At 69.5% G+C, this 56,409-nt stretch carries 57 protein-coding genes; 39 read left to right on the forward strand and 18 right to left on the reverse strand.

The window, feature by feature from the left end; genetic code table 11:
- From ABIC28_RS21895 to glgX, 5 genes are all read right to left on the reverse strand, one after another.
- On the reverse strand, positions 1–1,067 hold a 1,067-nt coding region (locus ABIC28_RS21895; RefSeq protein ID WP_354580856.1), incomplete at its 3' end, for a DUF222 domain-containing protein.
- A gap of 46 nt (positions 1,068–1,113) precedes the next feature.
- Positions 1,114–1,698, reverse strand: coding sequence for a DinB family protein (locus ABIC28_RS21900; RefSeq protein WP_209926619.1), 585 nt, complete (start codon positions 1,696–1,698; stop codon positions 1,114–1,116).
- An 85-nt stretch (positions 1,699–1,783) separates the two neighbouring features.
- A complete protein-coding gene (locus ABIC28_RS21905; RefSeq protein WP_097214346.1) occupies positions 1,784–2,593 on the reverse strand; it encodes a mycofactocin-coupled SDR family oxidoreductase in 810 nt (269 codons plus the stop codon).
- Positions 2,594–2,696: 103 nt separating this feature from the next.
- A complete protein-coding gene (treY, locus tag ABIC28_RS21910; protein WP_097214359.1) occupies positions 2,697–5,006 on the reverse strand; it encodes a malto-oligosyltrehalose synthase in 2,310 nt (769 codons plus the stop codon).
- Between the two features lie 2 nt (positions 5,007–5,008).
- Positions 5,009–7,144, reverse strand: a complete 2,136-nt coding sequence (gene glgX / locus ABIC28_RS21915; RefSeq protein WP_097214345.1) for a glycogen debranching protein GlgX — start codon at positions 7,142–7,144, stop codon at positions 5,009–5,011.
- A 167-nt stretch (positions 7,145–7,311) separates the two neighbouring features.
- On the opposite strand from glgX, the gene ABIC28_RS21920 reads away from it, so the two are divergent.
- The 5 genes from ABIC28_RS21920 (at position 7,312) to bioD (ending at position 13,134) form a co-directional block, all read left to right on the forward strand.
- Complete coding sequence (locus ABIC28_RS21920; RefSeq protein ID WP_245220956.1) at positions 7,312–8,550, forward strand: PucR family transcriptional regulator; 1,239 nt, start codon at positions 7,312–7,314, stop codon at positions 8,548–8,550.
- A 123-nt stretch (positions 8,551–8,673) separates the two neighbouring features.
- Positions 8,674–9,924 (forward strand): cytochrome P450, encoded by a 1,251-nt coding sequence (locus ABIC28_RS21925; protein WP_354580860.1) that lies wholly within the window; start codon positions 8,674–8,676, stop codon positions 9,922–9,924.
- 27 nt (positions 9,925–9,951) lie between these two features.
- Positions 9,952–11,247, forward strand: coding sequence for an adenosylmethionine--8-amino-7-oxononanoate transaminase (locus ABIC28_RS21930; RefSeq protein WP_354580862.1), 1,296 nt, complete (start codon positions 9,952–9,954; stop codon positions 11,245–11,247).
- A gap of 49 nt (positions 11,248–11,296) precedes the next feature.
- Positions 11,297–12,436: an 8-amino-7-oxononanoate synthase gene (locus ABIC28_RS21935; RefSeq protein WP_502945063.1), complete on the forward strand. Its 1,140-nt coding sequence runs from the start codon at positions 11,297–11,299 to the stop codon at positions 12,434–12,436.
- Positions 12,433–13,134: a dethiobiotin synthase gene (gene bioD, locus ABIC28_RS21940; protein WP_354580864.1), complete on the forward strand. Its 702-nt coding sequence runs from the start codon at positions 12,433–12,435 to the stop codon at positions 13,132–13,134. The genes ABIC28_RS21935 and bioD overlap by 4 nt, the downstream gene beginning before the upstream one ends.
- Here the strand turns inward: bioD and ABIC28_RS21945 are convergent.
- A complete protein-coding gene (locus tag ABIC28_RS21945) occupies positions 13,104–14,393 on the reverse strand; it encodes a cytochrome P450 (protein ID WP_354580866.1) in 1,290 nt (429 codons plus the stop codon). The genes bioD and ABIC28_RS21945 overlap by 31 nt on opposite strands.
- Positions 14,394–14,531: 138 nt before the next feature.
- Here ABIC28_RS21945 and ABIC28_RS21950 point away from each other — a divergent pair, with 138 nt between their 5' ends.
- The 5 genes from ABIC28_RS21950 (at position 14,532) to ABIC28_RS21970 (ending at position 19,405) form a co-directional block, all read left to right on the forward strand.
- Positions 14,532–14,816: an Rv0250c family protein gene (locus tag ABIC28_RS21950; RefSeq protein ID WP_097214340.1), complete on the forward strand. Its 285-nt coding sequence runs from the start codon at positions 14,532–14,534 to the stop codon at positions 14,814–14,816.
- Positions 14,813–15,631: a succinate dehydrogenase subunit SdhC gene (gene sdhC, locus ABIC28_RS21955; protein ID WP_097214339.1), complete on the forward strand. Its 819-nt coding sequence runs from the start codon at positions 14,813–14,815 to the stop codon at positions 15,629–15,631. The genes ABIC28_RS21950 and sdhC overlap by 4 nt, the downstream gene beginning before the upstream one ends.
- Positions 15,632–15,699: 68 nt before the next feature.
- On the forward strand, positions 15,700–17,652 hold the full coding sequence (locus ABIC28_RS21960; RefSeq protein ID WP_354580869.1) for a fumarate reductase/succinate dehydrogenase flavoprotein subunit: 1,953 nt from the start codon (positions 15,700–15,702) through the stop codon (positions 17,650–17,652).
- A complete protein-coding gene (locus ABIC28_RS21965) occupies positions 17,649–18,404 on the forward strand; it encodes a succinate dehydrogenase/fumarate reductase iron-sulfur subunit (protein WP_097214337.1) in 756 nt (251 codons plus the stop codon). Before ABIC28_RS21960 ends, ABIC28_RS21965 begins: the two co-directional genes overlap by 4 nt.
- Before the next feature lie 44 nt (positions 18,405–18,448).
- Positions 18,449–19,405, forward strand: coding sequence for an alpha/beta hydrolase (locus tag ABIC28_RS21970; RefSeq protein ID WP_354580871.1), 957 nt, complete (start codon positions 18,449–18,451; stop codon positions 19,403–19,405).
- Between the two features lie 20 nt (positions 19,406–19,425).
- Here ABIC28_RS21970 and ABIC28_RS21975 read toward each other — a convergent pair whose 3' ends face one another.
- On the reverse strand, positions 19,426–20,589 hold the full coding sequence (locus tag ABIC28_RS21975) for a lipase family protein (protein WP_374102883.1): 1,164 nt from the start codon (positions 20,587–20,589) through the stop codon (positions 19,426–19,428).
- A 192-nt stretch (positions 20,590–20,781) separates the two neighbouring features.
- On the opposite strand from ABIC28_RS21975, the gene ABIC28_RS21980 reads away from it, so the two are divergent.
- Positions 20,782–22,353 (forward strand): class I adenylate-forming enzyme family protein, encoded by a 1,572-nt coding sequence (locus tag ABIC28_RS21980; protein WP_354580873.1) that lies wholly within the window; start codon positions 20,782–20,784, stop codon positions 22,351–22,353.
- Between the two features lie 77 nt (positions 22,354–22,430).
- On the opposite strand, the gene ABIC28_RS21985 is transcribed toward ABIC28_RS21980, so the two are convergent.
- Together ABIC28_RS21985 and ABIC28_RS21990 are read right to left on the reverse strand one after the other, a co-directional pair.
- Complete coding sequence (locus ABIC28_RS21985) at positions 22,431–22,967, reverse strand: hypothetical protein (protein ID WP_097214334.1); 537 nt, start codon at positions 22,965–22,967, stop codon at positions 22,431–22,433.
- A 117-nt stretch (positions 22,968–23,084) separates the two neighbouring features.
- Complete coding sequence (locus ABIC28_RS21990; protein WP_097214333.1) at positions 23,085–23,672, reverse strand: TetR/AcrR family transcriptional regulator C-terminal domain-containing protein; 588 nt, start codon at positions 23,670–23,672, stop codon at positions 23,085–23,087.
- Positions 23,673–23,869: 197 nt separating this feature from the next.
- On the opposite strand from ABIC28_RS21990, the gene bioB reads away from it, so the two are divergent.
- Genes bioB through ABIC28_RS22005 form a run of 3 tightly spaced genes read left to right on the forward strand, consistent with a single transcriptional unit; the run spans position 23,870 to position 25,729 of the window.
- Positions 23,870–24,883 carry a biotin synthase BioB gene (gene bioB / locus ABIC28_RS21995; RefSeq protein WP_097214332.1) on the forward strand — a complete coding sequence of 338 codons (1,014 nt, stop codon included), beginning with the start codon at positions 23,870–23,872 and terminating at the stop codon, positions 24,881–24,883.
- A gap of 10 nt (positions 24,884–24,893) precedes the next feature.
- On the forward strand, positions 24,894–25,148 hold the full coding sequence (gene bsaP / locus ABIC28_RS22000; RefSeq protein WP_077041885.1) for a biotin synthase auxiliary protein BsaP: 255 nt from the start codon (positions 24,894–24,896) through the stop codon (positions 25,146–25,148).
- 2 nt (positions 25,149–25,150) lie between these two features.
- The gene (locus ABIC28_RS22005; RefSeq protein WP_269590176.1) at positions 25,151–25,729 is read left to right on the forward strand and encodes a DUF2567 domain-containing protein; all 579 of its coding nucleotides are present in this window, start codon (positions 25,151–25,153) and stop codon (positions 25,727–25,729) included.
- On the opposite strand, the gene ABIC28_RS22010 is transcribed toward ABIC28_RS22005, so the two are convergent.
- Positions 25,726–26,415 (reverse strand): NUDIX hydrolase, encoded by a 690-nt coding sequence (locus ABIC28_RS22010; protein WP_097214331.1) that lies wholly within the window; start codon positions 26,413–26,415, stop codon positions 25,726–25,728. The two genes, ABIC28_RS22005 and ABIC28_RS22010, sit on opposite strands and share 4 nt — an antisense overlap.
- Positions 26,416–26,523: 108 nt before the next feature.
- On the opposite strand from ABIC28_RS22010, the gene nadA reads away from it, so the two are divergent.
- The 4 genes from nadA (at position 26,524) to ABIC28_RS22030 (ending at position 30,505) form a co-directional block, all read left to right on the forward strand.
- Positions 26,524–27,555, forward strand: a complete 1,032-nt coding sequence (gene nadA / locus ABIC28_RS22015; RefSeq protein WP_077041882.1) for a quinolinate synthase NadA — start codon at positions 26,524–26,526, stop codon at positions 27,553–27,555.
- Positions 27,555–29,120 (forward strand): L-aspartate oxidase, encoded by a 1,566-nt coding sequence (locus ABIC28_RS22020; protein ID WP_354580878.1) that lies wholly within the window; start codon positions 27,555–27,557, stop codon positions 29,118–29,120. Before nadA ends, ABIC28_RS22020 begins: the two co-directional genes overlap by 1 nt.
- Positions 29,121–29,159: 39 nt before the next feature.
- Positions 29,160–30,023 (forward strand): carboxylating nicotinate-nucleotide diphosphorylase, encoded by an 864-nt coding sequence (gene nadC / locus ABIC28_RS22025; protein ID WP_097214329.1) that lies wholly within the window; start codon positions 29,160–29,162, stop codon positions 30,021–30,023.
- A 68-nt stretch (positions 30,024–30,091) separates the two neighbouring features.
- A complete protein-coding gene (locus ABIC28_RS22030; RefSeq protein WP_097214353.1) occupies positions 30,092–30,505 on the forward strand; it encodes a VOC family protein in 414 nt (137 codons plus the stop codon).
- A 22-nt stretch (positions 30,506–30,527) separates the two neighbouring features.
- Here ABIC28_RS22030 and rhtB read toward each other — a convergent pair whose 3' ends face one another.
- Positions 30,528–31,160 carry a homoserine/homoserine lactone efflux protein gene (rhtB, locus tag ABIC28_RS22035; RefSeq protein ID WP_209926608.1) on the reverse strand — a complete coding sequence of 211 codons (633 nt, stop codon included), beginning with the start codon at positions 31,158–31,160 and terminating at the stop codon, positions 30,528–30,530.
- Between the two features lie 105 nt (positions 31,161–31,265).
- On the opposite strand from rhtB, the gene ABIC28_RS22040 reads away from it, so the two are divergent.
- Entirely contained in the window at positions 31,266–31,736 is a 471-nt protein-coding gene (locus ABIC28_RS22040; RefSeq protein ID WP_097214352.1) for an SRPBCC family protein, read from the forward strand.
- Positions 31,737–31,745: 9 nt separating this feature from the next.
- On the opposite strand, the gene ABIC28_RS22045 is transcribed toward ABIC28_RS22040, so the two are convergent.
- Entirely contained in the window at positions 31,746–32,987 is a 1,242-nt protein-coding gene (locus tag ABIC28_RS22045) for a glycoside hydrolase family 1 protein (protein WP_502945064.1), read from the reverse strand.
- 198 nt (positions 32,988–33,185) lie between these two features.
- On the opposite strand from ABIC28_RS22045, the gene ABIC28_RS22050 reads away from it, so the two are divergent.
- Positions 33,186–34,022: a thioesterase family protein gene (locus ABIC28_RS22050; RefSeq protein WP_354580881.1), complete on the forward strand. Its 837-nt coding sequence runs from the start codon at positions 33,186–33,188 to the stop codon at positions 34,020–34,022.
- Here the strand turns inward: ABIC28_RS22050 and ABIC28_RS22055 are convergent.
- On the reverse strand, positions 34,019–34,780 hold the full coding sequence (locus ABIC28_RS22055; protein WP_269590172.1) for a slipin family protein: 762 nt from the start codon (positions 34,778–34,780) through the stop codon (positions 34,019–34,021). The two genes, ABIC28_RS22050 and ABIC28_RS22055, sit on opposite strands and share 4 nt — an antisense overlap.
- Positions 34,777–35,250, reverse strand: coding sequence for an NfeD family protein (locus tag ABIC28_RS22060; protein WP_097214327.1), 474 nt, complete (start codon positions 35,248–35,250; stop codon positions 34,777–34,779). Before ABIC28_RS22060 ends, ABIC28_RS22055 begins: the two co-directional genes overlap by 4 nt.
- Before the next feature lie 259 nt (positions 35,251–35,509).
- Here ABIC28_RS22060 and ABIC28_RS22065 point away from each other — a divergent pair, with 259 nt between their 5' ends.
- On the forward strand, positions 35,510–36,544 hold the full coding sequence (locus ABIC28_RS22065) for an alpha/beta hydrolase (RefSeq protein ID WP_097214326.1): 1,035 nt from the start codon (positions 35,510–35,512) through the stop codon (positions 36,542–36,544).
- Between the two features lie 3 nt (positions 36,545–36,547).
- Positions 36,548–38,020 (forward strand): apolipoprotein N-acyltransferase, encoded by a 1,473-nt coding sequence (gene lnt, locus ABIC28_RS22070; protein WP_097214325.1) that lies wholly within the window; start codon positions 36,548–36,550, stop codon positions 38,018–38,020.
- Here the strand turns inward: lnt and ABIC28_RS22075 are convergent.
- The gene (locus ABIC28_RS22075) at positions 38,005–38,688 is read right to left on the reverse strand and encodes a hypothetical protein (protein WP_097214324.1); all 684 of its coding nucleotides are present in this window, start codon (positions 38,686–38,688) and stop codon (positions 38,005–38,007) included. The two genes, lnt and ABIC28_RS22075, sit on opposite strands and share 16 nt — an antisense overlap.
- 157 nt (positions 38,689–38,845) lie before the next feature.
- On the opposite strand from ABIC28_RS22075, the gene hisD reads away from it, so the two are divergent.
- The 16 genes from hisD (at position 38,846) to ABIC28_RS22155 (ending at position 52,853) form a co-directional block, all read left to right on the forward strand.
- Complete coding sequence (gene hisD, locus ABIC28_RS22080) at positions 38,846–40,234, forward strand: histidinol dehydrogenase (RefSeq protein ID WP_097214323.1); 1,389 nt, start codon at positions 38,846–38,848, stop codon at positions 40,232–40,234.
- Positions 40,231–41,382, forward strand: a complete 1,152-nt coding sequence (locus ABIC28_RS22085; RefSeq protein WP_097214322.1) for a histidinol-phosphate transaminase — start codon at positions 40,231–40,233, stop codon at positions 41,380–41,382. The genes hisD and ABIC28_RS22085 overlap by 4 nt, the downstream gene beginning before the upstream one ends.
- Positions 41,379–41,993, forward strand: coding sequence for an imidazoleglycerol-phosphate dehydratase HisB (gene hisB / locus ABIC28_RS22090; protein ID WP_072751568.1), 615 nt, complete (start codon positions 41,379–41,381; stop codon positions 41,991–41,993). Before ABIC28_RS22085 ends, hisB begins: the two co-directional genes overlap by 4 nt.
- Positions 41,994–42,146 (forward strand): CG2302 family histidine operon protein, encoded by a 153-nt coding sequence (locus tag ABIC28_RS22095; RefSeq protein ID WP_179800722.1) that lies wholly within the window; start codon positions 41,994–41,996, stop codon positions 42,144–42,146.
- A complete protein-coding gene (locus tag ABIC28_RS22100) occupies positions 42,146–43,318 on the forward strand; it encodes an MFS transporter (RefSeq protein WP_097214321.1) in 1,173 nt (390 codons plus the stop codon). The genes ABIC28_RS22095 and ABIC28_RS22100 overlap by 1 nt, the downstream gene beginning before the upstream one ends.
- The gene (hisH, locus tag ABIC28_RS22105; RefSeq protein ID WP_097214320.1) at positions 43,315–43,944 is read left to right on the forward strand and encodes an imidazole glycerol phosphate synthase subunit HisH; all 630 of its coding nucleotides are present in this window, start codon (positions 43,315–43,317) and stop codon (positions 43,942–43,944) included. Before ABIC28_RS22100 ends, hisH begins: the two co-directional genes overlap by 4 nt.
- Positions 43,945–43,967: 23 nt before the next feature.
- Complete coding sequence (locus tag ABIC28_RS22110; RefSeq protein ID WP_097214348.1) at positions 43,968–44,219, forward strand: hypothetical protein; 252 nt, start codon at positions 43,968–43,970, stop codon at positions 44,217–44,219.
- A gap of 19 nt (positions 44,220–44,238) precedes the next feature.
- Complete coding sequence (gene priA, locus ABIC28_RS22115; RefSeq protein WP_097214319.1) at positions 44,239–44,973, forward strand: bifunctional 1-(5-phosphoribosyl)-5-((5-phosphoribosylamino)methylideneamino)imidazole-4-carboxamide isomerase/phosphoribosylanthranilate isomerase PriA; 735 nt, start codon at positions 44,239–44,241, stop codon at positions 44,971–44,973.
- An 8-nt stretch (positions 44,974–44,981) separates the two neighbouring features.
- Positions 44,982–45,836 carry an inositol monophosphatase family protein gene (locus ABIC28_RS22120; RefSeq protein WP_209926603.1) on the forward strand — a complete coding sequence of 285 codons (855 nt, stop codon included), beginning with the start codon at positions 44,982–44,984 and terminating at the stop codon, positions 45,834–45,836.
- Positions 45,833–46,606 carry an imidazole glycerol phosphate synthase subunit HisF gene (gene hisF, locus ABIC28_RS22125; protein WP_077041870.1) on the forward strand — a complete coding sequence of 258 codons (774 nt, stop codon included), beginning with the start codon at positions 45,833–45,835 and terminating at the stop codon, positions 46,604–46,606. Before ABIC28_RS22120 ends, hisF begins: the two co-directional genes overlap by 4 nt.
- Positions 46,603–46,947, forward strand: a complete 345-nt coding sequence (gene hisI, locus ABIC28_RS22130; protein WP_209926601.1) for a phosphoribosyl-AMP cyclohydrolase — start codon at positions 46,603–46,605, stop codon at positions 46,945–46,947. Before hisF ends, hisI begins: the two co-directional genes overlap by 4 nt.
- Before the next feature lie 195 nt (positions 46,948–47,142).
- Positions 47,143–50,049, forward strand: a complete 2,907-nt coding sequence (locus ABIC28_RS22135; RefSeq protein WP_354580890.1) for a UPF0182 family protein — start codon at positions 47,143–47,145, stop codon at positions 50,047–50,049.
- 64 nt (positions 50,050–50,113) lie between these two features.
- Positions 50,114–50,641 carry a hypothetical protein gene (locus ABIC28_RS22140; protein WP_306455757.1) on the forward strand — a complete coding sequence of 176 codons (528 nt, stop codon included), beginning with the start codon at positions 50,114–50,116 and terminating at the stop codon, positions 50,639–50,641.
- 262 nt (positions 50,642–50,903) lie between these two features.
- Positions 50,904–51,548 carry an MspA family porin gene (locus ABIC28_RS22145; RefSeq protein ID WP_354580892.1) on the forward strand — a complete coding sequence of 215 codons (645 nt, stop codon included), beginning with the start codon at positions 50,904–50,906 and terminating at the stop codon, positions 51,546–51,548.
- 47 nt (positions 51,549–51,595) lie between these two features.
- Positions 51,596–52,273, forward strand: coding sequence for an MspA family porin (locus tag ABIC28_RS22150; protein ID WP_097214314.1), 678 nt, complete (start codon positions 51,596–51,598; stop codon positions 52,271–52,273).
- A 70-nt stretch (positions 52,274–52,343) separates the two neighbouring features.
- On the forward strand, positions 52,344–52,853 hold the full coding sequence (locus ABIC28_RS22155) for an Rv2732c family membrane protein (RefSeq protein ID WP_097214313.1): 510 nt from the start codon (positions 52,344–52,346) through the stop codon (positions 52,851–52,853).
- Positions 52,854–53,130: 277 nt separating this feature from the next.
- Here the strand turns inward: ABIC28_RS22155 and ABIC28_RS22160 are convergent, their stop codons facing one another.
- Positions 53,131–53,787 carry a TetR/AcrR family transcriptional regulator gene (locus ABIC28_RS22160; protein WP_269590160.1) on the reverse strand — a complete coding sequence of 219 codons (657 nt, stop codon included), beginning with the start codon at positions 53,785–53,787 and terminating at the stop codon, positions 53,131–53,133.
- A 290-nt stretch (positions 53,788–54,077) separates the two neighbouring features.
- On the reverse strand, positions 54,078–55,097 hold the full coding sequence (locus ABIC28_RS22165) for an alcohol dehydrogenase catalytic domain-containing protein (protein ID WP_354580896.1): 1,020 nt from the start codon (positions 55,095–55,097) through the stop codon (positions 54,078–54,080).
- Positions 55,098–55,494: 397 nt separating this feature from the next.
- Between ABIC28_RS22165 and ABIC28_RS22170 the strand changes: the two genes are divergently transcribed.
- Positions 55,495–56,112, forward strand: a complete 618-nt coding sequence (locus ABIC28_RS22170) for a VOC family protein (protein WP_097213165.1) — start codon at positions 55,495–55,497, stop codon at positions 56,110–56,112.
- A gap of 15 nt (positions 56,113–56,127) precedes the next feature.
- On the opposite strand, the gene ABIC28_RS22175 is transcribed toward ABIC28_RS22170, so the two are convergent.
- Entirely contained in the window at positions 56,128–56,376 is a 249-nt protein-coding gene (locus ABIC28_RS22175; protein ID WP_179800645.1) for a three-helix bundle dimerization domain-containing protein, read from the reverse strand.
- Positions 56,377–56,409 lie beyond the last annotated feature (33 nt).

The following is a 56,409-nucleotide window of genomic DNA, read 5'->3' on the forward strand; positions in this document are numbered from 1 at the left end:
GTCGGTCGGTCGTCGGAGTCGTGGGCCCCGTCGCAGTCGGCGGCGCCGTGGTTGCCGTTGTCGGTCCCGTCGTCCTCCCGATGGGTGACCAGCCCCAGCTCTTCCGCCAGGTTCAATGCCTCGATGAGCAGTGCCTGCCACGTCCCGTCCGCCGCCAGCCTGCGGGCCAGCTCCGGGTCGATCAGCCCATGCCCGTGCAGATACGCCGGTTCGGACAACAGCCCCACCAACGTCGCGACGTCCATGGTGACCTGCGTCAGCGGCGCCCGCCGCCCCGGCAACGCGGCCCGGCCCGCCTGCGCGCAGTCAGTGCGGTCGCAGCTGCACCGCAGATACGGCTCGCCATGCATCATCGCCAACACCGCATCCACCAACCGGCACCGCTTGCCGCGCTTGTCATGCGGACAGACCGTGGCCGCGAACTCGGCGACCAATTGCATCACCTGCTCGGCCTCCTCCGGCGACACATTCACCTCGATGGTGGACATGGTGCCGCGGGAACGCTTGACGATGCGGCGCCCCAACTCCTGTGCGGTTTCCCGCTGCGCGGCCGCCTCCTCCGCCGAGAACTCCGAGACGAGCCGGCCGATCTCCCCGGCGAGTGGGCCCGGCGTCAGCTGCCGCGCCGCCGCCACGATCCCCGGCTCCAACGCGGCCACCGTCTCCGGCTTCAGCCCCGTCGTCTCGCGACTGATCGCCCGCACCCGAGGCAGATCCAACTCACCGGATTCGAATGCGGCACGCGCCAGGGGCAGCCGCAACCGCAGGTCCATCCCCAGTGAGGCGTGAGACTCCGCGACCGTCTTCGAGCAGCCCATCCGCACCGCCAACTCGGCGACCGCACCGTTGCCACAGTCCACGATGTCACCCGACCCCAACCGGACATCGCGCTCGATCCACGACTCCCAGAACCGACCCGCCGCCAACACCTTCCGCGCCGCGAACCGATTCTCCGCCCGACACGACCTAACGACCTCGTCGAGGGCGGCGACATCGGCCAGCAACGAGGCGGCCTCCGCCTCCACACCGGACCTCACCTCACCGACCCCGCCACCGTTCTCGAACATACATTCGATTCTACGCCGGGGGGTCCGACAAGAAACCGACTTCAGTTCAGAGGAACGTCTCGGCGGCGGCCTGGACTCGCTCGAAGTGGGCGCGACGGAGTTCGGCGGTAGCGTGGGGCAAGTTGTCGTTGTCCTCGGTCATGCCCGCGGTGCCGTCGATCATCTCGCGGACGATGTCGGCATGCCCGGCGTGCCGGGCCGTTTCGATGTTCATGTGCACCAGGATCTGGTGCAGGGTGACGCGCGGTTCGGGCCATCCGGGCACGGAGCCCGGCGCGTCCAGGTCGAGCGCGTGGAAGGTCTGCCCGGCGTGATCCCAGGAGCGTCGGTAGAGGCCGTCCACGATGAAGTCCGTCGATTCATCGGGCGTGGCCCACAGGTCGGCATTCTCTTGGGCGCCGGGTACGTCCCATGGCAGCTCGATCGGGGCCGGGCGGCCGAAAACGTAACCGAAATAGCCGAATTCGCAGGCTGCCAGGTGCTTGACGAGCCCGAGGAGATTCGTGCCGGTCGGTGTCAGGGGGCGTCGTAGGTCGTACTCGGTGAGGCCGTCCAGCTTCCACAGCACCGTTTCGCGCAGCACCTGAAGCCGATCGATCAGGTCGGACTTGTATGCCTCTTGCGGGGTCACGACGGCAGCCTATCGCCGGATTCCCGTTGCAAAGACGAACCGCCGGCCGGGATCACCCGGTCGGCGGTTCGTTGGAGTGGTCGGGTCAGCGCGCGGCGTTGCCCAGGTCGATCGGCATGTTGATGCCGGTGATGTGGTGCGCCTCGTCGGAGCAGAGGAAGGCGACGACGTTCGCCACGTCCTCGGGCTGGCTGAATCCGTCGGGCAGCGACGGGATGAATGCGGGGGCGAGCGTCTCGGCGAAGCGCTCCATGAGCGGGAGCACGTCGGACATGACCATGCCGGTGGCGACGCCGTAGGGGTGCACGCTGTTGACGCGGATCCTGTGCATGCCCAGCTCGTTGGCCATGGTCCGGGTCAGTCCGGCGATGCCGGCCTTGCTGGCGACGTAGTGTCCGAAGAACGGTGCGCCCTTGAGGCTGGAGACCGAGCTCGTGACGACGATGGAGCCGCCCTCGCCCTGCTCGATCAGCTTCGGGATGGCGGCCTTGCAGGTGAAGAAGACGCCGGTCAGGTTGACGTCGATGGTCTCCTGCCACTGTTCCGGGGTGATCTCCCAGGACAGTGCGGCCGAGCAGATGCCGGCATTGGCGACCACGTAGTCCAGGCGGCCGAAGGCCTCGACGCCGGCGTCGAGCGCGGCTGTGACGGCGGCGAAGTCGCGGACGTCGGCCTTGGTGGCGACGATCTTGCGGCCCTGCTCCTCGACCAGGCGGACGGTCTCGGCGAGGTCCTCCTCGGTGGCGCCCGCGTAGGGCGTCGAGTCGAAGTCGATGCACGCATCGAGCGCGATGATGTCGGCGCCGCCCTGCGCGAACTTGACCGCCTCCGCCCGGCCCTGACCGCGCGCTGCGCCGGTGATGAATGCGACCTTGCCCTCGAACCGATTCGCCATTGCTGTGAGCCTCCCGCGTGCGGTGTGAACGTGTTACAGATCACGTTAGGCGAAATTCTGTCATCGTGTGCCGAATCGTCCCGGTCAGTGGACGGAGCGCTGGTCAGCCGCGGGCGAGCAGTGCGACCGGCAGTTGGCTGAGCAACTCCTCGGCTGGAACCGTGCCGGTGAACACGTGCCCGTTCAGTCGGTCGGTCCAGGTGCCGGGCGGCAGCGCAACCGAGGTTCCGCGCCACCCCCGCTGGGACAGCGCGAGGCTGTGCCGGGTGGCCACCGCGATCACGTCCTCGCCGCGAAGGAACCCGACCAGATGGGCGGACGCCGCACCGTCGGCGGTCACCGGTGCGTAGGCGCCACCGACGAAGCTCGACGGGCGTTCGCGCCGCAGGCGCAGCGCCGCCCGGGTCACCGTCAGTTTCGCGACCGCATCGACAGCCGACACCGGACGCAGGTCGGCCGCCAGCAGCCGCCGCACGCCGAAGTCCACCGGCCGCCTGTTGTCCGGGTCGACCAGCGAGTCCTCCCACAATTCGGTGCCCTGGTACACGTCCGGGATGCCCGGCCCGGCCAACTGCAGCAGCTTCTGCCCGAGGGAGTCGACCCGGCCGTGCGGCGCGAGGGTTCGGACCAGATCCGACATCGATGCCGCAACCGGACCGTCGATCGCGTCGTCGATCCACGCGTGCATCCGCGACTCGAAGGTCGCGTCGACGCGCTCCCAGGACGTCCGGACGCCGGATTCCCGCACGGACTTCGTCGCGTACGCGTGCAGCCGCTCGCGCACCGTGGCGTCCGGGTTCCCGACGACCGGCCATACCCCGAACATCGACTGCCACAGGAAAAGTCCGGTGGCGGGGTCCGGGCTCGGGGTGAGCTCCTCCCAGGCGCGCACCGAGCGGGACCACAGCCCCGACGCCTGCGACAGCACGCCGATCCGGGCCCTCACATCCTCGCCCCGCTTGGTGTCGTGGGTGGAGAGGGTGGTCATCGCGGCAGGCCAGTCCCGAGCCCGCCGGGCCTGCGCGAGGTGGAACTGCGCGACCGACACACCGAACTTGCCCGGGTCGCCGCCCACCTCCTGCGCGGAGATCAACCGTGCGGTCCGGTAGAACAGGCGGTCCTCGACGGCCTTGGCCATCGCGGCGCCGCACACCTGCTGCAGCCGCGCCGCCGCGTCGCCCTCCGCGCGATCCGCCGCGGACAGCGCCGACAACGCCCCGGCGAGCTCCGGATGCTCCGCGGCCACCACGCCGATCGCCTCGCCGAGCGCACCCGACGTCGGGCCGTAGTCGGTGCGGTAGTAGGGGACCCGCGCGACGGTCTCCACCACGGCCGATGTCAGTGCCTCGGATTCGACGTCGGTGGGGGAGTCGCGCCGGATCGCGCCGACCACGCGGCGGACCTCCGGGGCCAGCGCGCCGCGCAGCACCTCGCGCTTGAGTTCGCGCTCGGACCGCCGCAGCGATTCGGCGTCGCCGCGGTCGCCCGTGCGTTGCAGGTGCAGGTCCGTCAGCTCCCGTTCGCCCGACTGGTCGAGGAACACCCCGGTCAGCTCGCCGAGCGCGTCGTAGCCGGTGGTGCCGTCCACCGGGAGCGCGGGGTCGAGGGGTTCGCCGGGGGCCAGGATCTTCTCGATCACCAGCCACCGGTCCGCTCCGAGCAGCTCCCGCAGGCGGCGCAGGTAGCCGGCCGGGTCCGTGAGCCCGTCGGGGTGATCGATCCGCACCCCGTCGACGAGGCCGTCCGACACCCAGGTCCGGAGCTCGCGGTGGCTCGCCTCGAACACCTCCTGGTTCTCCTGGCGCAACGCGGCCAGCTCGTTGACGGTGAAGAACCGCCGGTAGCCGACACGGCCGCTGCGCCAGTCGACCAGCTCGTAGGCCTGCCGCGAGTGCACTGCCGTCGCGTCGGCGCCATCGGTTCCCGGCGCGATCGGGAAGCGGTGGTCGTAGTAGGCGAGCATGGGCTCCGGGCCGGTGCGGTCGACCGTGAGTGGTTCGTCGTCGCCGAGCACCGGCACCGCGAATCGTCCCTGGGCCCAGTCGATGTCGAAGAACGACGCGTAATCGGACCCGGCGCCGTGCTTCAGTACGTCCCACCACCAGCGGTTCTGCCTCGGGTCGGCCACTCCGACGTGGTTGGGCACCAGGTCCACGATCAGCCCCATGCCCCGGCCGCGCAGCTCGGACGCCAACGCCACAAGGGATTCCCGGCCCCCGAGCGCGGGTGACACCGAAGCCGGGTCGGTCACGTCGTAGCCGTGGGTCGACCCCGCGGCCGCGGTCAGGACGGGGGACAGGTACAGGTGGGAGACGCCGAGATCGTCGAGGTAGTCCGCCAACCGCCTGGCGTCGTCGAGGGTGAACGCGTCCCCGCGCAGCTGCAGCCGGTACGTCCCGGTGATCGCCGGCACGGTCACGGAACCGAGCGCAGCACGACCACCGACCGCGGCGCCACCTTCATCGTCCCGCCGCCGCCGACGACCGCGTCCACGAGTCCGGTGCCGGTGGCGGTGTCGAGCGCGACCGCCCAGTGCGCGCCGTCGCCGTCGTCGGGGATGGTGAACTCGAGCGCCTCGTCATGGGCGTTGAAACACAACAGGAACGAGTCGTCGACCACGCGCCTGCCGCGCTGATCGGGCTCCTGGATGCCCTCGCCGTCGAGGTACACCGCGAGCGAGCGGCCGAAGCTGCTACCCCAATCCTCCGTGGTCATCTCCTCGCCCGCCGGTGTCAGCCAGGCGATGTCGCGGATCTGCTCGCCGGACCGGATCGGGCCGCCCTCGAGGAACCGCCTGCGGCGGAACACCGGATGTGCGGCGCGCAGGGCGATCACGTTGCGGGTGAACTCGACAAGGTCCGCGTTCGTCTCGGCCAGTGACCAGTCCATCCAGGCGAGCGGTGAATCCTGGCAGTACACATTGTTGTTGCCGTGCTGGGTCCGGCCCATCTCGTCGCCGTGCGCGAGCATCGGGGTGCCCTGGCTGAGCATCAGGGTGGCCAGCAGGTTGCGCTGCTGGCGGGCCCGCAGCGAGAGGATCTCGGGGTCGTCCGTCGGACCCTCCACCCCGCAGTTCCAGGATCGGTTGTGGCTCTCGCCGTCGTTGTTGTCCTCGCCGTTCGCCTGGTTGTGCTTCTCGTTGTAGGACACCAGGTCCGCGAGGGTGAAGCCGTCGTGCGCGGTGACGAAATTGATGCTGGCACTCGGCCTGCGGCCGGTGGCCTCGTACAGGTCCGACGAGCCGGTCAGGCGGGAGGCGAACTCGCCGAGGGTCGACGGTTCGCCTCGCCAGTAATCGCGGACGGTGTCGCGGTACTTGCCGTTCCATTCGGTCCACAGTCCCGGGAAGTTGCCCACCTGGTAGCCACCCTCGCCGACGTCCCACGGCTCGGCGATCAACTTGACCTGGCTGACGATGGGGTCCTGTTGCACCAGGTCGAAGAACGCGGACAGCCGGTCCACGTCGTGCAGTTCGCGGGCGAGGGTGGACGCCAGGTCGAAGCGGAACCCGTCCACGTGCATCTCGGTCACCCAGTACCGCAACGAATCCATGATCAGCTGCAGGGTGTGCGGGTGCCGGGCATTGAGGCTGTTGCCGGTGCCCGTGTAGTCCATGTAGTGCGCGAGGTCGCCCTCGACGAGGCGGTAGTACGCGGCGTTGTCGATGCCGCGGAAGTTGATCGTCGGGCCCAGGTGGTTGCCCTCGGCGGTGTGGTTGTAGACCACGTCCAGGATCACCTCGATGCCCGCCTCGTGATACGCCCGCACCATCGCCTTGAACTCGGTGACCGCGCCGCCCGCCTTGGTGGATGCGGCGTAGTCGGCGTGCGGGGCCAGGAATCCGAAGGTGTTGTAGCCCCAGTAGTTACGCAGTCCGAGATCGATCAGGGTCTGGTCGTGCATGAACTGGTGCACGGGCATCAACTCGATCGCGGTGACCCCGAGGCCGCGCAGGTGGTCGATGATCGCGGGATGCGCGAGACCGGCGTAGGTGCCCCGAAGCTCCTCCGGCACAGCGGGATGGGTGGCCGTCATCCCCTTGACGTGCGCCTCGTAGATCAGCGTGTCGTGGTACGGCCGACGGGGCGCACGATCGGACGCCCAGTCGAAGAACGGGTTGATCACCACGGTGGTCATGGTGTGTCCCAGCGAGTCCGAGCCGAACGTGTACAGAGCTGGATCGCTGGGGGCACCCCCTGCACGAAGTGCTTGGGGGACGAACGCGCCGTCGAACGCCTTGCCATATGGGTCCAGCAGCAACTTGCCCGGGTCGCAGCGCTGACCGGCGTCGGGGTCGTGCGGGCCGTGTACGCGAAAGCCGTAGCGCTGTCCGGGTGCGATCGCGGGCAGATAGGCGTGCCAGACGAAGCCGTCGACCTCCTCGAGCGGTACCCGGGTCTCGGTGCCGTCCTTGGCGATCAGGCAGAGCTCGACCGCGTTGGCCACCTCGGAGAACAGCGAGAAGTTGGTCCCCGCGCCGTCGTAGGTCGCGCCGAGCGGATAGGCGCTGCCCGGCCACACCGCGATGGCCGGGCTCTCCGTGTGTGCCATGACTCGACCCTAGCCCGCGCCGAGCGAGCCCTCCTGTCGACGTCGCGGTCCCGCGGCACAGGGGCACCCTCACTGGATATGTGCGATTCGCACAATTCATCCGTGTCTGTTTGAACATTCATGCCATACGACGTCGAAGGATTGTGCGATCTGCACACAATGTCCGCATGGGGTCGATCGACAGTCCGGGGTCCGCAGCTCGGTGGATGCGCGAGTACGTGAGCTCGACGTTCAGTCGCGCCGATTTCGAGGGGTTCATCGACCGGCTCGACTCGTCGATCTGCGCGGACGTCCCCGAGCTGGCGGCGGACGCGGAGCTGCAGCGCGACCTCAAGGTCGCGATCCGGAGCCAGTTCCGGGTGTTCCTCGGCACGGAGATCCCGGTCGACGGTGCCCGCGCGACGCCGACCGTCTCGGGTGAGTGCCACGCGCTCGCCCGGACCATCGCCCGCCGCGGCCTCGAACTCCGGGTGCTGTCCCAGTTCGACCACGCCTGCCATCGCGCCGTGCTCGGGTTCGCCACCGACTTCGTCGCCCAGCAGGATCTGCCGAGCGACTTCGCGGTGGCGCTGATGACGATGATGTGGGAGCAGACCAGCGAGTTGATGAACACGATGCTCGAGGAGCTCAACACGACGTATACCCGCGAGCGGGAGAGCCTGCTTCGAGGTGCGTTCTCGCAGCGCATCGGCACGGTCCGGGAGATCCTGGACGGCACCACCGTCGACGTCGCTCACGCATCCGCTCGGATGGCGTACCCGCTACACCGGTCGCACACCGCCCTCATCGTGTGGGCGGAGGACGCGGCGCCGGGATTCGACCCCGTCGCCGACCTCGAGCCGATCGTTCTCCGGCTGGCCAGGGCGGTATCCGCCACCGACCTGCTCTGCGTACCGTCCGGCGCCAGGGGACTGTGGGCCTGGATGGTCGACGGGGATCGTCTCGGTACCGATCCACAGCACGCCGCGCTGGTCCCGGCAGGAGTCCGGATCGCGGTCGGTGGCGAGGGCGCCGGGGTCGACGGATTCCGGAGCAGTCATCGCGAGGCGCGGGCCGCCCGGTCGATCGCAGAGAACGGCAGGCAACGCCGCACGCTCACCCGATACCGCGACGTGGAGGTCGTGTCCCTGGTATCGCAGGATCCCGCTGCTCGGTCCGCGCTCGTCGAACGTGAGCTGCGGGGCATGCTTGGGGACGACGCCGCGTCCGAGCGCCTGCGCGACACCGTCCGCGCGGTCCTGTCCTGCTGGGGAAACCACGAGGCCGCGGCGCGACGGCTCGGCGTGCACAAGAACACCGTTCGCTACCGGATCCAGCGGGTCGAGGAGGTCCTCGGCCGGGACCTGGCGTCGAACCGCCTGCCGCTGGAGCTGGCGTTGGAGTGCTTCGACACCTTCGGCCGGTGATCGGGATCCCGGTGTGCGGGTCACACAAATCACGGTGATGACCTTGGCGAAATCTGCCAAGCACTAGCCCTTTTCGCCGTGTGACGCTCGTCATGACACTCACCCGAGGACGAGGAGATTGCAGTGCGCACACCGAACATCCCGGACGGTTTCGACCTCACCGATCCCGCCGTGTACGCAGACCGGCTGCCGGCCGAGGAGTTCGCGGACCTCCGCAGGACCGCGCCGGTCTGGTGGAGCCCTCAGTCGCCGGACAAGGGCGGCTTCGGTGACGGTGGGTACTGGGCCGTCACCAAGCACGCCGACGTCAAGGAGGTGTCGCGCAATGGCGCCGTCTACTCCACCTGGCAGAACTCGGCGATCCCCAGGTTCGCCGATGGCACCCCGCGCGAGACGATCGAGATGCTGCGGAACCTCTTGCTCAACAAGGATGCGCCCGAGCACACCAAGCTCAGGAAGCTGATCTCCCGGGCCTTCACCCCGCGCTCGATCGCGGACCTGCGCCCGGCGTTGCAGGCGCGCGCGGAATCGATCGTGAAGCAGGCCGCGGCAGGCGGCACGGGCGATTTCGTGACGCAGGTGGCCTCCGAACTCCCACTGCAGGCGATCGCCGAGCTGATCGGTGTCCCGCAGGATGATCGCGGCAGGATCTTCGACTGGTCGAATCAGATGATGGGATACGACGATCCGGAGTTCGCGTCGGCGTCGGTCACCGCCACGACGGAGCTGTTGGGGTACTCGTACCTGATGGCCGAGCAGCGCAAGCAGTGTCCGGCAGGCGATCTGCTGACGACCCTCGTCGAGGCGGATGTGGACGGTGAGGCGCTCACCTCCGAGGAGTTCGGCTTCTTCGTGCTGATCCTCGCCGTCGCGGGCAACGAGACGACGCGCAACGCGATCACGCACGGGATCATGGCGTTCCTCGACCACCCGGACCAGTGGGAGTTGTACAAGCGGGAGCGGCCGGCGACCGCCGTCGACGAGATCATCCGCTGGGCGACACCGGTGACTGCCTTCCAGCGGACCGCCCTCGGTGACACCGTGCTCGGTGGCCAGGCGATCGCGGCGGGCGACCGGGTGGTGATGTTCTACGCGTCGGCGAACTTCGACGAGGACGTCTTCGAGAACCCGATGGACTTCGACATCACCAGGGCCGACAATCCGCACCTGAGCTTCGGTGGCACCGGCGCCCACTACTGCGTCGGCGCGAATCTCGCCCGCATGGAGGTGGGGATCATGTTCGACGCGATCGCGGACCACATGTCGGACCTGAGCAGGATCGGCGATCCGCGCCGGCTGAGGTCCGGGTGGATCAACGGGATCAAGGAGCTTCAGGTGGACTATCAGGGCGGCTGCCCGGTCCGGCACGGGTAGCGCGAGGCGGCTCGCTAGGGTCCTGGTGTGTCCCGAGCCCCGCTGTCCGCAGATCAGATCTCCCACATCGACGCCGAGCACCTCTGGCATCCGTACGGCGCGTTTCCGGCGTCCACCAGCGCGTTGGTGGTCGACAGTGCGAGCGGGGTCCGGTTGACGCTGGCCGACGGCACGGAGCTGATCGACGGGATGAGCTCGTGGTGGGCGGCCGTGCACGGGTATCGCAACCCGGTGCTCGACGCCGCCGCGACCGCCCAGCTCGGACGGATGAGCCACGTCATGTTCGGCGGCCTCACCCACGAGCCGGCCGCCCGGCTTGCGGAGCTGCTCGTCGAGATCACCCCGGCGGGGCTGGACAAGGTGTTCCTCGCCGACTCGGGGTCTGTGTCCGTCGAGGTCGCCGTGAAGATGTGCCTGCAGCATCAGCGGGCGCTCGGCCGGCCCGCGAAGAATCGGCTGCTGACCTGGCGCGGCGGCTACCACGGCGACACCTTCGCGCCGATGAGCGTGTGCGACCCGGACGGCGGCATGCACTCGCTGTGGACGGACGTGCTGACCCGGCAGGTGTTCGCACCGATCCCGCCGAGCGAGTTCGACCCGGCCTATGTCGCCGAGTTCGAGCGGATCCTGATCGAGCACCGGGACGAACTGGCCGCGATCATCGTCGAGCCCGTCGTGCAGGGCGCGGGCGGCATGCGCTTCCACGATCCGCGCTACCTGAGCGAGTTGCGTCGCCTCGCGGACGAACACGAGTTGCTCCTGGTGTTCGACGAGATCGCCACCGGGTTCGGCCGCACCGGGGCTCTGTTCGCGGCCGACCATGCCGGTGTCGCACCCGACATCATGTGCGTCGGCAAGGCGTTGACCGGGGGATACATGACCCTCGCCGCCGCGCTGTGCAGCACCGCGGTCGCGGCGGCGATCAGCGAGGGGGAGGCCGGTGGGCTGATGCACGGCCCGACGTTCATGGGGAACCCGCTCGCCTGCGCGGTCGCCGTCGCGGCGGTCGAACTGCTGCTCTCGAGGGACTGGCGCGGTGAGGTGGCAGCGCTCGGTGCCGGGCTGGCGGCCGGGCTGGAGCCTGCCCGGGACCTGCCCGGTGTGGCGGACGTGCGGGTGCTCGGCGGGATCGGCGTGATCGAGATGGAGCGGCCGGTGGACATGCGGCTCACCACCGACGCGGCGGTGGCCGCGGGCGTGTGGCTGCGGCCGTTCGGAAAACTGATCTATGCGATGCCGCCGTACATCTGCACCCCCGAGGAGGTCGCGGCGATCGCGGCGGGGATGGTGGCGGCGGCAAGGGCGACTGTGCCGGGGGAGTGATCAGCCATGGCTTGAACGCCGTTCAAGTCCTGGCGTATGGTGCGTCATCGTGGGAAACGATGACGCACTGAGCTGGCTGGACGACGTCGCGCAGCAGCGCCGTGACGCCGGGTTGCGGCGTGAGCTGCGGCCGCGCACGCCTGCCCCGGCGACGATCGACCTGGCCTCCAACGATTACCTCGGTCTGGTCCGACACCCGGAGGTGATCGACGGCGCGATGGCGGCGCTGCGCCGCTGGGGTGCGGGCGCGACCGGCTCGCGCCTGGTCACCGGGACCACCACCGAACACGAACTGCTCGAGCGTGAACTGGCCGAGTTCGTCGGCGCCGAGTCCGGGCTGGTGTTCTCCTCGGGGTACGCGGCGAATCTCGGCGTGGTCACCGCGATGTCCGGCAAGGGCTCGCTGATCGTCTCCGACGCGGGCAGCCACGCCTCGCTCGTCGACGCCTGCCGGCTGTCGAGGGCTCGGGTGCAGGTCAGTCCGCGCGCCGACGTGGACGCGGTCCGCGACGCGCTCGCGACCAGGACCGAGGCGCGTGCCCTGGTGCTGACCGACTCGGTGTTCAGTGCCGACGGCGACCTGGCGCCGGTGCGCGAGCTGCACCGGGTCTGCCGCGAATACGGTGCGGTGCTGTTGGTGGACGAGGCCCACGCGATCGGGGTGCGGGGCGACGGCGGGCGCGGGCTCGTCCACGAGGTCGGGTTGGCGGGGGAGCCGGACCTGGTGATCACCGCGACGCTGTCGAAGTCGCTGGCCAGCCAGGGCGGCGTGGTGCTCGGCGACGCCCGGATCCGCGCGCACCTGATCGACGCCGCCCGCCCCTTCATCTTCGACACCGGGCTCGCGCCCGCCGCGGTCGGCGCAGCGAGGGCCGCGCTCGAGGTGCTGCAACGCGAACCGGAACGGGCGGCCGCCGTCCTCGGCCGGGCCGCGGACCTGGCGCGAATCGCCGGCGTCCCGGAGCCCGAGTCCGCGGTGGTCTCGGTGGTGCTCGGCGACGCTCAGCGGGCCTTCGACGCGGCCCAGGCCTGTCGCGAACGCGGGCTGCACGTCGGCTGCTTCCGTCCGCCGTCGGTGCCGGAGGGCACCTCCCGGCTGCGCCTGACCGCGCGGGCGACCATCACCCCGGACGAGCTCGCCACCATCGAGACCGTTCTCACCGAGATCCTCGCCGGGGCGCCCGCGTGAGCGTGCTGCTCATCAGCGGGACCTCGACGGACGTCGGCAAGACCGTGGTGACCGCCGCGCTCGTCTCGGTCGCGCTGTCCGCCGGTCGCACGGTGGCCGTGTGCAAGCCGGCGCAGACCGGCGTCGGCGTCGACGAGCCGGGGGATCTGGCCGAGGTGCAGCGGCTTTCGGGCGTGGACCAGGTGGTCGAGCTGGTCCGGTACCCGGAGCCGCTCGCCCCCGACACCGCCGCCCGCCGCGCAGGGATGCCCCAGCTGGAGTGTGCCGAGGTGGTGGCCACGGCCCGTGCGCTGGACGCCACCCATGACCTGACCCTCGTCGAGGGCGCGGGCGGGCTGCTGGTCCGCCTCGGGGCGGACGGCTTCACGCTCGTCGACGTGGCGCGGGAGCTCGGCGCCCCGGTCCTCGTGGTCGCCGCGGCGGGGCTCGGCACCCTGAACCACAGCGCGCTCACGGTGCGTGCGCTCGAATCCGCCGAGGTGCCCTGCGTTGGTCTGGTCATCGGCTCGTGGCCGTCGGAGCCGGACCTCGCCGCCCGCTGCAACCTCGAGGAGCTCGCCGAGGTGACCGGCGTACCGCTGCTCGGGTCGGTTCCGGCCGGCTCGGCCGTGCTCGAGCGCGAGGCATTCGTGGCCGCGGCGCCCGGATGGTTCGATCCGGCGCTCGCTCAGCGCTTGACGGGGCAGCCGCTGCCGTAGTCGACGTCGAACCGCTTGATCCCGTTGAGCCAGCCGGAGCGCAGGTGTTGTGGGTCGCCGAGGCGGGAGATGTCCGGTATCCGGTCGGCCAGTGCGTTGAAGATCAGGTCGATCTCGAGCAGGGCGAGGTTCGAGCCGAGGCAGAAGTGTGCGCCCGAGCCGCCGAAGCCCAGGTGCGGGTTGGGATCCCGGGTGATGTCGAACCTCGTCGGATTGTCGAACACGTCCTCGTCGAAGTTTCCGGAGGCGTAGAACATCGCGACCCGGTCGCCCTTGCGGATCTGCTGACCGCCGAGCACCGTGTCGGCGGTCGCGGTCCGCTGGAACGCCGTCACCGGCGTCGCCCATCGGACTATCTCGTCGGCTGTCGTGGCCGGCCGCTCGCGCTTGAACAACTCCCATTGGTCCGGGTTCTCCAGGAACGCGATCATCCCGTGGGTGATGGCGTTGCGGGTGGTCTCGTTGCCCGCCACCGTCAGCAGGATCACGAAGAACCCGAACTCCTCAGGGGTGAGCTCGTCGCCGTCGATATCGGCCTGGATCAGGGTCGTCACGATGTCCTCGGCCGGGCACTGACGGCGGGCGTCGGCCAATTGGTAGGCGTACCCGAGGATCTCCGCGGAGGCGGTCAGCGGGTCGGTGTCGTAGTCAGGGTCGTCGCCGCCGGTCATCTCGTTGGACCAGTCGAAGAGTTTGCGGCGGTCCTCCTGCGGCACACCGATGAGTTCGGCGATGGCCTGCAACGGTAGCTCGCAGGCGACCTGCGAGACGAAGTCGCCGCTGCCCGCCGTCGCGGCGGACGCGACGATCTTCTCGGCGCGTTCCGCGAGGGTCGCGCGCAGGTTCGAGATCGCCCGTGGCGTGAACCCGCGGGCGACGAGTTTGCGCAGCGTGGTGTGCTCCGGTGCGTCCTTGTTCAGCATGATGAGCCGCTGCATCTCGACGTTCTCCGGTGTGATGTCATCCTCGACCCGGACCATGGCGGTCTTCTCCCAGCTCGAAAAGAGCTCGGAGTTCCGCGAGATCTCCCGGATGTCGGCGTGCTTGGTCACCACCCAGTAGCCCTCGTCGCGGTAGCCGCCGACGTCGGGCGGCTGCGGGTTCCACCACACCGGGCAGTGCGCACGGAGCGCGGCCAGCTGCGCGTGCGGCACACCCGTCACGTACAGATCGGGATCGGTGAAATCGAATCCCGCGGGCAGGTCGAGCCCGGGGATCGGATCCTGCGGAGCGGTTCGACGACCACGCTGGGACACCATGCGAACACCCTTCTGTCGGTCCGACACGGCGCCCGATTCAAGAGCGGTTCCGACGAATTGCCGAGTCGGATGCGGGGTCGTGGCCATGCGCTTACCGTAGTGTGATAGCAATCACATCATCGGGTCTCGGAGGTTCGAATGTCCACCACCGAAATGATGGAGCTGCAACGCACGATCGGGCACCTGCGGCAGTGCGTCGGCTCGCTCCGCACGGTCTACGGCGACGCGGCTGCGGTCCGCAGGCTCGCCAATGACGTGGAGCGACTGGAACTCGACGCGGGTGACCTCGACGAGTCGCCTCCCCGGATGGCGCACGGCGGGCAGCACGAGCGGGTGCCCGTGCCGGACACCCCGTACGACCAGACGCTGTGGCTCGGCGCGGACGACGAGGGCGTAGGCGGTCATCCCCACGAGCGCCGGTGAGCGCGCCGGCACGGGTGTCCGGTGGCGTCACCGGATCCTCGCGCGCGCGGATATCCGCGCGCACCCTGCGGACGGACCGATGGTGGCTGGCCCCACTGCTGACGACTCTGGGGCTGGCCACCTTTGTCGTGTACGCGAGCATCCGGTCCTGGGTCCGCACCGCCTACTGGGTCGACCAATACCACTACCTGACCCCGTTCTACTCGCCGTGCCTGAGCGACTCGTGCGTGCCGGGGTCCAGCCATTTCGGTACACCCATCGGAGAGCTGCCGATGTGGATACCGCTCGGCTTCCTGGTGCTGCCGTTCCTGCTCGGCTTCCGGATCACCTGCTACTACTACCGCAAGGCCTACTACCGCTCGGTCTGGCTGGCGCCCGCCGCGTGTGCGGTCGCCGAGCCGCACGAGCGGTACACCGGCGAGACGCGGTTGCCGCTGATCCTGCAGAACTCGCACCGTTACTTCTTCTATGCGGCGCTGATCGTCTCGCTGATCAACACCTACGACGCGATCGCCGCCTTCCACGGTGAGAGCGGTGGGTTCGGCTTCGGCCTCGGCAACGTCATCCTGCTGGTGAACGTGATCCTGCTGTGGGCGTACACACTGTCCTGCCACTCGTGCAGGCACATCACCGGTGGCCGGCTCAAGCACTTCTCGGCGCACCCGGTCCGGTATCGGCTCTGGACCCTGGTCGGCCGGCTCAACACCCGGCACATGCAGCTCGCCTGGACGACGCTCGCGACGCTGATGATCACGGACTTCTACATCATGCTCGTCGCCAGCGGCACCATCTCCGACCTGCGTTTTATTGATTGAGTTCGAGCATAGATTGAGCTCAAGCACTGATCGATCCAAGGAGCAACCGAGATCAAAGGGGGCCGCCCGTGGCCGAGGTCGAACGGCACACCTACGACGTCGTCGTGATCGGCGCAGGAGGCGCGGGACTGCGCGCGGTCATCGAGGCACGTGAACGCGGTCATTCCGTCGCGGTGGTCTGCAAATCGCTGTTCGGCAAGGCACACACGGTGATGGCGGAGGGCGGCTGCGCGGCCGCCATAGGCAACGCCAACTCCAAGGACTCCTGGCAGGCGCACTACCGGGACACCATGCGCGGCGGCAAGTTCCTCAACAACTGGCGGATGGCCGAGCTGCACGCGCGCGAGGCGCCCGACCGAGTGTGGGAGCTGGAAAGCTATGGCGCGCTGTTCGATCGGACCGAGGACGGCCGGATCAGCCAGCGCAATTTCGGTGGCCACACCTATCCGCGGCTGGCGCACGTGGGGGATCGCACCGGCCTGGAGATCATCCGCACCATGCAACAGAAGATCGTCGCCCTCCAACAGGAGGACTTCGCCGAGACCGGCGACTACGAGGCTCGGATCAAGGTGTTCGCCGAATGCACCATCACCGAGCTCCTGCGGGAGGACGGCCGGATCGCGGGCGCGTTCGGTTACTGGCGCGAATCCGGGCGGTTCATCCTGTTCGACGCGCCCGCGATCGTGATGGCCACAGGTGGGATCGGCAAGTCCTTCAAGGTCACCTCGAACTCGTGGGAGTACACCGGCGACGGGCACGCGCTGGCCCTGCGCGCGGGCGCGAACCTGATCAACATGGAGTTCGTGCAGTTCCACCCGACGGGGATGGTGTGGCCGCCGAGCGTGAAGGGGATCCTCGTGACCGAGGGGGTCCGCGGCGACGGTGGGGTGCTCAAGAACTCCGAGGGCGAACGGTTCATGTTCTCCTACATCCCGCCGGTGTTCAAAGGCCAGTACGCCGAGACCGAGCAGGAGGCGGACGGCTGGCTCACCGATCCGGACAACAACCGCCGCACGCCGGACCTGCTGCCGCGCGACGAGGTGGCCAGGGCGATCAACTCGGAGGTCAAGGCGGGGCGGTCGACGCTGCATGGGGGCGTCTACCTCGACATCGCCTCCCGGATGCCCGCCGACGAGATCGTGCGTCGGCTGCCGTCCATGCACCACCAGTTCAAGGAGCTCGCCGACGTCGACATCACCAAGGAGCCGATGGAGGTCGGGCCGACCTGTCACTACGTGATGGGCGGCATCGAGGTGGACCCCGACAGCGGATCGTCCAGCCTCCCCGGCCTGTTCGCGGCGGGGGAGTGCTCGGGCGGCATGCACGGGTCGAACCGGCTCGGCGGGAACTCGCTGTCGGACCTGTTGGTCTTCGGTCGTCGAGCCGGCCTCGGGGCGTCGGACTACCTGGAGTCGCTCGATCGCAGGCCGGTGATCGACGAGGCCGACGTGATCGCGGCCGCGGCGATGGCGCTGGCACCGTTCGATCCGCCGGCTGAGGGCGAGGCCGCGGAGAACCCGTACACATTGCACACCGAGCTCCAGCAGACGATGAACGATCTCGTCGGCATCATCCGGACGGACGGCGAGATCCGGGAGGCGCTGGCGAAGTTGGAGGAGATCAGGCGGCGGATCCCCGGCGTCACGGTCGAGGGACACCGGCAGTTCAACCCCGGCTGGCACCTCGCGGTGGACCTACGGAACATGCTGCTGGTCAGCGAGTGCGTCGCGAAGGCGGCGTTGATGCGGACCGAGAGCAGGGGCGGGCACACCAGGGACGACCACCCGGCGATGGACTCGGGGTGGCGGGGCACGTTGTTGGTGTGCAGCGTGGTCGGCGGCGCCGACACCGCTGCGGGCACCGTGGTGCCCGATGTAACGGTCGCGCCCGAACCTCAGCAGCCGATGCGCGCGGACCTGTTGGCGCTGTTCGATCTCGGGGAACTGGCCAAGTACTACACGGACGCCGAACTCGCCGATCACCCGGACTCGGCCCGAATAGGAAGTGAGGGCCCGTCATGACCTACGACGCGAGCTTCAGGGTGTGGCGCGGGGACGTGGACGGCGGTGATCTGCAGGACTATTCGATACCGGTCAACGAGGGTGAGGTGGTCCTCGACATCATCCACCGCTTGCAGGCCACCCAGGCACCGGATCTGGCTGTGCGCTGGAACTGCAAGGCGGGCAAGTGTGGATCGTGCTCGGCGGAGGTCAACGGCAGACCCCGGCTGTTGTGCATGACCAGGATGTCCACGTTCACCGAGGACGAGGTCATCACCGTCACCCCGATGCGGACTTTCCCGGTGATCCGGGACCTGGTCACCGACGTGTCCTTCAACTACCAGAAGGCCAGGGAGATCCCGTCTTTCACGCCGCCTCCGGGGCTGAAGCCGGGGGAGTACCGGATGAAACAGGTGGATGTGGAGCGATCGCAGGAGTTCCGCAAGTGCATCGAGTGCTTCCTGTGCCAGAACACCTGTCACGTGGTGCGCGACCACGAGGAGAACAAGCAGGCCTTCGCCGGACCGCGGTTCCTGATGCGGGTCGCCGAGTTGGAGATGCACCCACTCGATGTCGCCGACCGACGCGACGCCGCGCAGGACGAGCACGGACTGGGCCTGTGCAACATCACCAAGTGCTGTACCGAGGTGTGCCCGGAGAACATCCGCATCACCGACAACGCGTTGATCCCGATGAAGGAACGCGTCGTCGACCGGCGTTATGACCCGATCGTCTGGCTGGGCAACAAACTGTTCCGGCGCGGCGACAGCTGAACCCGGTCGGCGGGCACCATGTTCGACGAGGGAAGGAAGCTCCGATGTCCAACGAGCCGGTTCTCGAGCGCGACGCCAAGGAGTTCGCGGACGCGACGGCGGTGCCGCCGTTCATCTATGAGTTGCCCGTGGCAGAGGGCCGCATGAAATTCGACGAGGTGCAGGCGGGTGACACGGTCGCGCCGCCGGTCGAGACCGAGGACCGGGTGATCCCTGGCGGACCGTCGGGGGCGGTGCCGGTCCGCATCGTTCGGCCGAAGGGCGCGAGCGGGACGCTGCCCGTCATCCAGTACAACCACGGTGCGGGGTGGGTCTTCGGCAACACCCACATCTACGACCGGCTGATCCGTGAGCTGGCGGTGGGCGCTGATGCGGCCGTGGTGTTCCCGAGCTACAGCCTCTCGCCCGAGGCGAAGTATCCGACGGCCATCGAGGAGATCTACGGCACCGCCAGTTGGATAGCCGCACACGGCGCCGAGGCGGGTCTCGACGCGACCCGCTTCGCGGTGGCGGGCGACAGCGTGGGCGGCAACATGACCATCGCCCTCACCCTGATGGCGAAGGAGCGCGGCGGTCCGGACTTCCGCCAGCAGGTGCTCTTTTATCCGGTGACCGACTCAGGCCAGGACACGGAGTCCTACCGCCAGTTCGCGGACGGCTATTTCCTCACCGCGGGCGCGATGGCCTGGTTCTGGGACCAGTACACGACCGATCCGGGCCAGCGCGCCGAGGTGCTGGCCTCGCCGCTGCGCGCTACCGAGGAGATGGTCGCGGGCCTGCCGCCTGCGTTGGTCATCAACGGGGAGGCCGACGTCCTGCGCGACGAGGGCGAGGCCTACGCCAACAAGCTGCGCGCCGCAGGCGTGGCGGTCACCGCGGTGCGGTTCCAGGGCATGATCCACGACTTCGTCATGCTCAACGCGCTGGCCGACACGCACGCCGCCCGCGCCGCGATGCTGCTCGCGACGATCACGCTGCACCGGGCGTTACACGGGGACTGAGGGTTTCGGCGCCCGTGGGCTCATGGCACCCGGAAGGCCTCGCGGACGAAGTCCGTCGCGTCGGGTAGCGACAACCGCATCGTCCCGAGGTGTCCTGCCGGGTAGGGCCGGAAGGTGAACTGTTCTCCATTGCCGGTCAGGTCCGCGACCAGTTTCAGGGTCAGCGGCGCCGGGACCACCTCGTCCAGCATGCCCTGCCCGATGAAGAACGGGCGGTCGTATCCGCGGGTCGGGATCTCCAGCATCTCGCGCAGCGCGGACAGGATCACCGGGTCGTCCAGTTGCCGGGAGAGCAACTCGCCGATCGAGATCCCCGCGAACGCCTCCGCCGCCTCGGGGTAGCAGAGCGATTCGGCCCGGTCCAGCACCTCGCGGCCGAGCGGGCTGAGGTAGCCGTCGACGTCGATATCGGGGCGGGTGGCCCGCAGCCCGGCCAGCATGTAAGAGATGAACACCGTGGTGCCGGTCAGCGGGAGCTCCGGAAAGGCCGGGCCACCGAGCGGCGCGAGGTTCTCGATGTTCGACGGCACCCCGAGGCCGACGGCGCCGCGGTAGTCGAGTTCAGGGGCGTACGAGGTGGCGAGCGAGGCGGCGACCATCGCGGCCTGGCCGCCCTGAGACTGACCGAGCGCCACCCACTTGCGGGAGAGGGACGGAACGATCGCGCGGGCGGCGCGGACCATGTCGACGACGCTGTAGGCCTGCGATCGGCCGTCGAGATACGGATGGATCCCGGGGGTGCCCAGGCCCACGTAGTCGGTGGCGACCACGGCGTACCCCTGTGTCAGCCAGCGCGTCAGGTAGCCGCCGCCGAGCACCCCGGTGGCCGTGGGTGCGCACTCGTCGGCGAGCCCGATCGCGCCGTGCCCCCAGGACACCACCGGCCAGCCGCCGGGCGGGGCCTGGCCCGGCGGGATGAAGACCGCGCCGGTGCTCAGCGCCGGCCTGCCGCCCGGGCCGGTGGACCAGTAGGTCACCAGGTGGGCGTCCGCCGCGTCGGGGATCCAGTACTCACGCACGAGAGGTCCGGACGAGGCGACGGTGCCTGGCGGTCCAGCGGGCGCGGCGTGCGCAGGCACGGTCAGCGTCAGTGCCGCCGCGACGAGCGCCGCGACCAGCATCGCGCCCGCGGAGCGTGCGAAACGCCCCGACGGATGGGTACCGCGATCGAACCGGCCGACCATTCACCCATTGTGGGCGCAATGAGGCCATCGCGTGCGGAGGGGCGGAAAACAAGCAAGCATGCTTGCTTAGTTCGTTAGGTCCGCTTACAGTGGCGCAAGCTTGCCGATGTGATCGCCGTCACGCCGCCCGACTCCGGGTGGGTGTGGCGGCGGTGGTGCCGGCGCCCTCCCGACGACTGATCGGAATGCTTGATGGACAACGGAATTGGCAACTGGCCCACGATTCCCGCGCTGCTCGCGGCCCGGGTCGCGACAGCGCCCGAGGCGACTTTTGTCCACTTCGGTGGTGAGGCGATCAGCTACGCCGAGATCGACGCGCGGTCGGACCGTGTGGCCACCGGGTGGCTGCGTCTGGGTATCGGCCGCGGGGACCGCATCGCCATCGCGGCGACGAACTCGCCTGACTGGATCGTCGCGCACCTCGCCGCGGCGAAGATCGGCGCCGTGCTGGTCACCCTCAACGTCGTCTACCGCGAGCGCGAGTTCACCCACATGCTCACGCAGTCGGGGGCTCGCGCCCTGATCTGCGACGCGGAGTCGAACGGATTCGAGTTCGGGCCGTTTCTCGACCAGCTGCGTCCCGACATCCCGACGGTCGAGCATCTGGTGTTCCTCGGTGGTGACGAGGTTCCTGGTGGAGCGCGATGGTCGGACCTCGCCGCCACCGAGCCCGATCCGGCGCTGCTCGCCTGCGCCGCCGAGGGCGTCCGCCCCGCGGATCCGGCGGTGATCCTCTACACCTCGGGAACGACCGGGACGCCCAAGGGTGCCACCATCACTCACGCCAGCCTGCTCGCCTCGGCCGCTGCCCAGGCGGAGCGGTTCGAGCAGACGGCCGCGGACGTGATCCTCGGCGTCATGCCGTTCAACCATGTCGGCGGGCTGACGTGCACGTTGGGCTCGACCCTGGTCACCGGCGGCGCCATCGCGCTGTTGCCGAGGTTCCACCCGGACCTGGTGGTCGACGCGATGGCCGGTGCCGGGGTGACGATGTTCGTCGGCGTCCCGACCATGTACAAGATGGTGCTCGGCACGGACTCCGTTGCCGGCGTGGACATGTCGAGCGTGCGGTTGTGTGTGGTCGGCGGGTCCAACCTCGAGCCCGCCCTGGCCGAGCAGGTGGCGGCGCGATTCGACGGCGTCCGGATCGCGAACCTCTACGGCATGTCCGAGACATCCGGGGCCTGCGTGATCTCGCCGCCGGGTGACTCATTGGAGACGGTCGGCCGCAGCATCGGGACCATGACCGGCGAATTCGAGGGCCGTGTCGTCGACGACAGGAACAACCCGCTCGGCCCGGGCGAGGCCGGCGAACTGCAGGTTCGGGGCGGGTGCGTGGCGGCGGGCTACTGGCAGCTGCCGGACGAGTCGGCCGCGACTTTCCACGCCGACGGCTGGCTGGCCACCGGCGACATCGCGTCGATGTCGGAGGACGGGCACGTCACTCTGCTCGGCCGCCAGAAGGAGATGTACGTGCGGGGCGGATACAACGTCTACCCGGCCGAGGTCGAGAATGTGCTGGTCGCGGACCCGACGGTGGCGATGGCCGCGGTGATCGGGGTGCCCGACGAGACCTTCGGCGAGAGCGGGTACGCCTTCGTGGTGCCCGCGGCCGGCGCCACGGTGGACGTCGAATCGCTGCTCGAGCGGTGCAGGCTCGCCTTGGCCAAGTACAAGGTGCCCGACGGGGTCGAGGTGGTCGACGGCCTGCCGATGACGCCCGCGGGCAAGATCCGCAAGGTCGCTCTCACGCCGCGGATCTGACCGGGCGGAGGCCTGAGCCGCAGTGGCGGTTGAGGGCGGGCGTCAGCCCGCTCCCAACCGCCACCGAGGGGTCCGACTTACTTCACGCCCGCCTTGATGGTGGCGTCCTGTACCTTCGCGATCTCGATTGCCACTTCGGCCGGAACGCGTTCACCGGTCTTGCTGTTGAATTCGAGGAACGCAAAGGCCCTGCCCTCACCGAAAACCACGACGGTCGTCCCACTCTGGTCATTCAGTATGCCGCCGCCAACACCGACGTCGGCGGGAGAAAAGGTCGCGCCTCCGGCTTCCTGGGACACGGCGTCCTTTGCCGCCGCGACGGCTGCGGCGGCGGTCTCCGAATCCTCGTGCACGATGACAGACGTACTGATCGCCTCAGTGTCCTCACTGTTGCCGAAATTGCCGGTGATGCCGTCCTGCTCCGGCTTGGTGGACACCAATGTCCAGCCGGCGTCGATGTCACTCGGCTCGATGAGCAGGCTCGTGTAGTCGATCGATGCGGGCGACGAGGCCGCGACGCTGGTCGATGCGACCAAGGTGGCGGCGGACGCAGATTCCTCGGCGGAACCGCAGCCGGCGAGTCCGACGGACAGCGCCGCAGCGGCACCGAGCACCGCAACTTTCGATATCTTCATCCGAGGATGATGGCAGGTGCGAAAACCTCGCGCAAACCAGTTATTCCGTTGGTAGTGAAGGGAGTTCGAGCGCGGTACTCGACCGCGAGACGTAACCTAGTCCCGGACCGCCGCGTGCAGCCGGCTGCGCACACCGTCCACGAACAGGCTCAGCCCGTAGTCGAAACGTGCTGTGCCGCTAGTGCTGTCGTAGAGCGGGGATGCGTCCTCGACGAGGGCGCCGTGCGAGTCCATCTGCATGCGGGACTGCTCGTCCATGGTCTGGCCGAGGATGTAGTAGAGCAACGTGTCGGCCGCGAGTTCGGACTCGTCGTCGGGCAGGCCTGCCTCGACGCAGGCGCGGGCGAGGGTGTCCCTGGCGTCGTTGGTGGCCAGCCGCGCCGAGTACGACGCGGCGGCGAGCTCGGCGCCGTCACGGTGCGCGAGCAGGGCGTCGCGGATCCGGTGCGCGAACGCCGCCAGCCGGGCATCCCAGTCGTGCGCGTCGAGCGGTGCGGAGACCCGGGCGAGCATTTCGTCGGTGATGGCGGCGAGCAGCGTCTGCTTGTTCGGGAAGTGCCAGTAGAGCGCCCCCGGCTGTACGCCGAGCGAGGTGGCCAGCCTGCGCATCGTGAGGTCCCCGAGGCCGTACTCGTCGAGGATGGCGATCGCGCCACCGAGGACGTCACCGCGTCGCAGTTGCACTGTTCGTCATCCCCTGAGTTGTCGTGTGGCGTTTGACACCATTCCACCACGACCCTAACCTGAACGCCGTTCAACTTGCACGGTGTTCAAGTTGCGGCACCGCCGCAGCGTTCAAGTTGCGGAACCGCCGCAGCGTTCAAGTTGCGGCACCGCCGCGGCTTTTCTGCGGCACCGTGTCCAGCCCCCGAGGAGTTGCAGTGACCCAGGCCCCCGCCCGCACAGACATTCTCGCCGTCGCCAGGGAACAGGTCCTCGAGCGCGGTGAGGGACTCACCCAGGAGCAGACGCTCGCCGTGCTGCAGCTGCCGGACGAGAGCCTCGAGGACCTGCTCGGCCTCGCCCACGACGTGCGGATGAAGTGGTGCGGGCCCGAGGTCGAGGTCGAGGGCATCATCAGCCTCAAGACCGGCGGTTGCCCCGAGGACTGCCACTTCTGCTCGCAGTCCGGGCTGTTCGCCTCCCCGGTCCGCGCCGCGTGGCTCGACATCCCGAGCCTGGTCGAGGCCGCCAAGCAGACCGCCAAGTCCGGCGCCACCGAGTTCTGCATCGTCGCCGCCGTCCGCGGACCGGACGAGAAGCTGCTCGCGCAGGTCGCGGCCGGTATCGAGGCCATCCGCAACGAGGTCGACATCCAGATCGCGTGCTCGCTGGGCATGCTCACCCAGGAGCAGGTCGACCAGCTCGCCGCGATGGGTGTGCATCGCTACAACCACAACCTCGAGACCTCCAAGTCGCACTTCCCGAACGTGGTCACCACGCATACCTGGGAGGAGCGCTGGGGCACCCTGAAGATGGTCCGCGAGGCAGGCATGGAGGTCTGCTGCGGCGGCATCCTCGGCATGGGCGAGACCCTCGAGCAGCGCGCGGAGTTCGCCGCCAACCTGGCCGAGCTCGATCCCGACGAGGTGCCGCTGAACTTCCTGAACCCGCGCCCGGGCACCCCCTTCGGTGACCTCGAGGTGCTGCCCGCAAGCGACGCGCTGCGTGCCGTCGCCGCATTCCGGCTGGCGTTGCCGCGCACCATCCTGAGGTTCGCGGGCGGCCGGGAGATCACCCTCGGTGACCTGGGTGCCAAGCAGGGCATCCTGGGCGGAATCAACGCCGTCATCGTCGGTAACTACCTGACCACGCTGGGCCGCCCGGCGGAACAGGACCTCGACCTGCTCGGCGAGCTGCAGATGCCGATCAAGGTTCTCAACGACACCATCTAGGGTTGGATACGTGACGTTCCCTCAAGAGCTGAGCAATGCCGCGCCCGTCGACGAGATCGTCGAGCGCTACAACCCGTTCACCGGTCGACGGGTGGTGCCGGGTTTCGACGACACCATCCCGGCCGCGGCTCAGCTCGGCCTGGAGCCGCCGCGCTTCTGTGAGGACTGCGGCAGGCGGATGATCGTGCAGATCAGTCCCGACGGGTGGTGGGCCAAGTGCTCCCGGCACGGCGTCCTCGACTCCAGCTACCTGGGCCAGCGCTGACCGTGGCCGTCGACAGGTCGGAGATCCGTGCCGCCGCGCGCATCGTGGTGGCGGTGGTCGCGGCCAGTGCGCTCGCCGGGATCGGGTGGGGGCTGCTCGTGCCCGCACAGCATTTCCTGGTGATCTCCGGCGGTCGCGCGGCGTCGCTGACCTCCGAGAGCGGCCACCAGTTCGATGCGGTCGCGTTGTTCCTGTGCGCCGGCCTGACCGTTGGCGTGCTGAGCGCGTCGGCGGCCTGGCTGTGGCGTTCGGTGCGTGGTCCGGTCGTGCTGATCGGCCTGCTGATCGGGTCGGCCGTTGGTGCCGCCACCACCGCGGTTGTCGGCCTCGGGGTCGCGGGGCTCCGGTTCCCCGACCTCCCCGACGCCATCGAGGGGCAGATCGTCCCCGTCTCGCCTGGGTTGGGAACCGCGATGGTGCTCATCCTGCAGCCGCTGGTGGCGGCCTTCGTGTACCTGGTGCTCGCCTCGATGAGCCCGCGCGACGACCTCGGTGTCGCCCCGGCTTCCGACGAGAGTGCACCTGCCGGCGACCTTCCAGGGCCGATGCCCCAGCAGGTGCACAGTGGGCTGGAGGCCTAGCTCGGCGGTCGAAGGGCGGCGAACTCGTCGGTGACGCGCAGCCGCGACTCGGCGAACCGATAGAGCGCGGGCGGACGACCGCCCGCTTTGCCCGATGGCGCGGTGGTGCCGGTTGGTGTGAGCACCCCGCGGCGGCCGAGCACCCGCTGCAGATTGGTGGCGTCCACCTGGTAGCCGAGTGCGGCGCAATAGATCTCGCGCAGGGTCGACATCGCGAACTCGGCAGGGGCAAGGGCGAAGGCGATGTTGGTGTACGACAGCTTCGCCGCCAACCGCGCCCTGGCGTGTGCGACAACGACGCCGTGGTCGAACGACATCTCGGGCAGGGCGGAGACCGGGTGCCAGGCGGTGTCCGGGGGCAGGTGCGGATCGGAGGGCAGGGGGATCAGCCCGAGGAAGGTCGATGCGATCCGCCTGTCGCCGGGGACCCGGGCGGGATCGCTGAACACCGAGAGCTGCTCCAGGTGCGCCACCTCGCGCACGTCGACCTTCTCGGCGAGCTGACGCCGTGCCGAGGTGATCAGGTCCTCGTGGTCGCAGAGCTGTCCGCCGGGCAGCGACCAGGTGCCCTTCTGCGGGTCCAGGGCCCGCTGCCACAGAAGGACCGCCAGTTCGGGGCGGCCGTCGAAGTCGCGAACCTGGAAGACCGCGGTGAGCACTTCGTGGACGGTGCTACGATGGGGCATGTTTTCGATCCTAAGTCGAAAACCCCGAGAATCGAAACCCGCACGTGCGGGGAATCGGATGGCAGATCCGGCGCAGACCGACCGGATCCACGGTGAAGGAGCAAGGCCATGACATCGACGTTGTGGGCAGGTGCGGGTTCGATCACGGACGCACCCGGCGGTTACACAGGTGTGGAGGCCACTCCGGAGTGGGCGGCCGAGGTGCGGCGCCTCGCCAAGGAGCGCGGCGCGACGCTGCTCGCGCACAACTACCAGCTGCCCGCCATCCAGGACGTCGCCGACCACGTCGGCGACTCGCTGGCGCTGTCCCGGATCGCCGCCGAGGCGCCGGAGGACACCATCGTGTTCTGTGGCGTGCACTTCATGGCCGAGACCGCGAAGATCCTCAGCCCGAGCAAGACCGTGCTCATCCCCGACGAGCGCGCCGGTTGCTCGCTGGCCGACTCGATCACCGCGGACGACCTGCGGGCGTGGAAGGCCGACTACCCCGACGCGGTGGTGGTGTCGTACGTGAACACCACGGCCGAGGTGAAGGGCCTGACCGACATCTGCTGCACCTCGTCCAACGCGGTCGACGTGGTGAACTCGATCGACCCCGACCGCGAGGTGCTGTTCCTGCCGGACCAGTTCCTCGGCGCGCACGTCAAGCGGGTCACCGGCCGGACGAACATGCAGATCTGGGCGGGCGAGTGCCACGTGCACGCCGGCATCAACGGTGACGAGCTCACCGCGCAGGCCAAGTCGCACCCTGACGCCGAGCTGTACGTGCACCCGGAGTGTGGCTGCGCCACCTCCGCGCTGTACCTCGCGGGCGAGGGCTTCGTACCCGAGGACAAGGTCAAGATCCTGTCCACCGGCGGCATGCTGGACGCGGCCCGCGCGAGCAAGGCGAAGCAGGTGCTGGTGGCGACCGAGGTCGGCATGCTGCACCAGCTGCGCAAGGCCGCGCCCGAGATCGACTTCCAGGCCGTCAACGACCGCGCCTCCTGCCCGTACATGAAGATGATCACCCCGGCCGCGCTGCTGCGCTGCCTGATCGAGGGCAAGGACGAGGTGCACGTCGACCTGGCCACCGCTGAGCGGGCGCGCAAGTCCGTGCAGCGGATGATCGAGATCGGCAACCCGGGCGGCGGCGAGTAATGACGCCTGCCGGCGAGGCGAGCTGGGAGGCGAACGCCGACCTCGTGGTCGTCGGCGGCGGGGTCGCGGGACTGACCGCGGCCCGCGCCGCCTCGCTGCGCGGCCTGAAGGTGCTCACCGTGAGCAAGGGCGGACCGACCGACACTGCCACGCAGTACGCGCAGGGCGGCATCGCGGTCGTCGGCGACCTGCGCACGGACTCGGTCGACTCCCACGTGGCGGACACCTGTGCGGCGGGCGCCGGGCTGTGCGACGAGGATGCCGTGCGCTCGATCGTCGCGGGCGGCGCCGTCGCCGTCGCCGCGCTCACCGACCTCGGTGCGGTCTTCGACCGGGGTCGCGACGGCGCGGTCTCCCGCACCCGCGAGGGCGGGCACAGCACCCGCAGGATCATCCACGCGGGCGGCGACGCCACCGGCGCCGAGGTGCAGCGGGCGCTCAACGCCGCGGGCCTGCCCGTGCTGTTCGGCGCGGCGGCCGCGCGGGTCGTCACCAACGATCGCGGTGTGGTGGGTCTGCTGGTGCTCTCAGACGAGGGGCTCGGCGTGATCCACACGCCGTCGGTGCTGCTTGCCACCGGTGGGCTCGGGCAGCTGTACTCGTGCAGCACCAACCCGCCCGGCGCGACCGCCGACGGCATTGCGCTGGCGCTGGACGCCGGTGCGGCCGTCGCGGACGTCGAGTTCGTGCAGTTCCACCCGACCGTGCTGTTCACCCCCGGCGGCATCGGCCGGCGGCCTCTGATCAGCGAGGCCGTGCGCGGCGAGGGCGCGATCCTGGTGGACGGCAACGGTGACTCGGTGACGGCCGGGGTGCACCCGATGGGGGACCTGGCGCCGCGTGATGTGGTCTCGCGCGCCATCGCGGACCGGATCCGCCGCCTCGGCACCGACCACGTGTACCTCGACGCGCGCGGGCTCGCCGGGTTCGCGGAGCGGTTCCCGACGGTGACCGCCTCCTGCCTGGCCGCGGGGATCGACCCCGCGCACCAGCTCATCCCGGTGGCCCCGGCGGCGCACTACGCGTGCGGCGGGGTGGTGACCGACGTGCACGGGCGCACCGAGGTGTCCGGGCTCTACGCGGCGGGCGAGGTGGCGCGCACCGGTCTGCACGGCGCCAATCGGCTGGCGTCGAACAGCCTGCTCGAGGGGCTCGTGGTCGGGGAGCGGGCAGGCATCGCGGCTGTCGAGCGGTCCGGACTGCCGGTGGAGGTCGGCTCAGCGGACCTGCGGTCGCGGCCGCACGTCGCCCGCGATCGGATGCAGGCGCTGATGACCGCGCACGCCTCGGTGGTCCGGGACGGGGCCGGATTGTCGACGGCGGCAAGCGAACTCGCCGGGTCGGTGCAGCTCGTCCCGGCCGATGCGACGGGTCTCGAGGACGCCGCGCTCACCGTGACGGCCGCCGCCCTGGTACTGGCGGCCCGCGCACGGACCGAGAGCCGGGGCTGCCACACTCGCAGCGACTTCCCCGAGGCCTCGGAATCGTTGCGCCACGGCATCGAGGTCCGGCTGGGGTCGGACGGCGAACTCGAGCTGCCCGAACTCGTGACGGCCCCGAACTAGAGACAGACGACCCTTGTGACGACTTTCGACAGGAGCACGATGACCACGCTGGCTGACGGCCTGGACCGCGACGAGATCCTCACCCTGGTGCGGGTGGCGCTGGGCGAGGACCTGCGGTACGGCCCCGACATCACCTCGGTGGCGACGGTGCCCGAGGGCGCGGTGGCCAAGGCCTCCGTGGTCTCCAGGGCGGCGGGCACGGTGGCCGGGATCGAGGTGGGCCTGCTGGTGCTCGACGAGGTGGTCGGCGCGGGAAACTACGAGGTGCTGGCACGCGTAGACGACGGTGCCGTCGTGCGGCCGGGGGAGTCGGTGCTGACCGTGCTGGCCCCGACGAGGGACCTGCTCACCGCGGAGCGCACCATGCTCAACCTGATGTGCCACCTGTCCGGGATCGCGACCGCCACCGCGGCCTGGGTGGAGGAGGTGCAGGGCACCGACTGCCGGATCCGCGACAGCCGCAAGACCCTCCCCGGGTTGCGCGCGTTGCAGAAGTACGCGGTCCGGATGGGCGGCGGGGTCAACCACCGGATGGGCCTCGGGGACGCGGCGCTGATCAAGGACAACCACGTCGCGGCGGCGGGCTCGGTGGTCGCCGCGCTGAACGCGGTGCGGTCGGCGGCCCCGGACATCGAGTGCGAGGTCGAGGTGGACAGCCTGGCCCAGCTCGACCAGGTGCTCGCGGAGGATGTCGAGCTGGTGCTGCTGGACAACTTCGCGCTCTGGGAGACGCAGACCGCGGTCCAGCGGCGCAATGCGGTGGCGCCGCGGACCAAGCTCGAGTCCTCCGGCGGGCTCACGCTCGACGTCGCGGCTGACTTCGCCCGGACCGGGGTGGACTATCTCGCGGTCGGTGCGCTGACGCATTCGGTGACGGTGCTGGATCTCGGCCTGGACATGTAGCCGTTTCCTGTCGCCGGGCCGCGCTAGTCTGCAAGAGACCGAACGTGCGACGGATGAAGGAGAACCAGATGAGCTCTCGTCTCAACCCGTACATCAGCTTCGCCGACAACGCGAGGCAGGCCATGGAGTTCTACCAGGGTGTGTTCGGCGGAACCCTGAACCTGAGCACCTTCGGTGAGTTCGGCGCACCGGATGCCCCCGAGGCCAACCTGATCATGCACGGCATGCTGGAGACCCCCGGCGGATACACGCTGATGGGGGCAGACACGCCGCCCGGGATGGAGCACAAGCCCGGGGAGAACATCGCGGTGAGCCTGAGCGGCGACGACGGCGACGAGCTGCGTGGCTACTGGGCGAAGCTGTCCGACGGAGGCACCGTGTCGGTCCCGCTGGAGAAGCAGATGTGGGGCGATGAGTTCGGCATGTGTACCGACAAGTTCGGCATCGGTTGGATGGTCAACATCGGAGCCCCGCAGGCCTGACGGCCTGGCGGCCGTATCGCGGCTAGGCCGTCGCGCCCCGCCGCACAAGCGACAGGAACGCTGCCGCGGCGAAGAACAGGCCGGAGAACACCCGGCCGGTGACCCGCTGCTGTTTCGGTGACCGCATCATCCGCAGCACCCGCGCGGCCAGCCCGGTGTAGCCGGTCATCACCATTACGTCCACGGCGATCATCGTCGCGGCGATGATCGCGTATTGCGGGACCAGGGGTGCTGCCGGGTTCAGGAACTGCGGGAGGACGGCCAGCATGAAGACCACAGCCTTCGGGTTGCTGGCGTTGACCAGGAACCCGCGCGCGACCAGGGCGGCGGCGGAGTGGCGGCGGGTATCGGTCTCCGCGGACACCTCGGTCGGCGAGGCCCGCCACTGCCGGATCCCGAGGTAGACCAGGTAGGCGACGCCGAACCACTTGATGACGGTGAACGCCAGCGCCGAGCTGGCGAGGAGGGCGCCGACCCCGGCCGCGACGATGACCACCTGTAGCAACAGCCCGATCTGCAGGCCGAGGATGTTCCAGTAGCCGCGGCGCAGACCGTGACTGAGGCCGGTGGACATCGACGCGATCGCTCCCGCGCCGGGGGACAGGCTGATCACCCACGCGGCGCCGAAGAACGCGAACCACACCTGCCAGGCCATGAGAACTCCACCTTCACCTACGAGGAGCGGGCGACACGCGACGCGCGTGCCCGCGGTTGGAGCATAGGACGGGGCTGCCACGCGTATCTTGTGGCCATGCCCGCACTGTCTGTCGAGCCCGTAGACCTGGGACCCCGCAGGGTGGCCCGCCGCGTCCTGGTCAATGCCCCCGTGAACGAACTGTTCGGCCTGGTCGCCGACCCGAGACGACATCACGAGTTGGACGGCTCTGGGACCGTGCAGGCCTCCGTCTCGGGGCCCGCCCGACTCGAGCGGGGCGACAAGTTCTCGATGTCGATGCGGATGTACGGCTTCCCCTACCGCATCACCAGCACCGTCACGGCGTTCGAGGACGGCAGGCTGATCGAGTGGCGGCACCCATTCGGGCACCGGTGGCGCTGGGAGTTCGCCGAGGTCTTCTCTGCCGACGCGCCGGTGCCGCAGACACAGGTCACCGAGGTCTTCGACTACACCGGCTCCAAGCTGGCAAAGTCCTTCGAGCTCATCGGGTTTCCCCAGAAGAACGCGAAGGGGATCTCGGAGACGCTCGAGGGTCTGCAGCGGCGATACGCCTGACGGCCGCGGCTAGGAGCCGGTCGGGCTCAGGCAGCTCTGCGGCGGGCTGACCAGCGAACAGAACGCGGGCGCCATCACCGGCCGATAGTCCGCCGGCACGCCGCCGGCGGCGATCAGCTCCCGGTATGCGGCGACGCCGTCGGTTGGCCTGCGGGTCAGCGTCGGGTCGGTCAATGTGTCGACGGTGTAGAGACCGAACCGGGGCCGGTAGGTGCCCCACTCGTAGTTGTCGGTGATCGACCAGTAGTTGTAGCCGATCACGTCGGCGCCCTCGGCCCGCGCCCGGCCGAGCCAGTAGACGTGATCGCGTAGGTGATCCGAGCGGGTGTACCCGTCTGGCCTCGGCGCGCCGTTGTCGGTGGGCATCCCGTTCTCCACCACGTAGATCGGCAGTTCCGGGTACTTGCGCGCGTAGTACATCGCGGCGTGATAGATCCCGTCCGGCTGCGGCCGGATGTCGTAGAAGGCGTCGGACACGGCGGCCGCCGCGGTCAGGTTGTCCAGGGAGACGCCGTAGTAGTAGTAGAGGCCGAGGAAGTCCAGCTTGTCGCGGACCCGGTCGGCGAAGACCGAGTCCACCGCGCCCATCGCGGCGGGGATGTAGGAGACGTTGCTCGAGACGCGGGCGTCGGGGTCGAGGCGGTGGATGGTGTCGTAGATGGCGCGGTGCGCGCCGACCATCCGGTCCAGCATCTGCGGGGCCGCGGGCAGCGAGATGCCGCCGAAGGTCAGCTCCTTCTGCACGAACACCGTCGGCTCGTTGAAGGTGATCCAGTCGGCCCCTGCGCCGGCGTAGCGCTCCACCACCCGCTCGGCGTTGGTCAGCCAGCGGGCCAGCGTGTCCGGGTCGGCCCAGCCGCCTCGGTCGGCGATCCAGCCCGGGTATACCCAGTGGTCGAGGGTGATCATCGGCTTCATGCCGTGCCCGCGGATCTCGTCGATCACGTCGTCGTAGTAGGCGAACTCGGCCTCGTCCCAGCCGTCCGGGGTGGGTTGGACCCGGGCCCATTCGACGGAGAAGCGGAACACGTCGACGCCGAGGGCCGCCGCGCGGGCGATGTCCTCCCGGTAGCGGTGCCGGAAGTCGGGCCCGGAGCCGTACGGGTCGTGGGTCTTGCCCGACGACACGTAGCGCGACCAGTTGCTGTCCGGCGGCGAGCCCTCGGACTGAAAGCCGGAGGTGGCAACGCCCCATTCGAAATCGGCGCCCAGTCCGGCCGGGGCGGCCTGGGCGGGTGATCCGGCGACCAGCGGAGCTGCCGCCACCGCGAGGACGAGGGCCAGGATCCGGGCGATTCGGGTCACGCGTCGCACGGTAGGGCAGCGGGGTCCGCTCGTGGGGTCGTTTCGCCGATGAATTACGTTCGAGGTGTCAACGATTCCGCATCGCTGCGGGCCCGCGGCCACCCATGATGGGGGCCGGACCCGCCGACCCGAGAGGTGCCGCTCGTGAACTCTCCGCTTGCCTTCTTCGACACGACCCCCGACGGATACGTGGCGTTGCCCTTCGCGGTCAGCCGGTGGTCACCGGACATGGTCAGCGGTGTGGCGCTGTGCGGACTTCTCGCCCGTGCGCTCGAAAACGGCCACGGCGGTGACGGATTCGTGCCCACCAGGCTGACGGTCGACCTGTTCCGTCCGGCGCGGACCCGGCCACTGACCACCGCGACCACGACGGTGCGCGAGGGCAAGCGGATCCGGGTCGCCGACGCGGAGCTGCTCCAGGACGGGGAGACCGTCGCGCGCGCGTCCGCGGTCTTCCTGCGCCCGTCGGAGCAGCCGCCCGGCGAGGTCTGGACCCGCGACCGCCGCCCGTCGCCGCCACCGGCCTCGATCGCCCCGCCGACCGACGCGCTCACGCCGCCGTACTTCGGCAGCGACTCGCACCCCGACGGCTGGTCCACCTCGATGTTCGAACATCAGGGTGTCAGCCGTAAACGCATGTGGGCCAGGCACCTTCCGGTGGTGGCGGGGGAGGAGCCGTCGCAGTTCGCGCGCGCCGCGATGGCGGGCGAGCCGACCAGCCTGATGACCAACTGGGGCAGTGAGGGGGTCGGCTTCATCAACGTCGACCTGACCCTGGTGCTGGCCAGGCTGCCCGAGGGTCCCGACGTCGGAATCGAGGCGGACGACCACATCAGCTCCGACGGCCTGGCCGTGGGCACCGCGACGATGTTCGACCGGGGCGGCCCGATCGGTACCTGCGTGGTCAGTGCGCTCGCCAACGCGCGGCGGCAGGTGGACTTCGCGGGCCAGGGCGAATTCGAGATACCCGCGACGAACTAGCTCTTTCTGTCCTCGCCGAGGAACGGCCGGACCAGGTCGAGCGGCAGCGGGAAGATCATCGTCGAGTTGTGCTCGCCGGCGATCTCCCGCAGCGTCTGCAGGTAGCGCAGCTGCAGGGTCGTCGGATTGCGGCTGATGATGTCGGCCGCGAGTGCGAGCTTCTCCGCCGCTTGGAACTCGCCCTCGGCGTTGATGATCTTGGCCCGCCGCTCGCGCTCCGCCTCGGCCTGCCGCGCGATCGCCCGCTGCATGTTCTCGGGGATCTCGACGTCTTTGATCTCGACCGTGGTGACCTTCACGCCCCACGGTTCGGTCTGCTGGTCGATCACCTTCTGCAGGTCCTCGTTCAGCCGTTCCCGCTCGGCGAGCAGGGAGTCGAGCTCGGCCTTGCCCAAGATCGAGCGCAGCGTGGTCTGCGCGATCTGCAGCGTCGCGAGCAGGAAGTCCTCCACCTCGACGATCGCCCGGTCGGCGTCGATGACCCGGAAGTACGCGACGGCGGTGACCCTCGCGGGCACGTTGTCGCGGGTGATCACCTCCTGGACCGGGATCTTGAGCGTCACCGTGCGCAGGCTGACGCGCACCATCCGGTCGACCGCCGGGACCAGCAGGACCAGCCCGGGCCCCTTGGAGTCGAGGACCCGGCCCAGCCGGAAGACCACACCGCGCTCGTACTCGCGCAGGATCCGGACCGAGCTGCCGGGGAGAACCAACACCAGCAGGAGGACGATGACGAGAAGGGCGAATACGACGGTCACGGTGACCACTCCCACGGTTCGCGGCGGCGCACGGACAGCGTGAGGCCACGGATCCGCTCGACCACGACGGACTCGCCCTCCGACGGCTCCGGATCCTGCTCGTACCCGAACTCCACCTTGGCGCGCCAGAGCCCGCCCGCCGTCTCCACCTGACCGTGCGATCCGGTCCAGTTCCGGACGACGGCGTTCGTGCCGATCAGCGACTCGGGCCCACTGTGCACGGGCAGGCGCCTCGCGACCAGCGCCTTTCGGCCGGCCAGCGTCATCACGCCGAGCCCGACCACCGCGACACCCACCGTCACCGGGACCGCGATCACCGACCCGGCGCCATCGGCGGCGAACAGCATCCACACGCCCGCGGCGGACAGGAGCGCGCCCGCGGCTCCGAGGATCCCCGCGGTCGGGGTATGGGCCTCGACCACGATCAGCAGGATGCCCACCGCCAGCGCGAACAGGCCCAACGCGATCATTTCCACTCCCGCGATCAACGTTCGAAGGGGGCCCGGTCGCTCGCATAGCCACTTAGCGGCCGAACCCTCGACTCCACGGTAATCCGGTACACGCGCCGCGGCCACCGGCTGTGTGACCCGCCCAGCGACCCCCGCGTTGACCTGCTGACCTGCGGTCGGGATTGTTACGTCCTCGTAAATGTGTTCTGGATCACGTACCATGATTCAACTGCCTTTGAACTTTCGGCAGTGGTAGTTAGGCGCAATGCCGGGAGCTCACATGACTGCGAACACATCGCCGTCGGGGCGGTCCGTCCGCCGGGCACGATCGACGCGATCCCCACGGATCGCGGTCGCCGCGGAGCCGCGGTTCATCGCCGGTGCCAGCCTCCGGTCCAGGATCCTGGCCGAGTCCATCCGATTCACCGTCAAGCCCGCGCTCGAGGTGTGGGCCCGCTGGCCGAGTCCCCTGTGGCCCGCGGGCGCATTGGACCTCGCGGCCAGGATCGTTCCGCCGGGCCGGGGAGTGGGCCGACGCCGGATCCGCCTCGAGCACTGTGGCGCCGAATGGCTCCAGGCCCGCGACGCGATGCGCGACGCGGTGGTGCTGTACCTGCATGGAGGCGGCTTCCTCACGTGTGGGTTGAACACCCACCGGAACCTGGTCTCACGGATCTCCGGCGCGGCAGGCGTGCCGGTGCTCGCTGTCGACTACAGGATGCTGCCCAAGCATCCGATCGACGCGGCCATCGCGGACGGCGTCGCAGGGTACCGGTGGTTGCTGGAGCAGGGATTCGAGGGCAAGCGGATCGTCATCGCGGGCGACTCCGCCGGCGGATACCTGACCTTCGCGACCGCCATCGCGATCGCCGAACTGGGCCTGCCCACCCCGGCCGGGCTCGTCGCGCTCTCGCCGCTCACTGATATCGATCCGTCGACCAAGCTGGCGCACCCGGCAGCCGACGGCTGCCCGTTGATCCCGCGCTCGGTCCTGCTCGCACTCGCGGACGTGGCGGCCGCGAGGGCGGGCGCGAACTCGCGAACCTCCCCGGTGAACGGGGTGCTGGCGGGGTTGCCGCCGGTGCTGATCCACGTCGGCTCGACCGAGATCCTCTACCCGGATGCGGAGCTGATGGCGCAGCGCCTGGGGGCGGCCGGGGTATCGGTGACCTTGGAGGTCTGGGATCGTCAGGTGCACGTCTTCCACGCGGCCGCCGGTCTGATCCCGGAGGCGGAGCGGGCGATCGCCAGGGTCGGCGAGTTCATCCGCACCTGCACACCCGCCGCCGAGGCCCCTGCCCTCACCGCCGTCTGAACGGTGCGCTCGCGCTGGCCGGCCCGCGGCGCCGTCCTGATCGCCGGGGCACTGCCGCTGGTCGCCTTCCCCGCACCGGGTCTCGATCTCCTGGCCTGGGTGGCGCTGGTACCGGTCCTGCTCCTGCTTGGCACTGCGGACACCCCGCGCGAGGCGGCGCTGCGCGGATGGCTCGCGGGTGTCGGGTTCCTGGCCGCGACGCAGTACTGGCTGGCGCCGAACCTGGTCTACTTCTTCCCCTTCGCGATCGGTCTGCTCGCGCTGCTGTGGACCGGGTGGGGGATCCTGGCGCGAGCCCTGCTGCGCGGCGCCGAGACACCGGCGCGGGCGGCCCTGGCCGTGGTCGGAGTGCCCGCCGGCTGGGTGCTGATCGAGACCGTGCGGTCCTGGCACTGGCTCGGCGGGCCGTGGTCGCTGTTCGGTTCGACGCAGTGGCGTAGGCCGAGCGTGCTGGCACTCGCGTCGGTCGGCGGGGTCTGGCTGGTGGGCTTCGCCGTGGTCGCGGCCAATGTCGGGCTCGCGATCCTTCTCGTCGGCCGCGGAACGGCGCGGTATGTCGGCGCGGCGGCCGCCCTCGTGGCGGTCGCCGCCGGTCCGCTCTGGTCCGCGACACGACCCGAGTTGCCCCATGCCCCGGCCGTGCCCGTGGCGCTCGTGCAACCGGGGATCGTGCACGACGACCTGCAGATCCGCCAGGAAGAGCTGACCCGCGGGCTGAGCCGCCCGGTGCATCTCGTGGTGTGGGGAGAGAGCAGTGTCGGCGAGGACCTCACCGCCCGGCCCGACGTGCTCGATCGGCTCACCGCGCTGTCGGGCTCCGTCGGGGCAGAGCTGCTGGTCAACGTCGATGCGCGGGTCGCAGGCAGCGGAGCCATCGCGAAGACGTCGACCCTGATCGGCCGGGACGGGATCGAGGCCGAGTACCGGAAGACCCGGCTGGTGCCGTTCGGCGAGTACGTGCCGTTCCGCGACCAGCTCGGGTGGCTCACCCGGGTCACCGCTGCGGCGGGCCAGAACCGTGAGGCCGGCGAGAAGTTGGTGGTGATGGACGTCGACGGTCTGGCGATCGGGCCGCTGATCTCGTTCGAGCAGACCTTCCCGGACCTGGCCCGCGCACAGGCGAGGAACGGCGCCGCGCTCCTGGTCTACCAGTCGTCGACCGCGACCTTCCAGGGCAGCTGGGCGCCCGCACAGCTCGCGAGCTTCGGTGCGCTGCGGGCCGCCGAGACCGGACGCCCGGTGGCCGCGGCCGCGCTCACCGGCGTCTCCGCGGCCTTCGACGCCCGGGGCAACCGGCTCGCGTGGATGCCGGCCGCCGAGAGCGGCGTGCTGATCGTCGACGTGCCGATGGCGGGGGAGGACACCGTGTTCGACCGCTTCGGGAACTGGGTGCCCGCATCGTGCGCGCTCATCGTCGCGCTGCTGGCTGTCGGTGCTCTCGCTGGACGGAGATCGTCGCGTCAACCGTCGAAGTAGGCCTCGCCGACGACGAACATCCCTCGCTGTGGGATCCAGAAGTCGCCCAGGTGTGCTTGTTCGGGCAGCGGCCCCGGTGGTCCGAGATCGACCCCGTCGATGGTCGCCCGGCTTTCGTCGATGGTCCACAGCATCCGGGGGTTCGCCCGGAATCGCTGGCCGTTGGCGGAGTTGCCGGTCAGCCGGACCTGGCCGACCCCGAGTGCGGGTCCGGCCACGCGCCCCATCAGCGAGAGGACGGCATCGCTTCGCCACAGCGCCGCGGGCATCAGCCGACCGAGGCCCGTCATCGCGGTCGTCGCCGCCGATTTTCCCAGCTCGAGTTCCCACACGAGCCTGTCGTCCACCGTGACCGTGAAGGCGGCCGGACCGGTCCACCTCACCGAGATGTCCGCGGTCCGCGCGTCCTCGGTGGCGGAGCCGAAGTATCGGGCGCAGCTGACCTCGGGCCGAACGCTGCTGTAGATCGTCCACTCGCCCGCGGGGTCCCGATGCCACACCGAGTCGTAGCCTGCGCCGACCGAACTGGCAGGGAAATGCCGCAGCGCAAGGCAGTGTCCGCTGGCGAACGGCGCCCCCATCACCCCGTAGCCCGCGAATCGTTCCCGGCCGTCATCCGGGGGCAATGCCGTGTTCTGTTCTGCGATCGATCGCGCGTCGTGAGTCATGGTCGATCCTCTCCACGAACCGCCTTGTCAGCGTACGCGCAGCGGTGTCCGCGCACGGCCGGCGACGAACGAAACCCGCGGTCGCGGCGGCCAGCGGAAAATGGCGTGGACCTATCCTGAATAATCAGTACAAACCCATTCCTCTGAAGGGACCCTCATGCCTGCCCGCACCGAGCTCGCCCGCGTGGATCTGCGCGGTCGAACACCCACCACGGCCGAACTCCGGGCCGCGCTGCCCCGAGGTGGAGTGGATGTGGACGCGGTGCTCCATCAGGTGCGCCCGATGGTCGAGGCGGTCCGCGACCGGGGCGCCGAGGCGGCACTCGAGTTCGGCGAGAAGTTCGACGGGGTCCGCCCCGACCGGGTCCGGGTGCCGCGCGCCGAGCTGACCAAGGCGCTGGCCGAGCTCGATCCGGCGGTGCGCGCCGCCCTCGAGGTCGCGATCGAGCGGACCCGGCTCGTGCACGCAGACCAGCGGCGCACCGACACCACGACGCAGGTGGTGCCCGGTGGCACGGTGACCGAGCGCTGGGTGCCGGTGGACCGGGTCGGGCTCTACGTGCCCGGCGGCAACGCGGTCTACCCGTCGTCCGTCGTGATGAACGTCGTCCCGGCGCAGGCCGCGGGCGTCGAGTCGCTCGTCGTGGCGTCTCCGCCGCAGGCCGCCTTCGGTGGCCTGCCGCACCCGACGATCCTCGCGGCGGCCGAGCTGCTCGGCGTCGACGAGGTGTGGGCGGTCGGCGGCGGCCAGGCCGTCGCGCTCCTCGCCTACGGCGGCACCGACGTGACACGGGACGGCACTGCCGTCGGCGACGGGGCCGAACTCGCACCGGTCGACCTGATCACCGGGCCCGGCAACATCTACGTCACCGCCGCCAAGCGGCTGTGCCGCGGGCTGGTCGGGATCGACGCCGAGGCCGGACCGACCGAGATCGCGATCCTGGCCGACCACACCGCAGACCCGGTGCACGTCGCCGCCGACCTGATCAGCCAGGCCGAGCACGACGTGATGGCCGCAAGCGTGCTCGTCACCACCAGCGTCGAACTCGCGGACGCGGTGGACGACGCGCTCACCGCCCAGCTCGAGCTCACCAAGCACAGCGAGCGGGTCGCGACGGCGCTGGCGGGCAGCCAGTCCGGGACGGTGCTGGTCTCCTCTGTCGAGGACGGCCTGCGCGTGGTCAACGCGTACGCGGCCGAGCACCTGGAGATCCAGACCGAGAACGCCGCCGAGGTGGCAGGCCGGGTCCGGTCCGCGGGCGCGATCTTCGTCGGCGCCTGGTCGCCGGTGAGCCTGGGCGATTACTGCGCCGGCTCGAACCACGTGCTGCCCACCGCGGGCTGCGCGCGGCACTCGTCCGGCCTCAGCGTGCAGACGTTCCTGCGCGGCATCCACGTCGTCGACTACTCGGAGGCCGCCCTCAAGGACGTCTCCGGGCACGTGATCGCCCTCGCGAACGCGGAGGACCTGCCCGCGCACGGCGAGGCAGTGCGGCTGCGCTTCGAGGGTTTGACGGACGGCACCGCTGTCGAGGCGCTTCGGTGAGCGGCGGTCCGGTACCCGGTTCGGCGGCGAGCATCGACGAGCTACCCATCCGGGAGAACCTGCGCGGCAAGTCTCCTTACGGCGCACCGCAGTTGACGGTGCCCGTGCAGCTCAACACCAACGAGAACCCACACCCGCCGACCCGCGCGTTGATCGACGATGTCGCGGAGTCGGTTCGGGAGGCGGCCGCCGAGCTGCACCGGTACCCGGACCGCGACGCGGTGGCGCTGCGGACCGACCTGGCCGAATACCTCACCCGGCAGACCGGTGTCGCGGTGACCGTCGACAACGTGTGGGCGGCCAACGGATCCAACGAGATCCTGCAGCAGCTGCTGCAGGCCTTCGGTGGGCCCGGTCGCAGCGCGATGGGCTTCGTGCCGTCGTACTCGATGCACCCGATCATCTCGGACGGCACCGAGACCAAGTGGCTGCCCGTGTTCCGGCGGTCGGACTTCTCGCTCGACCCGGAGGCGGTGATCGCGGCCGTCGCCCAGCAGAAGCCGGACGTCGTGTTCGTCACGAGCCCGAACAACCCCACCGGGCACAGTGTTCCGCTGTCCGACCTGCGTCGCATCCTGACCGCGGCGCCGGGCATCGTGATCGTGGACGAGGCGTACGGCGAGTTCTCCTCGGGCCCGAGCGCGATCACGCTGATCGACGAGTTCCCGACCAAGCTGGTCGTGAGCCGCACGATGAGCAAGGCCTTCGCCTTCGCGGGCGGTCGGCTGGGCTACCTGGCGGCGGCGCCTGCCGTGGTGGAAGCGCTTCTGCTGGTGCGTCTTCCGTATCACCTCTCGGTGATCACCCAGGCCGCGGCCAGGGCGGCGCTGCGGCACGCGGACGAGACCCTGGCCAGCGTGGCGGAGCTCGCCGCGCAGCGCGACCGGGTGTCCGCTGAGCTCACGGCGATGGGCTTCCGGGTGATCGAGTCGGACGCGAACTTCCTGCTGTTCGGCCAGTTCTCGAATGCGGCCGCCACCTGGCGGCGGTTCCTCGACGAGGGCGTGCTGATCCGGGATGTGGGGATCGAGGGCTATCTGCGTGCGACCATTGGCCTGGCCGCGGAGAACGACGAGCTGTTGCGGGTGAGCAAGAAGCTCGTCGCAACGGAGCTTGTCACAACGGAGATCACTGAGGAGACACGATGACCGGGCGGATCGCGAAGGTCGAGCGCACCACCAAGGAATCTTCCATCGCCGTCGAGCTGAACCTCGACGGCACCGGGATCGTCGACATCTCCACCGGCGTGCCGTTCTTCGACCACATGCTGACCGCGCTCGGCAGCCACGCCAGCTTCGACCTGACGGTCAAGGCTGAGGGCGACATCGAGATCGAGGCCCACCACACCGTCGAGGACACCTCGATCGTGCTGGGCCAGGCGCTCGGTCAGGCACTGGGGGACAAGCGCGGCATCCGCCGCTTCGGCGACGCGTTCATCCCGATGGACGAGACCCTCGCGCACGCGTCCGTTGACGTCTCCGGCCGCCCGTACTGCGTGCACACCGGCGAGCCGGAGCACATGCTGCACGCCGTCATCGGCGGCTACCCGGGCGTTCCATACGCCACGGTGATCAACCGGCACGTGTTCGAGTCGATCGCCTCGAACGCGCGGATCGCGCTGCACGTGCGTGTGCTCTACGGCCGCGACCAGCACCACATCACCGAAGCCGAGTTCAAGGCCGTGGCCCGCGCGCTGCGCGAGGCCGTCGAGCCGGACCCGCGGGTGTCCGGGGTGCCCTCGACCAAGGGCGCGCTGTAGATGGGTGACGCGCTGATCTACGTCCTGTTCATCGCGGCCGGATTCGCGCTCGGCGGCGCGTACTCGATGTGGACCGTCAACAAGTTCGCCTCCGGCGTGCTGCTCGCGCTGGCGATCATCGCGGCCGCGGGCGGGGTCCTGCGGCTGATCTGATGGGTGCGGTCTCCGGGGCGACGGCACCCGGCGGACTCTGGCGTACCCGCGGGCTGCCGGTGGCGTTCCTCATGGCCGCGACCACCTTCGGTGGGTGGTCGTTGCTGCTGCCGGTGGTCCCGTTCGCGATCAAGCAGGCGGGCGGCTCGGATGCGCTCGCGGGCGCGAGCACCGCGGTCTTCATGGCGACCACCGTCGCCACCCAACTCTGCACGCCGACCCTGCTGCGGAGCTGGGGGTACCGGTGGGTGCTCGCCGTCGGCTGCCTGCTGCTCGGTCTGCCCTCGCTCGCCTTCCTGCTGTCCACCGAAGCCGTTCCCGCGCTGATCATCTCGGCGGTGCGCGGAATCGGCTTCGGCCTGGTGACGGTGGCGGGCAGCGCGCTGATCGGGGAGTTGGCGCCCAAGGAGATCCTCGGCCGGGCCACCGGAGCTCAGGGCATCGCCATCTCGCTGGCCCAGATGGTCGCGCTGCCACTGGGTCTGGCGCTGTTCGGCCGCGGCCAGTCCTCGCTGGTGTTCGTGCTCGCGGCGTTGGTGCCGTTGCTGTCCATCGCCTCGATCGCCGCGCTGCCGTCGATCCCACGGCCAGTGGGGGCCGGCCCGCGGGGACGGCTGCCGCTTCGCCTGCTGCTGGTGCCCTGCCTGGCGATGGTCGTGGTGGCCTCGGCCTACGGCGGGGTCACCAGCCTGCTCCCGATCGCGGTCGAGGACCGGGCGGCGATCGCGGGCGTGGCACTCGCGGTGGTCAGCGGGGCGATCCTGGTCGGGCGGTACGCCGCGGGCGTACTGGCCGACCGGATCGGGCACGGCCGGTCGATGGTGCCTGCGCTGGCCTGCGCGACGCTCGGTGCCGGGCTGTTCGCGGCAGGCGTGATCGGCGACGGCCAGGTCGGATTGCTGATGGCGGGCGCGGTGGCGTTCGGGCTCGGCTTCGGCGCCTGCCAGAACGAGGCGCTGGTCTCGCTGTTCACCGGGGCCGGGCCGGCCAGGCTCGGCGCGGCGAGCGCCGCCTGGAACATCAGCTACGACGCCGGGACGGGGATCGGTGCGCTCACGCTCGGCGTGGTCGCCGGATTCGCCGGCTACACGTGGGTGTTCGTGATCGCGGCTGCGGCCATCGCGCTGGTGATTCCGGTGGCGTGGGTCCGGGCCGATAGAGTTGCCGCATGACCTCCGTCGCCCTCCTCGACTACGGCTCCGGCAACCTGCATTCGGCCCAACGAGCCCTCGCCCGCGTCGGTGCGGACGTCGAGGTGACCTCGGACCCCGCCGTCGCCCTGGCCGCGGACGGACTGGTGGTCCCCGGCGTCGGTGCCTTCGCGGCCTGCATGGAGGGCCTGCGCGCGGTCCGAGGCGAACGCATCATCGGCCAGCGGCTCGCGGGCGGCAGGCCGGTCCTGGGCATCTGCGTCGGCATGCAGATCATGTTCGAGCGCGGCGTCGAGCACGGCGTGGAGGCCGACGGCTGCGGTGAATGGCCGGGCACCGTCGAGATGCTGCAGGCCGAGGTGCTCCCGCACATGGGCTGGAACACCCTGCAGGCCCCGGCGGACAGCGTGCTGTTCGACGGCATCGACGCCGACACCCGCTTCTACTTCGTGCACTCCTACGCCGCGCAGAAGTGGGAGCTCGCCGATTCCGACCTGATCGCGCCCGCGAAGCTGACCTGGGCCGACCACGGCGGGCCGTTCCTCGCCGCGGTGGAGAACGGGCCGCTCTCGGCCACCCAGTTCCACCCGGAGAAGTCCGGTGACGCCGGTGCCGCGCTGCTGGAGAACTGGGTCCGCAGCCTGTGACCGGGCAGCGGCGCGGCCTGTCGATGGGGCGTCTCGCCCTGTTCTCGCTCGGCTCCGCCGCCGCGGTCCTCGCGCTCGCGACCGTCCTGCTGGCGGTGCTGAAGCCGGGACCGGTCGTGGGATTGGTCATCGTCCTCGCCGGGGTTGCGGGTGCGATCGCGGCGATGGGCCTCGTCTCCACCCGGATGACCCGGCGCGCTCTCGACGACTCCGCGGACGACGAACAGAGCGCGGGCGAACAGGGCGGCGACCCGGGAACCGGCTCGCCGCGATGACGGACTAGGGTAGGCGCACGTGAGCCTGGTCCTTTTGCCTGCTGTAGATGTTGCCAACGGTGAAGCTGTTCGCCTCGTTCAGGGAGAGGCCGGCAGCGAGACGAGCTACGGATCCCCCCGGGATGCCGCGCTCGCGTGGCAGAACGACGGTGCCGAATGGGTGCACCTGGTCGACCTGGACGCCGCCTTCGGCCGGGGCTCGAACCGCGACATGATCGCCGGTGTGGTCGGCGAACTCGACGTGAAGGTCGAACTGTCCGGCGGCATCCGCGACGACGAGTCGCTGCGGGCCGCGCTGGCCACCGGCTGCGCGCGCGTCAACCTCGGCACCGCCGCCATCGAGAACCCCGAGTGGTGCGCCCGCGCCATCGGCGAGTACGGCGACCGGATCGCGGTCGGCCTCGATGTCCGCAACGTCGACGGCCGCTACCAGCTGCGTGGACGCGGCTGGGTCACCGAGGGGGGCGACCTGTTCGAGACCCTCGAGCGCCTCGATCGGGACGGCTGCTCGCGCTACGTCGTCACCGACGTCGGCAAGGACGGCACCCTCACCGGTCCCAACCTGGAGCTGCTCAGCCAGGTCTGCGGCGCCACCAAGGCGCCGGTCGTGGCCTCCGGCGGCGTATCCAGCATCGAGGACCTCGTCGCGATCGCCGGACTCGTCGACCTGGGCGTCGAGGGCTCCATCGTCGGAAAGGCGTTGTACGCCGGGCGGTTCACGCTCCCCGAAGCGCTCGCCGCGGTCTCGCGATAGCGCCGGACATGAGCCTGCCCCGCGACCCGCACGAGCTGCTCTCCATCGCGAGCGGCCTGCTGGACGCGGCGCAGGAGCGCTTCCTCGAGGGCGTCGGCGCGCCGAGCGCGGTGAGCAAGGGCGCCCGCGACTTCGCCACCGAGCTCGATCTCGAGCTGGAACGACGGCTCAGCGCGGAACTGACCGAGCTGACCGGAATCGGTGTGCACGGTGAGGAATTCGGCGGACCGGACCTGACCGAGGGGCCGGTGTGGGTGCTGGACCCGATCGACGGCACGCTGAACTACTCGTCCGGCCTGCCGACCGCAGGGATGTTGCTCGCGCTGCTCGACGACGGGGTCCCGGTGCTCGGCCTGACCTGGCTGCCCGGGATGGGCCGGCGCTACGCGGCGGTTGTCGACGGCCCGGTGCTGTGCAACGGGGAGGCGTTGCCGCCGTTGGCGACTGCCTCGCTGTCCGATTCGCTGGTCGGGTTCGGCGCGTTCAACGTCGACGGCAGGGGACCGATCCCCGGGCCCTATCGGGTGCGGGCGCTCGGCGAACTGAGTCGGGTGAGCAGGAGGCTGCGGATCCACGGCAGCACCGGCGCCGACTTGGCCTTCACCGCCGGTGGCGCGCTCGGCGCTTCGGTGGTGTTCGGTCACAACCCCTGGGACAACGCGCCTGGCGTCGCCCTGGTGCGCGCGGCGGGCGGTGTGGTCACCGACCTGGCGGGTGCGCCCTGGCACATCGGGTCGACCTCGGTGCTCGCCGCGGCGCCGGGGGTGCACGAAGAGGTGTTGAATATTCTTGTGGCTCTGGGCGATCCGGGTGACTACCTGGATCGGGACCCGGGGCTACCGGCAGGAAGGCTGACGCAATGACGGTGGCGGTTCGGGTCATCCCGTGTCTGGACGTGGACGCGGGCCGCGTCGTGAAGGGCGTGAACTTCGAGAACCTGCGCGACGCGGGCGATCCCGTGGAGTTGGCGGCGCTGTACGACGCGCAGGGCGCCGACGAGCTGACCTTCCTCGACGTCACCGCGTCCACCTCGGACCGCGGGACCATGATCGACGTGGTGACCCGCACGGCCGAGCAGGTCTTCATCCCGCTCACCGTCGGCGGCGGGGTGCGCACCGAGCAGGACGTGGACCGCCTGCTGCGGGCGGGCGCCGACAAGGTCAGCGTCAACACCGCCGCGATCGCGCGCCCGGAGCTGCTGCGCGAGCTCAGCCAGCGGTTCGGATCGCAGTGCATCGTGCTGTCGGTGGACGCGCGGACCGTGCCCGAGGGGCAGGAGCCGACGCCGTCCGGCTGGGAGGTCACCACGCACGGCGGCAGGCGCGGCACCGGGATCGACGCGATCGAGTGGGCGCTGCGCGGCGCCGAGCTCGGGGTGGGGGAGATCCTGCTGAACTCGATGGACGCGGACGGCACCAAGGCCGGGTTCGATCTGCCGATGATCCGGGCCGCACGGGCCGCGGTGCACGTTCCGGTCATCGCCAGCGGCGGCGCGGGCGCGGTGGACCACTTCGCCCCTGCCGTGCAGGCGGGCGCGGACGCGGTGCTCGCGGCCAGCGTCTTCCACTTCGGCGAGCTGGAGATCCCGCAGGTCAAGGACGCCATGCGGGCCGAAGGTATCGTGGTCCGATGAGTCTCGATCCCGCAATCGCCGCCCGGCTGAAGCGAAACGACGCCGGCCTGTTCAGCGCGGTCGCCCAGGAGCGGGCCACCGGCGCGGTGCTGATGGTCGCGTGGATGGACGACGAGGCGCTCGCACGCACCCTGGAAACCCGCAAGGGAACCTACTATTCGCGGTCCCGCCAGCAGTACTGGGTCAAGGGCGAGACGTCCGGGCACACCCAGTACGTGCACGAGGTGCGGCTCGACTGCGACGGCGACAGCGTGCTGCTGATCGTCGACCAGGAGGGCGCGGCCTGCCACACCGGCACCCACACCTGCTTCGACGCGGACGTGCTGCTCGCCGCCTCCTGACCCCGCCGAGTGTGCAGCTGCCGTCGTCCCACCTGGGGGTTTGCGCCGGCAGGTGCACACTCGGCGGTGGCGGCGGCGACACACCGCGGTCCGGGTTCGCGCCAGTAGAATGGGGCGAAACGGACACACGTCGGCGGTGACGCTGGTGAGAACAGGCCGGTAGGCCGCGACGCGCTCGGACCTGGAGCGTGGGAAGTGGGCAATCGGCCGGTCGAAGGTCTACCGCAGCTGTCCCGGCGCGGCCGGATCCTGCTGCTGTCGGCGGTTGGCCTGCTCGCGGCCCTGATCGTGCTCCCCGTGCTGGTGGGCATGTACACCAGCTGGCTGTGGTTCGGTGAGGTCGGATACCGGACCGTCTGGGTGACGATGCTGGTGACCAGGCTGCTGCTGTTCGCCGCGGTGGCCGTGCTCGTCGGCGGCGCCGTGTTCCTCGCGGTGCTGCTGGCGTTCCGCGCCCGACCGGTGTTCTTGCCTGGGCGTGCCGAGGACGATCCGATCCGGATCTATCGCGACTTCGTGCGGCGCAGGCCGCGCCTTTTCGGGCTGGGCATCCCCATCGTCCTCGGGCTGCTGTGCGGCCTGATCGCGCAGTCGAGCTGGGAGACGGTTCAGCTGTTCCTGCACGGCGGGGCGTTCGGGGTCACGGATCCGCAGTTCGGTCTCGACGTCGGCTTCTACGTCTTCGACCTGCCCTTCTATCGGTCGGTCCTGAACTGGCTGTTCGTGGCGACCGTGTTCGCCTTCCTGGCCAGCCTGACCACGCACTACCTGTTCGGCGGGGTACGCATCTCTTGGAGCGAGGGCGGAATCAGCCGGGCCGCCCGTGTCCAGCTGGCCGTGCTCGCGGGGACGTTTATTCTGCTCAAGGCGGTGGCGTATTGGTTCGACCGGTACGCGCTGCTCTCGAGCGGCCGCAAGGAGCCCACGTTCACGGGCGGTGGCTTCACCGACATCAACGCGGTGCTCCCGGCGAGACTGATCCTGCTCGCGATCGCCCTCATCTGCGCCGCCGCCTTCTTCGCCGCGATCGTGCTGCGCGACCTCCGGGTGCCGGCATTGGCCGCGATCCTCCTGCTGCTGTCCTCGATCCTGGTCGGCGCGGTCTGGCCGCTGGCCGTGGAGCAGTTCTCGGTCCGTCCCAACGCAGCAGACCGGGAGAGTCCGTACATCGAGCGCAACATCGAGGCCACCCGCCAGGCGTACGGGGTCGGCGCGGACAAGGTCGAGTTCCTGCCGTATCCGGGCATCGGCACCAAATCGCCCCGGGACGTGCCCGCCGACGTGACGACGATCGCGAACGCCCGGCTGCTCGATCCGAACCTGCTCTCGCACACCTTCATCCAGCAGCAACAGCTCAAGAACTTCTACGCCTTCCCCGCAACGCTCGACCTCGACAGGTACGTGATCGACGGCAAGCTGCGCGACTACGTCGTCGCGGCCCGCGAGCTGACCCCGAGCAGCCTGAGCGGCAATCAGACCCAGTGGGTCAACCAGCACACGGTGTACACCCACGGTGACGGGTTCGTCGCGGCGCCGGCGAACCGGGTGAACGCCGCGGTGCGGGAGGCGGTGGGGGATACCTCGAGCAGCAACAGCGGGTATCCGGTGTACACGGTCAGCGACATCGCCAGCCAGGGCTCCGGCCACCAGGTCATCAAAGTGGACCAGCCGCGCATCTACTTCGGCGAACTGATCGCGAGGACCGACCCCGACTATGCGGTCGTCGGTGGTCCGGAGGGTTCCGCGCCACGCGAGTACGACACCGACACCTCCACCTACACCTACGACGGGACCGGCGGTGTCTCGATCGGGAACTGGTTCAACCGGATGGCGTTCGCCGTCAAGTACTCCGAGCGCAACATCATCTTCTCCAAGGCGATCGGATCCGGATCGAGGATCATCTTCAATCGGTCCCCGGCCGAGCGCGTGCACCTGGTGGCCCCCTGGCTGACCACCGACCACGACCCCTATCCCGCCGTGGTGGGCGGGAAGATCGTGTGGATCGTCGACGCGTACACCACGGTGAACAACTACCCGTACGCGCAGCGCAGTTCGCTCGAGGACCTGGTGGTCGGCGCCGAGCCCGCGCCCGTGCGGCGGGGTGGGGAGGTCTCCTACATCCGTAACTCGGTGAAGGCCACCGTCGACGCCTACGACGGCACGGTCACCCTGTACCAGGTCGACCAGCAGGATCCGGTGCTCAAAGCGTGGATGAGCGCCTTCCCTGGCACCGTGCAACCCGAGAGCTCCGTTCCCGCCGAGTTGCGGGCCCACTTCCGGTACCCCCAGGACCTGTTCAAGATCCAGCGCGAGATGCTCGCGAAGTATCACGTCGATGATCCGCGAGAGTTCTTCACCACCAACGCATTCTGGTCGGTGCCGAGCGACCCGACCGTCGAGTCCAACCCGTACCAGATGCCGTTCTACGTGCTGGTGGGTGACCAGGCGACCGCGGAGCCGTCGTTCCGGCTGGCCAGCACCATGGTCGGGTTCCGGCGCGAATTCCTCTCCGCCTACATCTCCGCGCACTCCGATCCCGAGGACTACGGCAAGCTGACCGTGCTCGAACTGCCGACCGACACCCTCACGCAGGGCCCACAGCAGATCCAGAACTCGATGATCTCGGACACCCGGGTGGCGTCGGAGCGGACCCTGCTGGAGCGGTCGAACCGGATCCAGTACGGCAACCTGCTGACGTTGCCGATCGCCGACGGCGGAGTGCTCTACGTGGAGCCGCTGTTCACCGAGCGGATCGCGTCGGAACAGAACACGTCGACCTTCCCCCAGCTCGCGCGCCTGCTGGTCAGCTATCGGGAGCCGGGGGCCACGGGCGGGGTCCGGGTGGGATACGCGCCCACCCTGGCGGAGGCGCTGGACCAGGTGTTCGGGGCGGGCACCGGCGGCGTGGCCACGGCGCCGGGATCGGGCGCGGGGCCGCCGCCAGCGCCGCCGCCTGTGGGGGAACCGGCGGGTCCGCCCCCGCCCGCGGTCGCGAATCCGGCGACCGCCGATGAACTGAACAGGGCAATCGCGGAGCTGCGTGAGGCGCTCGATCGGCTGCAACGGGCGGTGGACGCGTACCAGACCGAACCGCCCCGGTAGATACCCTCGCCGACAACCGATCCTGGGTACTAGCCGTTGTAGTAGTGCCTTGTATTCTTCGCGTGTGGGCTCACAGGGGATGACGATCGCGCGGATGCGCGGTGCCTTCGTGGGCTCGACCTCCGGCGCGGTGAGCGTCGCCGCTCACGCGCTGGGCGGGGGCACGGCTCCCGCGGAGAGTTCGGTGGTCCTGCTGATGCTGGGCTGCGCGGCCGTCGGTGCGGTCATCGCGTCCGTGCGGGTGGATCGACATCAGCTGTTGTTCGTGGCCGCCGCGCTGACCCTGGGCCAGGCGATCGGGCACATCGCGCTCGCGATGGGCGCTGTTCACGTGCACGGGCCGCAGCTCGGTCCGCAGATGGTCGCCGCGCACGCCGCCGCCGTCGCGGTGACCGCCGTGCTGATCCGGGCCGGTGAGCGCGGATGTGTCTCAGTGCTTTCGGCACTGAGCCGGAGAGTTCCGGCGCCGTTCACCGAGGTGCCGGTCCTGGTACCTGTCGCGGTCTGCGCCCCTGCAGATTCGCCGCCGCTCGCCCGCTGGCTGCTGGTCGGCTCGGGCACCGGCACCCGCGGCCCGCCGCCGTCTGCCTAGTCGACGTCAACCGACATCCCTGTCTGGGCGCCAGTCCGAGCAGGGGTGATCTTGACGCGTACCTTCGCCGTTCCGCCGTCAGCGTGGTGCTCACCAGAGCCCGCGCGGTGGAGTGCGCCCAGAAGGCCGCGGACCCGGGCCGAAAGCCCTTCCTCGGGGGCGCATTTGACAGCGTCCGCCGCCCTCCCTAGGTTACTGGAAACCATTTTCATTTGAGTTTGGTGCCGCGCGCCCATGCGCCGCGGCCTATGAAGGAGATTTGATGAGCAAGTTCCGTAGTGTCGGCGTGGGCGCTGCCGCCGCCGTGGCGATCGGGCTGATGTCCACCGGTGTGGCCCACGCCGACACCTTCGTGCCGCTGCCCGACGGGCAGAAGGCCGGACCGGGTGCGGTCGTCTCCCGCACGGGCGAGAGTGCCCTGATCTCGCCGTCACTCGCAGCGAACGGTGCCGGCCGCACCGCGTGGGTCTCGGGCACCGTCACCGCGGACGTCAAGGGCATCACCAAGGAAGGTGAGGCGGGGCCGTTCAACGGTGCCACCAACGACAAGGGCACCAACAACTCGTCCACGCACGGGGTCTCGCGGATCAGCACCGGCTACATCGTGGGCTGCCAGGTCGACATCACCGGCCTCGGCGGCTCCATCGGCGCAGGCATCGACCTCTCGGGACCGTCGGTCTCCGGTTCGCTGACCGTTCCGGTCTCCGCCGGCCAGGTCAAGTTCGTCGGTGTCGCGGGCAAGGACATCAAGAAGAACGGCAAGTACTCGGTCCAGTACCAGGACACCCAGCTCGAGATCCAGAACTGCGGCGGATTCGCCCAGGCCCGCTCCTACACCGTGGTCGAGATCGTCGGCAACGACTACTCCAAGACCACCCTGTACGGCCAGCCCTTCAGCATCGGCTGACCCAGCCCACCCCCGAACCTGAAACCTGAACCCTCAAAGGGGAATTTATGAACACCAGCACGAACGGCCTGCGTCGCGGGCTGCAGATCTCCGCCGTCGGCGCGGCCACGGCCGTCGCGGTCGGCTTCCTGTCGGCGGGTGCGGCCAATGCCGACACCTTCGTGCCGCTGCCCGGCGGGACCATCTCCAAGACGCTTGTCGACGGCACCGTCGTCACCGTCGCCATGACCGGTGAGTCCGCGAACATCTCGCCGTCGATGGGTGCGACCCCGCTGCACCGCAACGTGTGGGTCTCCGGCAGCGCCAAGGTCGAACTGTCCGGCGACAACGCTGACGGCGGCAAGATCGAGCCCGGTTACGTGGTGGCCTGCCAGCTGACCCTGGGTGGCAAGGGCGGCGCCGACACCGGCATGTCCTCCAACTGGGAGGGCGAGAGCGTCAAGCAGACCGCCAAGGGTGCGGGCAACCTGTCCATCGCTCCCGGCCAGGCCAAGAACGTCAAGCTCCTCGACCTGGAGAAGGCCGACGACTTCGGTGGCGAGTCGCACTCGGGCGCCAACGGCTTCAAGGGCAAGAGCGGCAGCGTCACCTGGGCCGACTCCACCATCGGTGTCGAGGGCTGCGCCGGCTACGCGCAGGCCCGCTCCTACGTCAAGGTCACCGCCAGCACGAAGAACGTCAGCAGCACCGTCACGCTGTGGGGCCAGCCCTTCAGCATCGGCTGATCCGATGAGTCGAGGCGGCCCACCATCGCCGGTGGGTCGCCTCGCTCGGTATCGATCCAAGGAGGATGTCGTGACCGACGATCTGTCCCACTACCGTGCCGACTTCCGCGAGATCGAGAATCGAGTCACCCGAGAGTTCGTGGCCGGGTGGCGCCGCCCGGCGATCACCGCGGTGGTCCTCGTTTTGACGTTTGGCCTCGCGCTTCCCCATGCGGGGTCGCTGCCGGCGTGGGCTGTACTCGCGGGAGGTCCCAACCCGGAACATGTCGCGACGCCCGCGCCACTGCGGCTGTTCATCGTGTTCGTCGTGATCTTCGGGGTCATCGTCTCGTTGCTGGGCACCTGGTCACGACGATGGGCCATCGCGCAGATAGCGGTGATGGGAACGGGTGTGGGGACGGTGATCGGACTGCTCGGCTACTGGTCACAACAGAGCCTGCCGCCCGGAATCCGCCCAACGGGAATCGAATACGGGCTGATCCTCACGTGGGCGGGGATGGCCGCCCTCACCGCGCTGTGGGTCCCGGTGGTCCTCAGTCGCGCGAACATCATGCAGGCCGACGTCTCTGCGCCGCGGTGACCATCTCGGTCGACGGTGATTCGCTGGTTCTGAGGTAGGTCTGTGACACGCGACTGTGCGCGAGGTTCGAAGAGGAACCTCGCGCACAGTCGCGTTGTGGCCGGGTCGTGGTGCCATGGTTCATGGGCCAGGGGGCAGGCCAGGAGCCGCGGCGCCGTCGAGCTCGGGTCGCCGAAGAGACCTGCCGCAGATGCGGCCAAGCATTGAAGAATTGTGTGTTGCGATCGCGCCTTCGTCAGGTCGAACTGACGAGGGTTACCCCGAGGTGACTAGTCGTTCACTCCGTGGCGCTGAATGACGTGGCGATGAGTGTGGCCATCCGGGTGAGGGCAGTGACTTCGTCCGGATCGACCAGCCGCCTTTGTGCCTCTGCTCGGCAGGCGACGCCGAAGAATGCGTCGAAAATGATCTCGGCTGCGGTTTGAGCGTTCTTCGGGTCGTCGTCGCGGAGGTCGGCTATTGCGTGAACCAGCGGCTGCAGGAGTTGTTCGCGCATCGCTGCGAGTTCGGTGGGAAACATCGTCTCCCACCGGTACGTGTGGAGCAGGATTGCTCGATACCCCTGCGATACATCCTGGGTATAGGGGAGGACGACGGCTCGAACCCATGCATCGACACGTTCGAGCGGTGTGCTCGCCGATGACATACGTTCGATGACGTGGCTGGTTTTCGTGGTGGTGCCATCTTGCAGGACGGCGATGATCAGCTCTTCCTTCGAATTGAAGAGCCGGTAGAACGCGCGGGTTGCAAGGCCCGCGCGCTCGAGGATCGCGGCGACAGGGGGATCCACCTGACCGGTTTCAGCGATGAGGCTGCCGCAAGCGCGGATGAGGCGTTGCGCTTCCGTGAGGTATTCGTCGCGCTGCCGGTCGAACAGCCGATCGACGGCGGCGGTCGCGAGGGGGTTCACAGCCTCTTGGTCTGCGGAAGTCACCTGGTGTGTCCTCATTTTTGTGGCGAGATTGCCGTTCTCGAAGTCGAGGATAGCTATACCGATGCGGTCCCCAGGAGGTCGACAACAACCCGGGGATGGTCGGCGACGTGAACGACAGCCGCGAGCGGCACGATCGGCGCCAGGAGCAGCGACAGCTACGCGAGCAGCAGACGAGAATCTCTAGGAGCGGCGCGAGGGCGTATATGCAGAACGCCGTCCTATCCGAGCACGCCGCCGATGGGGTAGTCAGCGCACTCAGAGTTGCGGACCGTGTTGGGCACGGATGTCGATCAGAGTCCGGTGGTCAGGACCACACGGAATCGAGCTTTGCCGCTGAGTGCGTGGCGGTAGGCGGCCGGAGCCTCGGTCAGCGGCACCTCCTCGATCATGGGGCGGATGCCTGTGAGAGCCGCGAAGTCGAGCGTCCGTTCGACATCGCGCGCGGTGCCGGCCGGATGCCCGTGCACCGAACGGGACTGGAAGATCAGTTGTAACGGGCTGACCGGTATCGGATCCGGGACGGCGCCGATGACGATCAGTTCGCCGTCCGCCGAGAGGCCGTCGATGGTGGCGGCCATGGCCGCCGAGTTCGCGGCGGTCGCCTGGACGACCCGAGCGCCGCCCAGACGGCGTAGTTCGGCGGCGACGTCCTGTGTCGTGGAGTCGATGTAGTGCCGCGCACCCAACTGGGTGGCCAGCGGTTCCTTGTCCGGGCCGCGGGCGATCGCGACGGTGTCGAAACCCATCTTCGCCGCGAACTGGACACCGAGGTGCCCGAGGCCGCCGAGGCCGAGGATCGCGACCAGGTCACCGGGGCGGGCCGAGCTCCGGCGCAGCGAGTTGTACGTGGTCACGCCTGCGCAGGCCATCGGCCCGGCATCCGCGGCGGTGAACTCGTCGGGGATGCGGGCGATCGCCGTGGCGGGTACGACCACGGCGTCGGCATAGCCACCCGGGTAGTGCCAGCCGGGTATCTGAAGGTTCTCGCAGTGCATGAAGTCGCCGTCGCGGCACGGATCGCAGTACAGGCACGCGCCGCCGAACCAGCCGACGGCCACCCGATCCCCGGGAAGCCAGCGGGCGACGGCGTCGCCGACCGCGTCGATGCGGCCGGCGATCTCGTGGCCGGGCGTCACTGGGAACGTCACGCCGGGAAGGGCATTGGTGACGAACGCGTCGTCGGAGTGGCAGATGCCGCAGGCCTCGACGGTGACCCGCACCTGACCCGGACCGGGGTCGGGTATCTCGCGGGTGGTGAGGCGCAGTTCGGCGTTGGGATGGTCTACCTGGACGGTCCGGATGGTGGACATGACGAGATGTCTCCTCTCGGATGGTGAATTGAACCGAGTATGCGCAGGGAAACGTTTTGCGCGGCAAGGATTGTCGATGGCTCCGGAATCTGGGTGCGTGGGCACCGCCTCCGCGCGGACACGCTTCGGTAGGTATTCGGTCTCGAGCAGAACAGCCATGCGGCGCGTCCTGTCATGACGGGGCCCGCCGGATATTGGCGGCGATGCTTCGAGCGTAATGCGCATCCGCCCAGCGCGGGGGCGTTCCCGGACCGTCCGTGTGCACGGTTCGGCCGCCATCTCCTTTGCATAGCTACGGGATATGGACTTTCGGCGATTCGTGGTGGAAGTGTGGATGGGGTGCCCACCTCAGTGGCATCGACGCTGGTGACCGGCATCAACGGGAGGAACCGAGGCCGTGGACACGAAGCTGGAGATTGTGGTGTTGCCAGTCTCCGATGTGGACCGGGCCAAGGACTTCTATCAGGCACTCGGGTGGCGGGAGGATGCGGACGTCGCCACCGGCCCGGACTTCCGGGTGGTGCAGCTGACACCGCCCGGTTCGGCGTGCTCGGTCATCTTCGGCACCGGAGTCACTTCGGCCGCGCCAGGCTCGGCGGACGGCCTGCACCTCGTGGTGACCGACATCGAGGCGGCCAGGCCCGAGCTGGCGAGCCGCGGGGCGCCGGTCAGCGACGTCTTCCACGACGCCGGCGGGGTGTTCCACCACGCCGGGGCGACCGCGCGGGTCACCGGCCCGGACCCGAACCGCCAGAGCTACGGGTCGTGGCTGTCCTTCGCCGACCCCGACGGCAACAGCTGGTTCGTGCAGGAGGTCACCACGCGCGCGCCTGGCCGCGTCACGCCGGGGCCGGTGGCCTACGCCTCCGCCGTCGAGCTGGCCGGGGCGATGCGCCGTGCGGCCGCCGCACACGGCAAGTACGAGGAACAACTCGGTCGATACGACACGGACTGGCCCGACTGGTACGCGCAATTCATGGCGGACGAGTCGAACGCTCGGGCGACCGACGAATAGCCGGCCGCGGGCCTCTCAGTCGACTCGATGGCGTCCGCCGACGGCGCCGATCGGGACCTCCCGCATGCCCTCGGCGTGGCTCAATTCGGCTTCCGCGTTGCGTTCGACGAGTAGCGGGACGAAGTCCCGCACCCGGCGGCCATCGAAGTGCCTGTGGGCGTGGGCTACCGTGTCGAGCACTGTCGATGCTGAGAGTTCGGGGTGTTTCTTGGTGAGGCGTTCGACAACGAACTCGATGTGACGCCCCTCGTCGTCCGTGGTCATACCGAAGTGTTGAACATCTTCGTGGAATGGTCA

Origin of the sequence: Rhodococcus sp. PvR044 (assembly GCF_040548995.1) — a bacterium.
GTDB classification, from domain to species: Bacteria; Actinomycetota; Actinomycetes; order Mycobacteriales; family Mycobacteriaceae; genus Rhodococcus_G; species Rhodococcus_G oryzae.

Coding starts and splice junctions, on each gene's coding strand:
- ABIC28_RS21965 (WP_097214337.1), top strand. CDS start 17,649: ATGACCTACGACGCGAGCTTCAGGGTGTGGCGCGGGGACGTGGACGGC.
- ABIC28_RS21980 (WP_354580873.1), top strand. CDS start 20,782: ATGGACAACGGAATTGGCAACTGGCCCACGATTCCCGCGCTGCTCGCG.
- nadC (WP_097214329.1), top strand. CDS start 29,160: ATGACCACGCTGGCTGACGGCCTGGACCGCGACGAGATCCTCACCCTG.
- rhtB (WP_209926608.1), bottom strand. CDS start 31,160: ATGGCCTGGCAGGTGTGGTTCGCGTTCTTCGGCGCCGCGTGGGTGATC.
- ABIC28_RS22165 (WP_354580896.1), bottom strand. CDS start 55,097: ATGTCCACCATCCGGACCGTCCAGGTAGACCATCCCAACGCCGAACTG.
- ABIC28_RS22110 (WP_097214348.1), top strand. CDS start 43,968: ATGGGGCGTCTCGCCCTGTTCTCGCTCGGCTCCGCCGCCGCGGTCCTC.
- ABIC28_RS22065 (WP_097214326.1), top strand. CDS start 35,510: ATGACTGCGAACACATCGCCGTCGGGGCGGTCCGTCCGCCGGGCACGA.
- ABIC28_RS22150 (WP_097214314.1), top strand. CDS start 51,596: ATGAACACCAGCACGAACGGCCTGCGTCGCGGGCTGCAGATCTCCGCC.
- ABIC28_RS22060 (WP_097214327.1), bottom strand. CDS start 35,250: ATGATCGCGTTGGGCCTGTTCGCGCTGGCGGTGGGCATCCTGCTGATC.
- ABIC28_RS22175 (WP_179800645.1), bottom strand. CDS start 56,376: ATGACCACGGACGACGAGGGGCGTCACATCGAGTTCGTTGTCGAACGC.
- ABIC28_RS21920 (WP_245220956.1), top strand. CDS start 7,312: ATGGGGTCGATCGACAGTCCGGGGTCCGCAGCTCGGTGGATGCGCGAG.
- ABIC28_RS22010 (WP_097214331.1), bottom strand. CDS start 26,415: ATGCCCCATCGTAGCACCGTCCACGAAGTGCTCACCGCGGTCTTCCAG.
- ABIC28_RS21975 (WP_374102883.1), bottom strand. CDS start 20,589: ATGGTCGGCCGGTTCGATCGCGGTACCCATCCGTCGGGGCGTTTCGCA.
- nadA (WP_077041882.1), top strand. CDS start 26,524: ATGACATCGACGTTGTGGGCAGGTGCGGGTTCGATCACGGACGCACCC.
- ABIC28_RS22030 (WP_097214353.1), top strand. CDS start 30,092: ATGAGCTCTCGTCTCAACCCGTACATCAGCTTCGCCGACAACGCGAGG.
- ABIC28_RS22120 (WP_209926603.1), top strand. CDS start 44,982: ATGAGCCTGCCCCGCGACCCGCACGAGCTGCTCTCCATCGCGAGCGGC.
- glgX (WP_097214345.1), bottom strand. CDS start 7,144: ATGGCACACACGGAGAGCCCGGCCATCGCGGTGTGGCCGGGCAGCGCC.
- ABIC28_RS22095 (WP_179800722.1), top strand. CDS start 41,994: ATGGGTGACGCGCTGATCTACGTCCTGTTCATCGCGGCCGGATTCGCG.
- ABIC28_RS22100 (WP_097214321.1), top strand. CDS start 42,146: ATGGGTGCGGTCTCCGGGGCGACGGCACCCGGCGGACTCTGGCGTACC.
- hisF (WP_077041870.1), top strand. CDS start 45,833: ATGACGGTGGCGGTTCGGGTCATCCCGTGTCTGGACGTGGACGCGGGC.
- hisH (WP_097214320.1), top strand. CDS start 43,315: ATGACCTCCGTCGCCCTCCTCGACTACGGCTCCGGCAACCTGCATTCG.
- ABIC28_RS21950 (WP_097214340.1), top strand. CDS start 14,532: ATGTCCACCACCGAAATGATGGAGCTGCAACGCACGATCGGGCACCTG.
- ABIC28_RS21905 (WP_097214346.1), bottom strand. CDS start 2,593: ATGGCGAATCGGTTCGAGGGCAAGGTCGCATTCATCACCGGCGCAGCG.
- hisB (WP_072751568.1), top strand. CDS start 41,379: ATGACCGGGCGGATCGCGAAGGTCGAGCGCACCACCAAGGAATCTTCC.
- ABIC28_RS21945 (WP_354580866.1), bottom strand. CDS start 14,393: ATGGTGTCCCAGCGTGGTCGTCGAACCGCTCCGCAGGATCCGATCCCC.
- hisD (WP_097214323.1), top strand. CDS start 38,846: ATGCCTGCCCGCACCGAGCTCGCCCGCGTGGATCTGCGCGGTCGAACA.
- hisI (WP_209926601.1), top strand. CDS start 46,603: ATGAGTCTCGATCCCGCAATCGCCGCCCGGCTGAAGCGAAACGACGCC.
- ABIC28_RS21970 (WP_354580871.1), top strand. CDS start 18,449: ATGTCCAACGAGCCGGTTCTCGAGCGCGACGCCAAGGAGTTCGCGGAC.
- ABIC28_RS22075 (WP_097214324.1), bottom strand. CDS start 38,688: ATGACTCACGACGCGCGATCGATCGCAGAACAGAACACGGCATTGCCC.
- ABIC28_RS22145 (WP_354580892.1), top strand. CDS start 50,904: ATGAGCAAGTTCCGTAGTGTCGGCGTGGGCGCTGCCGCCGCCGTGGCG.
- ABIC28_RS22020 (WP_354580878.1), top strand. CDS start 27,555: ATGACGCCTGCCGGCGAGGCGAGCTGGGAGGCGAACGCCGACCTCGTG.